General features: G+C 60.8%; 49 protein-coding genes, 3 pseudogenes and 1 riboswitch (2 of these 53 only partly in view). Of the genes and pseudogenes, 23 read left to right on the top strand and 29 right to left on the bottom strand.

The features are described 5' to 3' along the window. Positions 1-3,078 carry the 5' end (the start) of a two-partner secretion domain-containing protein gene (locus PSH84_RS09420; protein ID WP_305482705.1) on the bottom strand. It extends 4,557 nt beyond the left edge of the window, so 3,078 of the gene's 7,635 nt are visible here — the first part of the coding sequence; it begins with the start codon at positions 3,076-3,078; its stop codon lies beyond the left edge, outside the window. Positions 3,079-3,378: 300 nt separating this feature from the next. Between PSH84_RS09420 and PSH84_RS09415 the strand changes: the two genes are divergently transcribed. Continuing rightward, the gene (locus PSH84_RS09415; RefSeq protein WP_122568906.1) at positions 3,379-3,783 is read left to right on the top strand and encodes a DUF488 domain-containing protein; all 405 of its coding nucleotides are present in this window, start codon (positions 3,379-3,381) and stop codon (positions 3,781-3,783) included. A gap of 198 nt (positions 3,784-3,981) precedes the next feature. Beyond that, positions 3,982-5,490 (top strand): hypothetical protein, encoded by a 1,509-nt coding sequence (locus PSH84_RS09410; RefSeq protein ID WP_305483164.1) that lies wholly within the window; start codon positions 3,982-3,984, stop codon positions 5,488-5,490. A gap of 192 nt (positions 5,491-5,682) precedes the next feature. Here PSH84_RS09410 and PSH84_RS09405 read toward each other — a convergent pair whose 3' ends face one another. Next, positions 5,683-6,228 (bottom strand): DUF4256 domain-containing protein, encoded by a 546-nt coding sequence (locus PSH84_RS09405; protein ID WP_305482703.1) that lies wholly within the window; start codon positions 6,226-6,228, stop codon positions 5,683-5,685. 262 nt (positions 6,229-6,490) lie between these two features. Between PSH84_RS09405 and PSH84_RS09400 the strand changes: the two genes are divergently transcribed. Then, positions 6,491-7,633, top strand: a complete 1,143-nt coding sequence (locus PSH84_RS09400) for a hypothetical protein (RefSeq protein WP_305482702.1) — start codon at positions 6,491-6,493, stop codon at positions 7,631-7,633. Continuing rightward, positions 7,627-8,388 carry a hypothetical protein gene (locus PSH84_RS09395; RefSeq protein ID WP_305469788.1) on the top strand — a complete coding sequence of 254 codons (762 nt, stop codon included), beginning with the start codon at positions 7,627-7,629 and terminating at the stop codon, positions 8,386-8,388. The genes PSH84_RS09400 and PSH84_RS09395 overlap by 7 nt, the downstream gene beginning before the upstream one ends. A 90-nt stretch (positions 8,389-8,478) precedes the next feature. Here PSH84_RS09395 and PSH84_RS09390 read toward each other — a convergent pair whose 3' ends face one another. Continuing rightward, positions 8,479-9,315 (bottom strand): hypothetical protein, encoded by an 837-nt coding sequence (locus PSH84_RS09390; protein WP_305469787.1) that lies wholly within the window; start codon positions 9,313-9,315, stop codon positions 8,479-8,481. A gap of 21 nt (positions 9,316-9,336) precedes the next feature. Here PSH84_RS09390 and PSH84_RS09385 point away from each other — a divergent pair, with 21 nt between their 5' ends. Beyond that, the gene (locus tag PSH84_RS09385; RefSeq protein WP_305469786.1) at positions 9,337-9,753 is read left to right on the top strand and encodes a VOC family protein; all 417 of its coding nucleotides are present in this window, start codon (positions 9,337-9,339) and stop codon (positions 9,751-9,753) included. 144 nt (positions 9,754-9,897) lie between these two features. On the opposite strand, the gene PSH84_RS09380 is transcribed toward PSH84_RS09385, so the two are convergent. Then, complete coding sequence (locus PSH84_RS09380; RefSeq protein ID WP_024777581.1) at positions 9,898-10,269, bottom strand: PH domain-containing protein; 372 nt, start codon at positions 10,267-10,269, stop codon at positions 9,898-9,900. Between the two features lie 117 nt (positions 10,270-10,386). On the opposite strand from PSH84_RS09380, the gene PSH84_RS09375 reads away from it, so the two are divergent. Continuing rightward, entirely contained in the window at positions 10,387-11,436 is a 1,050-nt protein-coding gene (locus tag PSH84_RS09375; RefSeq protein ID WP_305469783.1) for a hypothetical protein, read from the top strand. 208 nt (positions 11,437-11,644) lie between these two features. Here PSH84_RS09375 and PSH84_RS09370 read toward each other — a convergent pair whose 3' ends face one another. Continuing rightward, on the bottom strand, positions 11,645-12,358 hold the full coding sequence (locus PSH84_RS09370) for a FadR/GntR family transcriptional regulator (RefSeq protein ID WP_305469781.1): 714 nt from the start codon (positions 12,356-12,358) through the stop codon (positions 11,645-11,647). Positions 12,359-12,455: 97 nt separating this feature from the next. Between PSH84_RS09370 and PSH84_RS09365 the strand changes: the two genes are divergently transcribed. Further along, positions 12,456-13,199: a FadR/GntR family transcriptional regulator gene (locus tag PSH84_RS09365; RefSeq protein WP_305482700.1), complete on the top strand. Its 744-nt coding sequence runs from the start codon at positions 12,456-12,458 to the stop codon at positions 13,197-13,199. Positions 13,200-13,328: 129 nt separating this feature from the next. Here the strand turns inward: PSH84_RS09365 and PSH84_RS09360 are convergent, their stop codons facing one another. The 7 genes from PSH84_RS09360 to PSH84_RS09330 form a co-directional block, all read right to left on the bottom strand. Next, positions 13,329-14,051, bottom strand: a complete 723-nt coding sequence (locus PSH84_RS09360) for an oligogalacturonate-specific porin KdgM family protein (protein WP_305482698.1) — start codon at positions 14,049-14,051, stop codon at positions 13,329-13,331. Positions 14,052-14,181: 130 nt separating this feature from the next. Continuing rightward, positions 14,182-14,949 (bottom strand): ABC transporter ATP-binding protein, encoded by a 768-nt coding sequence (locus PSH84_RS09355; RefSeq protein WP_305482697.1) that lies wholly within the window; start codon positions 14,947-14,949, stop codon positions 14,182-14,184. A 10-nt stretch (positions 14,950-14,959) separates the two neighbouring features. Beyond that, positions 14,960-15,799, bottom strand: a complete 840-nt coding sequence (locus PSH84_RS09350) for an ABC transporter ATP-binding protein (protein ID WP_305482695.1) — start codon at positions 15,797-15,799, stop codon at positions 14,960-14,962. Positions 15,800-15,809: 10 nt separating this feature from the next. Next, positions 15,810-16,718: an ABC transporter permease gene (locus tag PSH84_RS09345; RefSeq protein ID WP_305482693.1), complete on the bottom strand. Its 909-nt coding sequence runs from the start codon at positions 16,716-16,718 to the stop codon at positions 15,810-15,812. After that, on the bottom strand, positions 16,718-17,755 hold the full coding sequence (locus tag PSH84_RS09340; protein WP_018614070.1) for an ABC transporter permease: 1,038 nt from the start codon (positions 17,753-17,755) through the stop codon (positions 16,718-16,720). The genes PSH84_RS09345 and PSH84_RS09340 overlap by 1 nt, the downstream gene beginning before the upstream one ends. 34 nt (positions 17,756-17,789) lie before the next feature. After that, positions 17,790-19,412 (bottom strand): ABC transporter substrate-binding protein, encoded by a 1,623-nt coding sequence (locus tag PSH84_RS09335; protein WP_305482691.1) that lies wholly within the window; start codon positions 19,410-19,412, stop codon positions 17,790-17,792. A 71-nt stretch (positions 19,413-19,483) separates the two neighbouring features. Continuing rightward, entirely contained in the window at positions 19,484-20,638 is a 1,155-nt protein-coding gene (locus PSH84_RS09330) for a mandelate racemase family protein (protein WP_305469775.1), read from the bottom strand. Positions 20,639-21,325: 687 nt separating this feature from the next. Here PSH84_RS09330 and dctP point away from each other — a divergent pair. The 5 genes from dctP (at position 21,326) to PSH84_RS09305 (ending at position 27,569) form a co-directional block, all read left to right on the top strand. Next, positions 21,326-22,321, top strand: coding sequence for a C4-dicarboxylate TRAP substrate-binding protein DctP (dctP, locus tag PSH84_RS09325; protein WP_122568851.1), 996 nt, complete (start codon positions 21,326-21,328; stop codon positions 22,319-22,321). 64 nt (positions 22,322-22,385) lie between these two features. Further along, complete coding sequence (locus tag PSH84_RS09320) at positions 22,386-23,018, top strand: TRAP transporter small permease (protein ID WP_053118531.1); 633 nt, start codon at positions 22,386-22,388, stop codon at positions 23,016-23,018. Then, the gene (dctM, locus tag PSH84_RS09315; protein WP_122568853.1) at positions 23,015-24,298 is read left to right on the top strand and encodes a C4-dicarboxylate TRAP transporter large permease protein DctM; all 1,284 of its coding nucleotides are present in this window, start codon (positions 23,015-23,017) and stop codon (positions 24,296-24,298) included. The genes PSH84_RS09320 and dctM overlap by 4 nt, the downstream gene beginning before the upstream one ends. Before the next feature lie 109 nt (positions 24,299-24,407). Continuing rightward, positions 24,408-25,403, top strand: a complete 996-nt coding sequence (locus PSH84_RS09310; protein ID WP_305469771.1) for a TRAP transporter substrate-binding protein — start codon at positions 24,408-24,410, stop codon at positions 25,401-25,403. A gap of 258 nt (positions 25,404-25,661) precedes the next feature. Beyond that, on the top strand, positions 25,662-27,569 hold the full coding sequence (locus PSH84_RS09305; RefSeq protein ID WP_305482689.1) for an alkaline phosphatase D family protein: 1,908 nt from the start codon (positions 25,662-25,664) through the stop codon (positions 27,567-27,569). A gap of 163 nt (positions 27,570-27,732) precedes the next feature. On the opposite strand, the gene PSH84_RS09300 is transcribed toward PSH84_RS09305, so the two are convergent. From PSH84_RS09300 to PSH84_RS09275, 6 genes are all read right to left on the bottom strand, one after another. After that, the gene (locus PSH84_RS09300; RefSeq protein WP_122568856.1) at positions 27,733-28,233 is read right to left on the bottom strand and encodes a methylated-DNA--[protein]-cysteine S-methyltransferase; all 501 of its coding nucleotides are present in this window, start codon (positions 28,231-28,233) and stop codon (positions 27,733-27,735) included. Between the two features lie 183 nt (positions 28,234-28,416). Next, complete coding sequence (locus PSH84_RS09295; RefSeq protein WP_305482687.1) at positions 28,417-31,152, bottom strand: winged helix-turn-helix domain-containing protein; 2,736 nt, start codon at positions 31,150-31,152, stop codon at positions 28,417-28,419. A 310-nt stretch (positions 31,153-31,462) separates the two neighbouring features. Next, positions 31,463-32,827: a DUF1329 domain-containing protein gene (locus tag PSH84_RS09290; protein WP_122568858.1), complete on the bottom strand. Its 1,365-nt coding sequence runs from the start codon at positions 32,825-32,827 to the stop codon at positions 31,463-31,465. A gap of 25 nt (positions 32,828-32,852) precedes the next feature. Next, positions 32,853-34,709 carry a DUF1302 domain-containing protein gene (locus tag PSH84_RS09285; RefSeq protein ID WP_122568859.1) on the bottom strand — a complete coding sequence of 619 codons (1,857 nt, stop codon included), beginning with the start codon at positions 34,707-34,709 and terminating at the stop codon, positions 32,853-32,855. A 288-nt stretch (positions 34,710-34,997) separates the two neighbouring features. Further along, positions 34,998-36,680 carry a fatty acid--CoA ligase gene (locus PSH84_RS09280; RefSeq protein ID WP_122568860.1) on the bottom strand — a complete coding sequence of 561 codons (1,683 nt, stop codon included), beginning with the start codon at positions 36,678-36,680 and terminating at the stop codon, positions 34,998-35,000. Between the two features lie 143 nt (positions 36,681-36,823). Further along, complete coding sequence (locus PSH84_RS09275) at positions 36,824-37,453, bottom strand: LysE family translocator (RefSeq protein ID WP_122568861.1); 630 nt, start codon at positions 37,451-37,453, stop codon at positions 36,824-36,826. 293 nt (positions 37,454-37,746) lie between these two features. On the opposite strand from PSH84_RS09275, the gene PSH84_RS09270 reads away from it, so the two are divergent. The 3 genes from PSH84_RS09270 (at position 37,747) to PSH84_RS09260 (ending at position 40,590) form a co-directional block, all read left to right on the top strand. After that, on the top strand, positions 37,747-38,712 hold the full coding sequence (locus PSH84_RS09270; protein ID WP_122568862.1) for a 2-hydroxyacid dehydrogenase: 966 nt from the start codon (positions 37,747-37,749) through the stop codon (positions 38,710-38,712). Between the two features lie 33 nt (positions 38,713-38,745). Then, positions 38,746-39,744, top strand: a complete 999-nt coding sequence (locus tag PSH84_RS09265; RefSeq protein ID WP_305482685.1) for a methyltransferase — start codon at positions 38,746-38,748, stop codon at positions 39,742-39,744. 49 nt (positions 39,745-39,793) lie between these two features. Further along, positions 39,794-39,916: riboswitch (yybP-ykoY riboswitch) on the top strand. An 89-nt stretch (positions 39,917-40,005) separates the two neighbouring features. Further along, the gene (locus tag PSH84_RS09260) at positions 40,006-40,590 is read left to right on the top strand and encodes a TMEM165/GDT1 family protein (protein WP_305482683.1); all 585 of its coding nucleotides are present in this window, start codon (positions 40,006-40,008) and stop codon (positions 40,588-40,590) included. A gap of 126 nt (positions 40,591-40,716) precedes the next feature. Here the strand turns inward: PSH84_RS09260 and PSH84_RS09255 are convergent, their stop codons facing one another. Then, positions 40,717-41,532 (bottom strand): M48 family metallopeptidase, encoded by an 816-nt coding sequence (locus PSH84_RS09255; RefSeq protein ID WP_122568865.1) that lies wholly within the window; start codon positions 41,530-41,532, stop codon positions 40,717-40,719. Positions 41,533-41,750: 218 nt separating this feature from the next. Here PSH84_RS09255 and PSH84_RS28985 point away from each other — a divergent pair. Both PSH84_RS28985 and PSH84_RS28980 read left to right on the top strand, forming a co-directional pair. Beyond that, a pseudogene (locus tag PSH84_RS28985) lies at positions 41,751-42,983 on the top strand (cache domain-containing protein); the annotation flags it as partial. 63 nt (positions 42,984-43,046) lie between these two features. Beyond that, complete coding sequence (locus PSH84_RS28980; protein ID WP_370873798.1) at positions 43,047-43,889, top strand: methyl-accepting chemotaxis protein; 843 nt, start codon at positions 43,047-43,049, stop codon at positions 43,887-43,889. Between the two features lie 651 nt (positions 43,890-44,540). Here the strand turns inward: PSH84_RS28980 and hisC are convergent. From hisC to PSH84_RS09200, 10 genes and pseudogenes are all read right to left on the bottom strand, one after another. Next, entirely contained in the window at positions 44,541-45,593 is a 1,053-nt protein-coding gene (hisC, locus tag PSH84_RS09245) for a histidinol-phosphate transaminase (protein ID WP_122568867.1), read from the bottom strand. Between the two features lies 1 nt (position 45,594). Then, positions 45,595-46,932 carry a histidinol dehydrogenase gene (gene hisD, locus PSH84_RS09240; RefSeq protein WP_305482680.1) on the bottom strand — a complete coding sequence of 446 codons (1,338 nt, stop codon included), beginning with the start codon at positions 46,930-46,932 and terminating at the stop codon, positions 45,595-45,597. A 123-nt stretch (positions 46,933-47,055) separates the two neighbouring features. Continuing rightward, the gene (gene hisG, locus PSH84_RS09235) at positions 47,056-47,691 is read right to left on the bottom strand and encodes an ATP phosphoribosyltransferase (RefSeq protein ID WP_053118502.1); all 636 of its coding nucleotides are present in this window, start codon (positions 47,689-47,691) and stop codon (positions 47,056-47,058) included. Positions 47,692-47,820: 129 nt separating this feature from the next. After that, positions 47,821-49,086 (bottom strand): UDP-N-acetylglucosamine 1-carboxyvinyltransferase, encoded by a 1,266-nt coding sequence (gene murA, locus PSH84_RS09230; protein WP_122568869.1) that lies wholly within the window; start codon positions 49,084-49,086, stop codon positions 47,821-47,823. 22 nt (positions 49,087-49,108) lie between these two features. After that, positions 49,109-49,349 (bottom strand): annotated as a pseudogene (locus PSH84_RS09225) (BolA family protein). Positions 49,350-49,464: 115 nt separating this feature from the next. Further along, positions 49,465-49,771, bottom strand: a pseudogene (locus tag PSH84_RS09220) (STAS domain-containing protein). Positions 49,772-49,779: 8 nt separating this feature from the next. Further along, positions 49,780-50,433 carry an MlaC/ttg2D family ABC transporter substrate-binding protein gene (locus tag PSH84_RS09215; protein WP_122568870.1) on the bottom strand — a complete coding sequence of 218 codons (654 nt, stop codon included), beginning with the start codon at positions 50,431-50,433 and terminating at the stop codon, positions 49,780-49,782. A gap of 11 nt (positions 50,434-50,444) precedes the next feature. Next, positions 50,445-50,912: an outer membrane lipid asymmetry maintenance protein MlaD gene (gene mlaD / locus PSH84_RS09210; RefSeq protein WP_003178020.1), complete on the bottom strand. Its 468-nt coding sequence runs from the start codon at positions 50,910-50,912 to the stop codon at positions 50,445-50,447. Next, a complete protein-coding gene (gene mlaE / locus PSH84_RS09205; RefSeq protein WP_079302654.1) occupies positions 50,912-51,709 on the bottom strand; it encodes a lipid asymmetry maintenance ABC transporter permease subunit MlaE in 798 nt (265 codons plus the stop codon). Before mlaE ends, mlaD begins: the two co-directional genes overlap by 1 nt. After that, positions 51,709-52,518: an ATP-binding cassette domain-containing protein gene (locus tag PSH84_RS09200; protein WP_092205009.1), complete on the bottom strand. Its 810-nt coding sequence runs from the start codon at positions 52,516-52,518 to the stop codon at positions 51,709-51,711. The genes mlaE and PSH84_RS09200 overlap by 1 nt, the downstream gene beginning before the upstream one ends. Positions 52,519-52,791: 273 nt before the next feature. On the opposite strand from PSH84_RS09200, the gene PSH84_RS09195 reads away from it, so the two are divergent. The 6 genes from PSH84_RS09195 to PSH84_RS09170 form a co-directional block, all read left to right on the top strand. Continuing rightward, positions 52,792-53,766, top strand: a complete 975-nt coding sequence (locus PSH84_RS09195) for a KpsF/GutQ family sugar-phosphate isomerase (protein WP_305482679.1) — start codon at positions 52,792-52,794, stop codon at positions 53,764-53,766. Further along, positions 53,767-54,291 (top strand): KdsC family phosphatase, encoded by a 525-nt coding sequence (locus tag PSH84_RS09190; protein WP_305482678.1) that lies wholly within the window; start codon positions 53,767-53,769, stop codon positions 54,289-54,291. A 7-nt stretch (positions 54,292-54,298) separates the two neighbouring features. Further along, the gene (gene lptC / locus PSH84_RS09185; protein WP_122568873.1) at positions 54,299-54,868 is read left to right on the top strand and encodes an LPS export ABC transporter periplasmic protein LptC; all 570 of its coding nucleotides are present in this window, start codon (positions 54,299-54,301) and stop codon (positions 54,866-54,868) included. Next, positions 54,855-55,403 carry a lipopolysaccharide transport periplasmic protein LptA gene (lptA, locus tag PSH84_RS09180; RefSeq protein ID WP_122568874.1) on the top strand — a complete coding sequence of 183 codons (549 nt, stop codon included), beginning with the start codon at positions 54,855-54,857 and terminating at the stop codon, positions 55,401-55,403. The genes lptC and lptA overlap by 14 nt, the downstream gene beginning before the upstream one ends. Next, on the top strand, positions 55,403-56,128 hold the full coding sequence (gene lptB, locus PSH84_RS09175; protein WP_018614004.1) for an LPS export ABC transporter ATP-binding protein: 726 nt from the start codon (positions 55,403-55,405) through the stop codon (positions 56,126-56,128). The genes lptA and lptB overlap by 1 nt, the downstream gene beginning before the upstream one ends. Before the next feature lie 164 nt (positions 56,129-56,292). Next, positions 56,293-57,671, top strand: the 5' portion of a protein-coding gene (locus PSH84_RS09170; protein WP_122568875.1) for an RNA polymerase factor sigma-54. The gene runs 115 nt beyond the window's last position; the window shows 1,379 of its 1,494 coding nt (coding positions 1-1,379); its start codon is at positions 56,293-56,295; the stop codon falls past the right edge of the window.

The following is a 57,671-nucleotide window of genomic DNA, read 5'->3' as shown; positions in this document are numbered from 1 at the left end:
GTCGTCGAGGTCATGAACGGCGCCATCCCCCAGCAGCACCAGGCCATCGGCGACAATGGCACCGCCGGCGGTCTGGTCGATCTTGCCGCCATTGCTTTGCAACGCCAGGACCGGCGCCGGTTTGTTGTCATCGTTACCGGTGCCCGGTGCGTCCGCCACGGTCAGTTGGTCATTGATGTGGATGTTGCCGGTACCGGCATCGAGGATAAGGTTGTCGTTGATCCGGGTCGCTTCGATGATGCTGATATCACCGGTCATGTCCGTGCCGCCAATCTTGACCGAGGTAAACCCATCGCCCAAGGCGTTGATGTCGGTGCCGGTCAGTTCCAACGAACCAGGGGCATCGCCGGTGCTGCCGCCCACGGCAATGTCTTTGCTCGGGGTGTTGGTCTCGAGGGCAATTGAACCGTTGCCGGTGACGCTGCCGGCGCCGCCGTTGAAGTTGATGTCGTCGGCCTTGATGGCCAGGTTGTTGTCGGTACTGTTGAGGCTGCCGTTGAAGGTGATGGAACTGCCTTGCAGGCCCTTGCTGCCCGAGGTGTTGGTCTTGATGTTGTCGACGTACAGCGAGCCACCGACCTGCTTGCCCGCGGTCTGGTCGAAACTGCCCGAGACGAACACGAACTTGTACGTGCCGGCCCTATCAGCCGTTGCCGTATGGGTTTGCCAATTCACCGCGCCGGTACCGTTACCCGTTTCGTTCAGGATGATTTGGTATTCGCCGGTGTTGACGTTCAACAGATAGCCGAAGACATCGTAGGTATCGCCGCCCGCGACCGGTTTGTAATCGAAACTGACCGATTCCCCCGCCGCCAGGGAGACCGTGCCCTCACTCACCACCGAAGGGCCGCGCATGATGCAGCCGGCGGGTGCGTTGAGGCAGTTGGAGTTGTTCTCGGTACCCAGCAGCAGCGCAGCGCCGCCGTCCTTGCCCTGGCCCGCAGCGGCGACCGGGGTGAGGGGTTTGTAGTTCATGTCGCCTTGGTCGCCAGGCGAAACGCTCGGCGCATTGCCATTGGTTGGCGAAGTTGTCGGCAACGTCGGGTCATCCGGCGACACCACGCCCTCCACCACGGTGACGCCGGTGAAGAACTGGGCGATGGACGTCTTCCACCCGACCAGGCCGTTTTCGAAGTCGGCGTTCAAGAACTGCGAAGTGCCCAGTTCAACGGCACCGGTGTAGACCTGCTCGCCGCTGGTGAAGACTTTCGCGCCGTTGATAAACGTCTTGCCGGCGCCGCTGGTGGTCGCGTACAGAGCACCCAGCGCACTGTTACCGCCGACCATGTCGCTGAAGATGATCGAGCCCGAACCGGCGTCGACGCGCAGTTGGCGATTGTTGGCCACCGCATCGGAATCCACCACGCCGGCAAACACGACGTTGCCACCGTTGCTCTTCAAACTGACGTCGGTGTTCAGCGCCATCTTGCCGTTGAAGATCAACGCCAGGCTGTTGCCGTTGCCCGCGCCACTGGCGTCGATGTCACCGTTGAGGAAAATATTGCCGAAGACGTAGCGGCCCGTTCCAACGTCGTTGTGTCCGGACTGCAAGGTCAGCGTCCGCTCGCCGCTGATGCTCGTCGGGGTGTAGTCGCCGTTCCAGTGGATGCTGTTGTCGGCCTTGATCGCCACATCGGTGCCGCCGGCCAGGGCCGTATCGATTGCGTTGAAGCCAACCGTGGCGTCTGTGCCATTGGTGCCGCCCGTCAACCCTCCGTTACCCGGCCCCACCGTGACGCTGTCCGGATCGAGCAACCACAAGCCGCCCTTGCCGTTTTTGGCTGAAGCATCGGCGGCTTTGCTCACCGCCAGCTTGGCGCCGCTGGTCTCGATCTTGCCGCCGTCGCCGCCCTTGGCACCGCCGGTGGCTTTCAGCGTGCCGTCCACGCGGGTCACGCTGCCCGGCTTCTTGACGTCGGACCAGGCCACCACGGTGCCGCCCTTGCCGTTGTCGGTCGCCGACGCATCGAGCACGGCACCAGCGGCAATGGTGGTCTGGCTGGCCTGTTTGATCGCAGGATCCTTGCCTTGCCAGCTCCCGCCCACATAAATCTCACCGCCGCCCTTGGCCCCGGTGGCGTCGAGCTCAGCGCCGCCCTTGATCGCCACACGATCCCCGGTCACGACGATCTTGCCGCCCTTGCCGGTATCGGAGGACACATCGATACGCCCAGCAACTTGCACACCGCCCTGGTCGCCCATCAGCGTGACCAGGCCGTTTTCACCGATATCCAGGGAACGGGCTTCGATCAAACCGGTGTTGTTGATGACGGTACTCGCCAGGGTTTCCGCGGCACGAGCGGTCAGCAGGATTCTGCCGGCGTCGGCACGAATGGCGCCGCCGTTTTCGATCAACGCTTGGAGCGCGCCTTCTTTGACTTCCAGCTGCACCGGCCCGCCCAAGTCGAGCGTCACGACACGACCGGCGCCCAGCAGCACATTGCCCTTGTGCGCGGTGATGTTGCCTTCGTTGACGATTTTTGCCGCGATCAGGGCAATGGTGCCGCCCTGTGCGGCATTGATGTTGCCCTGGTTGACCACCGAGGCGGCGCTGTCGCCACTGAAACGGTAGTTGCCGGCGAGGAAATCTTCTGTGGATAGGTTGAGCGTGGAGGCCACCAGACCGCCGACATCAACCTGCGCGCTGGGGGTAAACAGCACGCCGTTGGGGTTGACCAGGAACACTTTGCCGTTGGCTTTCAGTGCACCCTGGATCACCGACACATCCGAGCCCAACACGCGGTTCAACGCGACGGACGCCGCGCCAGGCTGGAAAAACTGGACGGTGTTGCCTTTGCCGATGGAAAAGCTCTGCCAGTCAATGGCGAGCTTATCGCTGCCCTGATGAATGGCCATGTTGTTGCCGTTCTGATGAACGCTGCCGTTACCCGCCACGATATTGCCGCCGGAAGGCAACCCTCCCGCCGCGGCGACCGAGGCGAAGACGCCACTGCCCACGCCGATGACGAGGCTGAGGGATTGACGGCTTTTGTCTTTGCCTTGGCTTTTGACCAACTCGGATGCCACCTGCCACGCGCCCATCACGGCATTCCAGACGACTCGGTAAACTCTATTCATTTTTGTTCACTCATCCTTAATACGGCGGGCCGTGCCATGACGACCAGGCGGTTCGCTGTCGACAAATCAAATGGAAAAGCGCATCCGGACGGATTGCGGCTCGAAAATCCCACAGTGCTCCGCGCCATCATCTCTGCGACTTACGCAGCGCGCTTTTGCTTGAGCGCCTAGGGCTTTTGATTGAAGGGATCCGATGAATTTTTTTTTACGATGGGTGAGTGAAGTGCGGCGGATGAATCCTGGTCGCCTCGTCGTGGGCGACCTATGCTCAGGCGGTCTCACTTCGACAGGCAGGCTTCGATGATCCAGTGCAAACGCGCCTATGAAACAGCGAGCGCCGAGGATGGCGTACGGGTTCTGGTGGACCGCTTGTGGCCGCGCAATTGCCGCAAGGATGCGCTGGCGATTACGGAGTGGCTGCCGGAGGTCGGGCCTTCTCATGAGTTGCGCAAGGCGTTCAAGGCGGGGACGGTTTCGTTTGCCGAGTTCAGTGGGGCGTACCGGCGAGAGCTGGCGGGACGGCCGGAGCATTGGTGGAAGCTGGTGGATATTGCGCGCAATGGGACGCTGACGTTGGTGTATGCGGCCAAGTCGACGGTTGAAAATAATGCGGTGGTGTTGGCGCAGTGGTTGGAGGATGAGGTGGAGAAACGGGCGGACGCGAGTTCACCGGTTTGTTATTTGTCTGAGTTTCCGGAGCGTTGAGTCACTGAACTACCTATGGGAGCGAGCTTGCTCGCGATAGCGGTAAACCAGCCGCCATTGAGGTTGCCTGACCTGGCCCTATCGCGAGCAAGCTCGCTCCCACAATGGTCTGTGCCCGGCCAGGGGACGGTGGTTGTCTTTTTGGGAGGGTGTGCGGCTAAGATGGCGCGCAGAGAAACCACAAGGAAGACAGGCGTGATGCAATCGCAATTCGATCCGTTGGTTCATATCGATTGGAAAACACCGGGCGGCGATTTGCTCGGGCTGTTGCAGCACTACTATCCCGACGTCGGTGTGTTTGCCGGCCCGGGGTTCGAGGCGTTGTTGGATGAGCTGTCTAACGAGATGCCCGAGGTCTGCTTCGAGGCGCTGGCGCCGGTGTTGGCCGGTCAGGGTTATGACTTGTGGAACCTGGATGCCGGTGGCGATGATTATCGGCCGGTGATTGTCCCGGTCGGCCAGCGCGAGGCGTTTGCCCAGCATTGGCAAGCCCAGCGCGGCGAGCCGAGGTTTACGGCGAGCTTGATCGAGCCGCCGAAACCTGCCGCCGTCGAACGCAAACCGGCCAAACCCAAGCGCGGCAAAGTGAAGTGGCTGCAGGAAGTCCATGACTACCCCGGCGCCACCTATGTGCATGAGTACAACTACCGCAACGGTTGGGCCGCCATCACTGAGCAGGACGAAGACCAGTGGCTGTGCTTTCTGATCGACTACAACCAATGGCCGCCCGCTGAGCAGGACATGCTCGAACACCGCACCGATGGCGTGGACGGTGCGGACTTGCAGCTCATCGATGCCGATGCTCAGCGCAGCCTGTGGAAACGTCGGGTCATACGCGGTGATTACAGTGCAGACGACCGCTACCAGTACGAAATTCGGCAAGGCGATGAGATCGCGGCGTTCGGGCCTGCCGGGGTGCAATGGCCGGAGTTTGAACAACCCTGCGTGGTGGTGGGTTCGCAGATATTCGAACGTCAGCGCCTCTATGAACCTGAGCATTTGACACGGATCTGGCGGATCACAGCGGACAGCAGCGAGGTGATTTTCGAGTTTGCGGATGAACTGACGATCCTGCCCATCGGCCCGCGCCGCTTGTTGTTCATGCAGCACAACGGCCCGAAGTGCTGGGTCTGGCATCAAGACCCGCCGCACCAGGCCATCGTCGCCAAACCGATGCCCGCTGAGGCCTATAAGCTGCGGACGTCAACCGCGTACCTGGGGGGTGATGAGGTTTTGCTGTTCAGCGAAGGCGCGCGGCAGAACGTTGAGCATTCGGGTTATCAGGAAACCGTGCTGCTGGCCTGGCGCTTCAACTTCATGACCGGAGCCAAGACGAAGGCGACGCTGGACGGTTTCGGCAGTGAACTGCGCCAGGACACACGCCTGCTCGTCACCCAGCCCAAGCAAGTCATCACGTTGCGCACCTTTCATGGGCAACTTCATGTGTCCCGGGGGCATGGGGCTTGGTGGGTGTGGACTTACCGCGCCAACACCTTTGGCACACAGACGCTGGCGTGGTTTTGGAATCAAGAGAGTCATGAGGTGGTGAAGCTGTCGACCAAGGACATTGCGCGGGTCAAGCCGGATGTCCGTTATGTGCCGGCGCAGGATCGCTACCTGGCGTTTGAGACGGAGTTTGTGGCGCGCTTGCCGAGGTTTAGCGAGATGGTTGAGGCCAAGGGAAGTGAGGTTTTGGTTTTTGAGTGAGGTGGTTTTGCCCCGCCACGATCCTTCGAGCACACAAGTCCCTTGTGGCGAGGGGATTTATCCCCGCTCGGCTGCGCCGCAGTCGTAAAACCTGCCGACGCCGTTTTTCCTGGTGCACCGCGGTGGATGGGTTTGGGGCTGCTACGCAGCCCAACGGGGATAAATCCCCTCGCCACAGGTGCGGGTCTCCCTTTAAACCTGCAGCAACCCGCGAAACCCGCGCGCCGCGTAATACGACTGCACGCCATTGTGGTAGATGAACACCCGGCCATACCGGTAGTCGCCAAAAATCGCCCCATCGAGCGAACGAAGCTCTGGCGGGGTTGCCAGCCAACTGGACGTCTTCGCGTCAAACTCGCCGAGGGTTTGCAGCGCTCGGTACTGGTCTTCCGTCAGCAGGGCGATGCCCATCGCTTCGGCCATTTCGATGGCACTGCCTTTGGGCTTGTTCTCCTTGCGCGCATCCAGGGCCGCGCGGTCGTAGCAAAGGCTCCGGCGTCCGGTGGGGCTCTCCTTGGCGCAATCGCAGAAGGTGACAACGCCGGTCTTCGGGTCGAAGCCGATCACGTCTGGCTCGCCGCCGGAGACTTCCATGGCCTGGAGGGATTTCAGGGCATTGGGGTGGTGTTCGAGCCGGGTCTGGACGTCGGCCCAGGGGATGTCTGGGTGACGGTTCAGGTTTTGTTCGAAGCGGGTTTGCAGGGTTTGGATGAGGTTGTCTTGTTCTTGTTTTTTCATGGTGTGGATGTCCGTGGATGATCGGTTGCCGATTCCGCGCCTGGTTCAAGAATACCTAGGATAGACGTACGGCAGATTTCCCACAGACCTGGCTGCTTTTTTGTGGGAGCAAGCTTGCTCGCGATGACGGTGTATCAGCCGACAGATGGGTGGAAGGTTGTTCGACGGCTTCGCGTGTGAAGCCCCATGGAAAATATCACGAATTTTGCACGCTATCACAACCTCTGATACCGTGCTGAAATCGTGATACGGAAGAAACACCATGACAGTTACCCGCCAAGGCCATGATTTCCCGGAAAGACTTGATCTGATCGAGCTCAAAGTCTATGTAGAAAGCGTGCTTGGCCTGAAGCTGCGCCTGAAGCCATGGGAAAACGTCAAGATTCTTCCGTATGCGCTGCGTGACCGATACGAGTTTTTCCTCACGAATATCTTCAACGCCCAGTGCCTTATCTTGAAGGAACGTCCGCAGCGCGAAGCCAGCGTTGCGGATGTCGCCAAGCATATCCAAGCCATCCACAACTTCCAGGCATACAACAAGTTGCCCGAGACCGGCGACCTGATGATTTTTGTCACCGACACGCTCCCCAGTTATGACCGCAAGCGACTGGTGGAGAAAGGCGTCCAGTTCATCGTGCCAGGCAATCAACTTTTTCTGCCGGCCTTTGGCATGGATTTGCGTGAATACTACCGTCAGCGCCTGGAAAAACCCCAGGTCCTGAGCCCCGCCACCCAAGCCATGCTGATTCAATACCTGATCAAGGGATGGCATCACCCGCTATTGGTCACTCGTGCGGCCTTCGAGCAGTCCTTCTCCTACGCAAAAATGACCGTCACCCGGGCGATCAAGGAACTGACCGACTTGGACATTGTTAAGCCTGGAAAGGAACTGGGCGAAGCCGCGATCATCTTTCCTTTATCGCCCAAGGAAACCTGGGAAAGAGCAAAAGAGGTCATGCGCACCCCGGTCAAAAAAACACTCTGGCTGAACGCAATTCCGGAGGCGTTTGATACGCCAATGTTGCTGGCGGGAGAAACGGCCTTGGCAGAGATGAGCCTTCTTGCCAGCCCAAAAGTCCCTTGCGTCGCAATGACGCCGGCGCAGTTCGATCAGATTCGAGCCCGCGCTCAGTCGGAAACGACTGCGGCCTACGGGGAAGCGTTCGGCGCTTGGAGCTCACCGTCAAAGACGGCCAAGTCGAAACTCGAGAGCACGACGCCCTACCTGGAAGTGCCGCAAAATCATGCGGCGTGCTGTATTCAGTTTTGGAGTTATGAACCACTGCGCAGCAACATCGCCATGGAGACGGTAGACCCTTTCTCCCTCTATCTGAGCCTCAAGGATGACCATGACGAACGCGTGCAAATGTGCCTCGATGAAATGATGGAGAACGTGAAATGGTAGTGGGTGTCGACCGGTTTCGAGAGTATTTCAAGGACTTCCAAGGCAGTTACGTGCTGATCGGCGGGGTGGCCGCTTCGATTGCCATGGAGGAACTGGGTGAAGCATTTCGACTGACCAAGGATCTGGACATCGTCCTGGTCGTCGAGGCACTTGATCGTGCGTTCGTCGGGCAGTTCTGGAAGTTCATCAAGGACGGAGGCTATGCCATTCGCCAGAACGGAGAAGGCGATGGGGCCTCCCCGGTTTTCTACCGTTTTCAGAATCCTGAGGACAAATCCTTTCCCGTTCAGGTGGAGTTGTTTTCCCGCGTCCCGGATGGCCTGGAGCACGAAGAAGCAGCCCGAATGACCAGGATTCCTGTGGAAGAGCAAGCCGCCAGCCTGTCTGCGATTATCCTGGATGATGAGTACTACGCTTTTCTCCTCGCCGGCGTCGACCACACCCAGGAGATCAGCCACATCGGTGCTGATCGGCTTGTTCCGCTCAAAGCCCATGCATGGCTTAACAAGAAGGCGCAGCTTGAACAAGGCATTGCCGTGGACAGTCGCGATATCAAAAAGCACTTCAGGGATGTGATCGTACTGGCTGTCGGCCTTACTGAGGGAATGGCCCAGCTACCGGAGCGATTGGCGCTCGATTTGAAGGCGTTTCTTGCTCAGGTACCGGTTGAGCTCGCGTCAAACCCACAAGCTTACAAAGGTGTGGACGGCGACCGTTTGATCAAGACCATTCAAGAAGCCTTCAGCCTCGAATGAATCAGGTTTTCCGCACGCTATCAGCTTCATTGATAGCGTGTGGAAATATTGTTTTAAGGTCTATCTAGAGGCCTTAGCGCGATACTTTAACTACCGCTGCGCCTCGCCCTGTGGATAAACATCACTGACATTCAACGACAACTGCGCCGCCACTTCTTGCCCGTCGGCCTTGCTGAAATTCAATTGAAACTCCTGATAGGCAGGGCCGGCCAGCCAGCGGTTGACTTGCAGGTCTTGATACCTGGAGCTTTTCCCGGGCGTGAGTTGACCGAACAGCGGATAGCCTGCGTCGGTAAAAACCTTGTCTGCTTTAAACCAGTCCATCTCCTTATCGAGGCTCACGCTTTGCTCCACCATTGCCCATGCCTCTGGCGTGACCTTCTGGCCGACATCCAGGAAGACCACTTTGCTTTCTTTCGCGGCGATCAAGAACGGGAAGGTCATGGGGATGCCCGTCGAATCCAGCAACTTGAATTTCATCCCGGCGTACTCCCCGCCGCCATTTTCCCTGCGCTCCCATAGGCGCCAATCGATGACACTTTCCGGGTTGAAACTGTTGTTGGTGAGGATGATTTTGTAGCGCTGTTTGAAGAGTACGTTCTGATCATCTTTATAGGCCTTGTAGAACGACACTTTGCTGTGTTCTGCGCCGACTCGGATGATGATCGGCGTTCTGCGGCTGGCGACGCTGTCCTGGTATTGCTGGTAGCTGAAGTAAGCGGAGGCGATGGAGACAATCAGGGCCAGTGTGGCAATGGCATCCGTGCGGGTGAGGGTCTTGAACCATTTCATCATGAGGTGGCGTGTCCGGATATTGGGGGTGGCTAAAATGACGTCATCGCGAGCAAGCTCGCTACCACAGGGAATTTTTTGTTGCGATGACATTCCAGCATGAATCGCTAAGGTGAAGTAACCCGTAGCGTCCATCACTGAGCACCTGAGGCCTGTATGAAGAACTTCACGATTCAACGTATTGACCACATCGTCCTGCGCGTAAAAGACATCGAGCGCAGCCTGGCTTTTTATACCTCGGTGCTCGGTTGCGAACTCACGAAGCGCCGGGACGATCTGGGCATGGTGCACCTGGGTACTGGTGTGTCGATGATCGATCTGGTGGCTGTCGACGGGCCTCTCGGTCGCCAGGGCGGACCGGCGGCTGGTAAGCAGGGGCACAATGTCGATCACCTCTGCCTGCGTATCGAGCCGTTTGATGAACCGGCCCTCCTCGCGCATTTGGCCTCAGCCGGCCTGACCGTTGAGAAGGCGCAGATGCGCTATGGCGCGGAGGGCAAGGGTTGGTCGATTTACTGCTTCGATCCGGACGGTAATCAGATCGAGTTGAAGGGGCCGGCGCTGGAACCCTGAGCTGCAACTGGCGGCTGCGGCCCCTGTGGGAGCGGGCTTGCTCGCGAAAGCGGTTCGCCTGGGCCGGTGATATTGAATGTGCCATAGCCTTCGCGAGCAAGCCCGCTCCCACAGGGGGTCGGCGGTGGACACTGAGTTTGCCGATCAGGCCAGGAGGTGTTTGGAGATCACCTTGGAGATTTCCACAATGCCGGTCTTGCCGGTGAATTCGAATTTCACTTTGCCCAGGGATGAAAAGTAGATCTCCAGTTCAGAGTCCAGGTCGAAAGTGCCGGAGGTTTCGACTGAGTAGGCGACGATGTTTTTGTAGGGCAAGGAAGTAAAATCTTTTTTGCTGCCGGTGATGCCTTGCACGTTCACCGCGATGATGCGTTTGTTGGTAAAGACCACCCCGTCGCGCATGGATTTATAAGCGTCGATGACCTGTTCACCGTCCAGCAGCAGGGCCGTGACGCGCTCAGCATATTCGTCGTTTTGCTTGAGCTTGAAGAAGCCTTTGTTGTTGAAGTCGATCATCGGTAAGTCCTTGTCAAGAAGAAGAGGGTATTGCCTACAGCCCAGCGACAGGTGATGGACGCAATAGTGGCACTTCAGTAGCATTCGTCAACTTTATCGATCCTTCAAGGATGACCTATGCTCGCCCTGCCTCGTTGTCCTGCCCCGTTGTTAGCATTATCCGCGTTGTTCGTATTGCTCGGCGGTTGCAGCGTCAACGGCAGTTACCCCGACGCCATCGAACCGGACGCCGCCAAGTTGCGGTTCGTCGCCAATACCAGCAACGCCACGCTGGATTATTTCGATGCCGCCCATTGCGACGGGCAAACCACGGGCATTCTCAATAATATGCTGCTGAGCGATACCGCGCGGCGCGTGGGGATGAGCGTTCCGGCACCCAAGGATGCCAGGGGTTATTTGGAGGTCAAGCTCAAGCCCGGTGAGCAGATTCACCTGCGCACCAACATGAACAGCGGTTATGCCGTGTGCGGCAAGGGTTTCAACTTTACGCCCGAGGCCAATGCCGAATACGAGGTGACGTTCAAGTCCGAGAAGAACTTCTGCCTGACTCAGTTGCAACGCTTGCAACGGGTGGACGGCAAGGACGTGCGCACACCGATCTCGATCCTGAAAAAAGACTTTCCCGCCTGCGCCGGTCGCAATGCGCTGTTCCCCAAGACCTACCCGGACACGCCCCATCGCCTGGAGCTGATGAGCCGGGTCATCGATAAAAGCCTCGTCGTCACGGTGAAGACGGATCCGGCCAAGGAAAAAGTCGAGTCTTATTCGCCAGAGAAGCTGGACACCCTGATCAGCGAACGCAAGGCCAAGCTCGGCTTCGACCTGCCGCCTGACTACTGGACGCTGTACCGGGAAAACCTGAAGACATTTGGCGATGACATGGCGCAGAACAAGGCGCGCTCGATGGAACGCTTCAAGGACGAATACCAGACGCGTTTGCGGCAGTTGAAGGATGAGCAGTTGGAACAATGGGCGTTGCCCAAAACCGCCAATGCCAAGCCGGAGAAAGCCGAGATCGATCTGGACGTCGCGATGATGGTGGAGTACTTCCGGATCGGGAATGGGGTAACGGTCGAAGCGGTACAGCATCACCTGGAAAGGATGGCGCAGATGGATGAGCGTTATGGGGTATGTGCAAGGTTTGCGGAGTGCTGGAAGCGCAACTAGCAGGAACACTTCACCCGACTGTACCGACGTCATCGCGAGCAAGCTCGCTCCCACAGAGGGCGGTGGTGGGCGCAGCATTTGCAAACACCCAAGATCAAAAACTGTGGGAGCGAGCTTGCTCGCGATGGCGGTGTGTCAGCTGCACTAATGTTGGCTGATCCGCCGCTATCGCGAGCAGGCTCGCTCCCACAGTGTTCTGCGGTGGAGGTTATTGCGCGGTCGACTCGACCACACCCCGAACCCGCTGCTGCATATTGATCAAATGCAACCGCATCGACGCCCGCGCCGCTTGCGCATCATGCCGCGCCAATGCGGCATAGATCTGCTCCCGCTCACGCACCACCAATGTCCGATTTTCACCCGTCACCGCGGGCCCGGCCTGTTGCACTACCGCGATCAACGTATTGCCCACATGGCCCATGGCGTCGATGAAAAAGCTGTTGCCGGTGCACTGGGCGATCTGCCGATGAAAGTCGAAATCGACCCGGGCGCTTTCTTCATCCGTCGTATCAAAAGCATTCGCCGCGTCGAGCGCTTCACGCATCGCCTGCAATTGCTCCGGCGTGGCGCGTTGTGCGGCGATGCCGGCGGCTTCCACTTCCAGGCTCAGGCGCAGTTCGATGACGGCCAGCGCATCGTAGGCGCCGCCCTTGACGTGTTTGCTGCCCTGGAAATCCCCCGGGCGCGCGGTGTCCACCACGAAGGTGCCGATGCCGTGACGGGTTTCCACCAAACCTTCTGCCTGGAGCCGCGACATGGCTTCGCGGACCACAGTTCGACTGACGCCGCGTTCCTTGATGATCACCTGTTCGGTGGGTAACTTGCTGCCCGCGGGCAGTTCGCCGGCCAGTATCTGTTGCGTCAGGTCGACCACCAGTTGCTGGGTCATGCTCAGGCGTCGATCGGGTGTGACACGGTCCATTGCACCTATCCATTAAAGCCAGACGATCGCGGCATTATAGCCGCGACCTTGCGCCAAAACTCACTATAATGCCCGCTGATCACACTAGAGCACGCCGATGACGGATCAAGCGTTATCTCCACTGAACAAGCCGCGCCGCCTCGCCGAAACCCTGGTCGACCGCTTTGCCCAGCGCATGCGCGACGGCATCCTCAAGCGCGGCGAAAAGCTGCCTACCGAAGTGCATATCATGGAGGCCGAAGGCGTCAGTCGTTCGGTGGTGCGTGAGGCGCTGTCGCGCTTGCAGGCGGCAGGGCTGGTGGAGACGCGGCATGGCGTCGGCACCTTTGTCCTCGACATGCCGGCGCCGGAGGGCTTCACCTTGGGGCCGGCGACGATTGCCACGTTGTCGGATGTGCTCAACCTGCTGGAATTTCGCCTGAGCCTGGAAGTCCAGGCCGCCGGCATGGCCGCCGAGCGCGCAACGCCTGAAGCGCTGGCCGAATTGGCCCAGGCGCTGGGGGCGTTGCTGCAAGGGCCGGAAAAATCCGGTACCACCATCAATGCCGATTTCCAGTTCCATCTGAAAATCGCCAAGGCCGCCGGCAATTACTACCTGATCGACATCATGAAGCACCTGGGCACGAAGCTGATCCCGCGTACGCGCATGAACTCCGCCTATTCCGGGCAAAGTGACCGCAGTGCTTACCTTCAGGGGATCAACGCCGAACACCAGCAGATCTTCGACGCCATCGCCAGCGGCAATGTCGACGCGGCGCGGGCGGCCATGTACTTGCATTTGAGCAATAGCCGCATGCGCCTGTGTGAAACCCAACAACGGCAGGCGTTCTACAACGAATAACCCGCACTGCTTCTGTGGGAGCCGAGCTTGCTCGCGATGACGGCGATACATCCAACATCATCGGCACAGGCAGACCGCTATCGCGAGCAAGCTCGCTCCCACAGTTTTTGATCCCAGTGTTCACACAACTTAGAAGAAGCTGTATTTAACACCGACCCGCAGCCGCAACTGGCGATCACTGTCGACCGAATTGACTTTAATATCACCGACTTCAAAGAACGGCGCCCAGCGTTTATCCCACTGGTATTTGACCACGGCATTCTGTTCATAGTCGTCGGTGCCGCCGTTATAGCGAATGTAGTCGGCATCGAAGTAAGTCAATTGATATTCATAGGCCCAGGGTCCTTGAGGGCCATAGTTGATATAAACATCGTAACGGTTGACCTTCTGATCGTCCTGCCCATTATCCGGCACGTCACGGTCGATCTGGTCGCGGTCCAGCTTGGCTGAATCAAAACGGTAGCGACCGGCAATGCTCAGCTCCTTGGTCACGCGGTAACCCAGGCGCAGGCCCATTTTGTAGGTGGTGGACTCCTCATCGCTGTCCAGGGCCAACGAAGGCGTCAGCGTCCAGCGGTCATTGAGCTTGTGCTGGTAGTTGACGGTAAATTCATGACCGCTGCCGACGGTGTTGTCGAAGGCGACGTCTTGCCGGTCACCGGCGGTCTTGTATTTGAGTTCACCTTCCAGACCCACGCCGTTATCCAGCCGAATACCAAACTTGGCACGGTCGGCGTGCATGCGGGTTTTTTCCGCATATTGATGGCGTACGTTGATATAACCGGTATCGGCCATGGCAACGACTGAAGTGAACAAGGAAGCGAGGGACAACACGACGAGTGTCTTTTTCATGTTTTTTATTCTTGTTAGTTAAATGGTTAGTTGGGTTGAACGCCAAATCACAGGCGAGCGCGTGCGCGGCATTGAAACCTGCGGTTCAACGTCTTCTGCGGGTTAAAACACGTGCAACGAATCAGTTACCTCAAACAGCGATAGGTATTCGCTGTATGTCCCGACTGGCTTGCACCAGCAAACGGGTGTACGCATGGCTCGCGCCATCATTTGCCAAGAGATGGGTGTCGAGCGTCTCCACCACCCTGCCCTGCTGCATCACCGCCAGCCGATCACACAGATGCGCCACCACCGCCAGGTCGTGAGTGACCATCAGGTAGGTCAACCCTTCCTGGCGGCGCAAGTCGGCCAGCAGGTTGAGGATTTCCGCCTGCACCGAGACGTCCAGCGCCGAGGTCGGCTCGTCCAGCAACAACACCCGGGGACGCAGGATCAGCGCGCGGGCAATCGCCACGCGTTGGCGCTGGCCACCGGACAACTGGTGCGGATAACGGAAGCGAAAGCTGTCGTTCAAGCCGACCTTGCGCAGGATCTCGCTGACCTTCTGCGCGCGCCCATCGATGCCATGGATGCGCAGCGGCTCCTGCAACGCGGCATCAATGGTGTAGCGCGGATGCAACGAGGCATACGGGTCCTGGAACACCATCTGCACGGTGCGGTAGTGGTTCAACGGCAGGTTTCGCGTCACGGCCTGGCCGGCGACCCGCAGTTGTCCGCTCCAATGCTGGTACTGCCCGGCCAGGCAGCGCAGAACGGTGGTCTTGCCCGAACCGGACTCCCCCACCAGGCCGAATGCCTCGCCTTCGGCAACGCGCAAATCGACGTCGTGCAATACCGCATTAAGTGCCGCGCCGGTGCCGAAACTGAGGTTCAGGCCGGCGATTTCAATCATGCTCATGACAGGCTCCTCAAGCATTCAACCACTGTGGGTCACGCTGCAGCACCGGCAAGGTGGTGCGTCGATGATCCAAGCTCGGCAATGCGGCCAACAGGCCTTGGGTATAGGGGTGGGTGGCGCGGTCCAGATCGGCGGCAACAATCGACTCGACCACGCGCCCGGCATACATCACCAGCACGCGATCACAGAAATGCCGCACCAGGTTCAGGTCGTGACTGATGAAAATCAGCCCCAGGTCACGCTCGCTGACCAACTCTTCCAGCACATTGAGCACCTGCCGGCGCACCGACACGTCCAGCGCCGAAGTGGGTTCGTCGGCGATGATCACCTGGGGATCGGTGATCACCATCATGGCGATCATGATCCGCTGGCCCATGCCGCCCGAGACCTCGTGGGGGTACAAGTCATAGACCCGCCGAGGATCGCGAATGTGCACCTTGGCGAGCATGTCCAGGGCCCGTTCGCGGGCTTCGCGATGGGGCACCTTGTGATGGGCCAGGTAGGCCTCGGCGATTTGCTCGCCGACCCGCACCACCGGGTTCAGCGAGTATTTGGGGTCTTGCATGATCATCGACATGCGCGCGCCACGAATCGCCTGGATCTGCTTTTCGCTGGCGGCCAACAGGTCGATATCGGCGAAGCGCAACGTCTTGGCGGTGACCCGCGCCGTCGGTGGATGCAGGCGTAAAAGGCTGCGGCCAACAGTGGATTTGCCCGAGCCGGACTCACCGACAATGGCGAGTTTTTCCCGCCCCAACGTGAACGACACATCACGCACCGCCTGGGAGGTTTTGCCGGCGTTGCGAAATTCCACGCACAAATCCTGTACCGTAAGTTTTATCTCAGTCATGGCCTGTTCCTCAGGATTGGCTGCGGGGGTCGAGGACGTCACGCAAACCGTCGCCCAACAGGTTGAACGCCAGGCTGACCAGCATGATCGCCGCACCGGGCGCCGCCACCAGCCACCAGCTTTCGAGCATGTAGCGTCGCCCGGTGGAAATCATCGCGCCCCACTCCGGCAACGGTGCCTGGGCGCCGAGGCCGAGAAAGCCTAGGGCGGCGGCGGTGAGGATGATGCTCGCCATGTTCATGGTCAGGCGGATGATCACCGACGACAGGCACATGGGGATGATGTGGCGCAGGATGATCCGGGTGCTCGACGCGCCCTGAAGCTGCACCGCAACGACGAAATCAGCGTTGCGCAGCGGCAGTGTTTCGGCGCGGGCAAGCCGGGCAATCGGCGGCCAGGCCGTGAGGGCGATGGCGATCACTGCATGCTCCAGTCCCGGGCCGAGGGCGGCGATGAAGGCCAGTGCCAGGACCAGGCTGGGGAACGAAATGAAGATGTCGGTGATGCGCATGAACAGGCTGTCGACCCAGCCGCCGAAGTAACCGGACACCGTGCCGACCAACAGGCCGATGGGGCCGACGATCACCGTCACCAGCAAGACGATGTACAGGGTGATGCGCGAGCCATACACCAGCCGCGCGAACACATCGCGACCGTACTCGTCAGTGCCGAACCAGTGCGCACTGCTGGGTGCCTGCAACGCGCCGGCGAGGTTCTGCAACAGCGGATCGTGGCCGGCGATCCAGGGCGCGAAGACGGCGACCAGCATCAGGGTCGCGACGACGATCAGGCCGGCGAAGGTCATAGGGTTGCGCAGCAAAAAACGCAACAGGCGCAAGATGCTGGCGACCATCGCCGCCGTACTGGAAGCCGGCAACGCGGCGTTGCCAGGGGCGCTGGAAGCAAGGGGCAGGTTCATTAGCGAGTCCTCGGGTCGAAGATCTTGTACAGCGCATCGCTGATCAGGTTCAGCGTCACGAAGATGAGGCCGATCAGCAGCACGCAGGCCATCACCGCATTCATGTCGCCGAGCAACAGACTGCTGGTCAGGTACTGGCCGAAGCCCGGCCAGGCGAACACGGTTTCGATCAGCACCGCGCCTTCCAACAGGCCGCCGTAGGCCAGCGCGACGATGGTCAACAGCTGCACGCGGATGTTGCCGAAGGCATGACCCCAGACGATGCGACGCTGGGACAAACCCTTGACCCGGGCGGTGATGATGTACTCCTGGGACAGTTGTTCGAGCATGAAGCTGCGGGTCATGCGGCTGATGTAGGCGACCGAGTTGAAGCTGAGGATCACCGCCGGCAACAGGATGTGCCGCAGTGCGCTGCGAAAGGCCTCCCACTCGCCAGACCAGGCGGTGTCGATCAACAACAGTCCGGTGTGTTTCGGGATCAACCCGTCATAGGCCAGGCCGATGCGCCCGACGCCGCCGGCCCAGCCCAGCCAGGCGTAGAACACCAGGAAGGCCATCATGCCGATCCAGAAAATCGGCGTGGAGTAACCGAACAGCGTGATCAGTCGTGCGACATGATCACCGGCACGGCCCTGATGCGTTGCCGCGTAGACACCCAGCGGCAAGCCCGCCAATACGCCGAACAGAATGGCCAGGGTGGCCAGTTCCAAGGTGGCCGGGAAGACCCGGGCGATGTCGGTGATGACCGGGTTGCCGGTCAGCAAGGCCATGCCGAAGTCACCGTGCAGCAGATCGCCAAGGTAGATCGCGAATTGGGTCCACAACGGCTTGTCCAGGCCCAGCTCTTTGTACACCTGGGCGTAGGCCGAGGCATCGGCGTCCGGGCCGACGATGGCCAGCACCGGGTCCAGGGGCATCACTCGCCCGATGAAAAAGGTCAGCAGCAGCAACCCCAGCAGCGTCACCGCCACCGAGCCGCCGCGCCGGGTCGCTGAAGCGGCCCGGGTGGTCCAGATTGAAAAGGATGCAGTCGACATGTTCTTTCCTGCCTTGGCCCTGTGGCCGTCGATTTCAGCGCTGCTTGTAGACGTCCCGAAGACGCGTGGTGGCGGCGGTGTGGCCGATGTAATTGCGCACATCCGCGTGGATCACCACTTCGTCCACCATCTGTGAGACCGGCATGATCGCCCCGACCTGTTGGTCGTAGAGGGTCTGGATCTGGGCGTAGATTTCGCGCTGGCGCTCGGGGTCCCGCTCACGCTCGGCTTGCTCGATCAACTGGTTGAGCTGCGGGTTGAAGAACGAGGTGCGCCAGCCCTGGAAATTGCTCAGCTTGGCTTCGGTGCGGTTGTCCGGGTTGTACACCAGGGCCCGCAGACTCGAATGCGGATGACGCTCCGCCCCGCCGCCGCCACGACCGACGAGGATGTCGAACTGGCGGTCGCGCATCGCGCCATAGATCTGGTTGCCGGTGCCGGTGATGATCGTCGCCTGGATCCCCGCCTGGGCCAGCGTCGCTTGCAGGCTGGTGGCGATGTTGATGAACGGCGGATCGGTCAGCGAACGAATGGTCACCTTGAAGCCTTCGGCATGTCCGGCCGCAGCCAACAGACGCTTGGCCTCGGCCACGTCCAGGCGATAGCCCGGGTCGTCCAGGCGTGCCGGCAGGCCCAACTGCAAGGGCCGCTGATTGATCACGCCGTAGTGCGGCATGACCACGTCATTGATGCCCTGGTAGTCGATCAGCAGGCGGATGGCCTGGCGCACGCGGATGTCCTGGAACAACGGTTGCTGCATGCTCATCGCCACGTAGTACAGCGTGCCGCGGGCGATGCTCTGGATGCGCACTTCATCGACCTTCCCCAACGCCTGGATGTCAGTTGCGGCCATGCCGCGGGCAACGTCCAGGTCGCCGCGCTCGACCATCAGGCGCAGGGCCTGGGACTCGGTCATGTTGCGCATGATCACCCGGCGCAACTTCGCCGCGCCGCGCCAATAGTCGTCATTGCGACTCATCAGGATCACATCGTTGGCGCGCCAGATGTCGAGCTTGAACGCGCCGGACCCAGCCGTGTGCGTCGCCAGCCACGCCGCGCCCTGATCGTCGCCGACCTGATGCTGCAAGGCGACGCTGCGATCGATGATGAAGGCGCTGGGTGAAGTCGCCAGGGTGTTGAGCACCAGCATCGGGTCAGTGACCCGTGGCAATTCCATGACAAAAGTGTGCGGCCCTTCGGCGCGCATCAGTTTGACCACGTTGTCGGCGGTGAAACCGTAGGCTTTCCAAGTGGAAGCCAGGGCGCGGTTGAGGGTGACCACGCGCTGCAACGACCAGGCGACGTCTTGGGCGGTGAGTGGCGCACCGGAGTGAAAACGTACGTCGTCACGCAATTGGAAGGTCAGGCGCATGCGGTCGGGGCTGACGTCCCAGGTTTTCGCCAGAGCCGGAATCAGCGTGTCCGGCTGCGCCGCGTCCTGCTCCAGGAGCATGTCATAGACATTGGCATTGACTTCGGCAACCTCCAGACCCGTCGCCGCGGCAGGGTCCAGGGACAGCAGATTGATCATGCTCATGCCCACCACCAATTGGTCGGGGGGCGTTTCGCCTTGGGCCAGGCTGACGGGCACCTGCACTGCGCACAGGGCCACGATGACACACAGCAGCCTGGTCAGGCGCTTGGGCCAGAGATTCATGGTTCAGTCCTTTCTTATATTTATAAAGACTTGTCGCCCGGGCAGTCATCGGCCCCAGGCGTGGAACAGGCTCAATGTCGGGACAAGGTGTTGGCCTCGATATACGCGAAGTTGATGTCCTCGCCCAAGCCCGGCCGGTCGGGCAGGTGCACAAAACCGTCGGCGTCCATGGGGTCGACGATGCTGTTGAGGTGCGCCGGGATTTCTTCATAGTCAAGGAACGGGTGCAGCAGGCCGCGCTCGTACCAACGGCAATTGCTGATGGCCCCGACCACCGCCAGGTTCGCCGCGCCATTGCCGTGGACTTCACAATCCATGCCGAACGACTCCGCCAGGTGCGCCACCTTCAGGCACGGCCCGATCCCCCCGACCCCGGCCACGCCGGCGCGCAGGATGTCACAAGACTTCTGCGTGACCCAGCTGGCGCGACTGTGGAACTTGCCAGCGATGCTCTCCGGGCCCAGCACCGGGATGTCCAGGTTGGCGGCCAGCCAGGCATAAGACTCCGCCGAGTCTTCCATCATCGGCTCTTCGAACCAGGCGAAATTCAGCTTTTGCAGCGCCTTGCCAATGGTCAGCGCGTCCATGCGGCTGTACCAGTGATAACCGTCGAGCATCAGCGCGATGTCCGGCCCCACCGCCTCACGCACGGCGGCGCAGGCCTGGATGTCCATTTGTGGATTCGGCGCGAAGGAAATCGGCGGCATCCAAGTGTGCAACTTGATGGCCTTGTAGCCGCGCTGCACCAGCTTTTCGGCAAATTGAGCGTACTCATCCGGCGTCGACAACCCACCCGGCAAATCGTCGCCGCACATCGTCGAGCCGTACGCCGGGACCTTGTCGCGATAACCACCAATCAGTTTATGCACCGGCAACTTAAGCGTGCGCCCGGCCAGATCCCACAACGCTTGTTCCACCAGCGCCAGCGCCCGGTCGGTGAACTGCCCGGCACTGCCGCGCTGCCAGTGCGCCAGGTCTTGCCAGATGCTTTCGCGGTCCATCGGATCGCGACCGATCAGCACTTTGCGTACGAAGGATTCAATGATGTGCGGACGAATCAACTCAGGCGGACCAAAGGCATAACCCTCGGAGCCATCGTCGCAACCGATTCGCAGCAAAGCCATCTTGATCATGACCTCATCGCCTGGATGGGCATGGCCGGCGCTGTCCTGGGCACGGCGCGAAGGAGTGGAAAAAACTTCGACGTGAACGCCTGTGATTCTCATAGGGGAGGAACACCAATGTTGTTATTGTTTATTTGTATGTCGTCATACAACGTGATGGATTATTCTGACGTTACTGGCGGACTGTCAACCCCATAACGCAATAAAACCTACACATACAGGAGACCTTTTGCGGAGATGCGAGTATTTCAGCGAGCGGAATTTTAAGAAGTCGTCATACCACGCAACATGAGGTGGTACCACTTGCCGCAGACGAGGTAGTGCCCTGAAGGCTGATGACGCGGACCAGGAGATGGGCAATTGTGGGAGCGAGCTTGCTCGCGAAGGCGGCCTGTCTGAGACGGTGATGTTGGCTGGGCCGCCGTCATCGCGAGCAAGCTCGCTCCCACAGGGGTCGGTGGTGAAAGCACAATCCACAGCCACGCCCCATGGATTCACCGAGCACTGGCGCGAGATTGAAAGCCAGTAGCCATCACCGCTCCTTTATGGTTTCCTGCCCCAGGCACGGTTGCTGACTGAAAGCATTAAAAAATGAGCCGTTTGTGATGTTTCAGCCCGACGCAAGGAAGGCTCTAGCGCAACCTGTCGAGAGGTACAGCCGAATGACGGTTTTTCCCGTTAACCGTCCCCGACAAGTTGTTTTTCTGCCTAGACTCATCATTGTTCCGCCGTGCGCTGTATGTTGAATGAGCCCGCACGAAAATACTAAAAACAAGAGGAAAGCCCCTAATGTTCAAACCTATCTGGAAAGCGCTCGCTTGCACATTGGCCCTTAGTGCGATGAGCACGGCCATGGCGGCAGATCCGGTGGTCATCAAGTTCTCCCATGTGGTCGCCGAACAAACACCCAAAGGCCAAGGCGCACTGCTGTTCAAGAAGTTGGTGGAAGAACGGCTGCCAGGCAAAGTGAAGGTCGAGGTCTACCCCAACTCTTCTTTGTTCGGCGACGGTAAGGAGATGGAAGCCTTGCTATTGGGCGACGTGCAGATGATTGCGCCATCGCTGGCCAAGTTCGAGCAGTACACCAAGACGGTGCAGCTGTTCGACTTGCCGTTTCTGTTCGATGACATTTCCGCTGTGGATCGCTTCCAGTTGAGCCCTGAAGGCCAGAAACTGCTCAAGTCCATGGAAAGCAAGAACATTACCGGCCTGGCCTATTGGCACAATGGTATGAAGCAGTTGTCGGCAAACAAGCCGTTGCGTGAACCCAAGGATGCCCGGGGCCTGAAGTTCCGGGTACAGGCTTCTGCAGTGCTGGAAGAACAATTCAAGGCGGTGAACGCGAACCCGCGCAAGATGAGTTTCGCCGAGGTGTACCAAGGTTTGCAGACCGGCGTGGTCAACGGTGCGGAAAACCCGTACTCGAACATCTACAGCCAGAAAATGCATGAAGTGCAAAAGTACATCACCGAGTCCAACCACGGTTTGCTCGACTACATGCTGATCACTAACACCAAGTTCTGGAACGGCCTGCCGCCGGACATCCGCACGGAACTGGACAAGATCCTGGTGGAAGTCACGGCCCATGTGAACAAAGAGGCGGCGCAGCTGAACGAGCACGACAAACAACGCATCCTCGAGGCCAAGACCACCGAGATCATCACCCTGACGCCAGAAGAACGCGGCGAATGGCGCGACAAGATGAAACCGGTGTGGAAGAAGTTCGAAGGTGATATCGGCGCGGACCTGATCAAAGCCGCCGAAGCCTCCAACAAAGCCCAGTGATTGGTTGGCCGATGCCGTCACCCTGGCGGCATCGGCCTGTCGTCCCCCACAGGAGATGTCATCCATGAACGCCCTCCGGCGCATCTGGGAACACTTCGAGGAAGGTTTCATTGCCTTTCTTCTGGCCGCCATGACGCTCGTCACGTTCGTCTACGTGGTACTCAATAACCTCTATGCGGTTTTCTACAGCCTCGGCGACCATTGGCCCGCCGCCAGCGAGCCGATGTTCGCCATCGGCGACAACATCATGGGCATGGCCCAGGCAATGACCTGGAGTAGTTCGCTGACCAAGGCGCTGTTTGGCTGGCTGATTTTCTTTGGCCTGTCGTACGGCGTGCGCACGGCCGGGCACATCGGCGTCGATGCGCTGGTGAAGCTGGCGAGCAAACCGGTGCAGCGCTTGATCGGTGTCATCGCCTGCCTGTGCTGCCTCGCCTACGCCGGGCTGCTGGCGGTGGCGAGTTTCGAGTGGATCAACACCTTGATGATTGCCGAGATCGGCGCCGAGGACCTTGGCCATTTCGGCATCATGCAATGGCATATCGGGCTGATCGTGCCGGTGGGGTTCGCTCTGGTGTTCATTCGTTTCGCGGAAATTCTCGTGCGCATCCTGATGAATCGCCAGACCGGCCTGGGCCTGGCCGATGAAGCGGCCGAAGCCATCAAATTGACCGAACACGAGGAAGACAAGCCATGACCATTGCCTTCCTGTTCATTGCACTGTTCGTGCTGATGTTCATCGGCGTGCCCATCGCCATTTCGTTGGGGCTGGCTGGATCGTTGACCATCATTTTCTTCAGTCCCGACTCGGTTCGGTCCCTGGCGATCAAGCTGTTCGAAACGTCCGAGCATTACACGCTGCTGGCGATTCCGTTCTTCCTGCTGGCCGGTGCGTTCATGACCACCGGCGGCGTGGCGCGACGGTTGATCGATTTTGCCAACGCCTGCGTCGGCCATATCCGTGGCGGCCTGGCAATTGCGGCGGTGCTGGCCTGCATGCTGTTTGCGGCGTTGTCGGGTTCAAGTCCCGCGACAGTGGCGGCGGTCGGCTCCATTGCCATTGCCGGGATGGTGCGTTCGGGTTATCCACAGGCGTTTGGCGCCGGCATCGTCTGCAACGCCGGGACCCTGGGCATCCTGATTCCGCCCTCGATCGTGATGGTGGTGTATGCCGCGGCGACCGAAACCTCGGTGGGCAAATTGTTCATGGCCGGTGTGATTCCCGGCTTGCTGTTGGGGTTCTTCCTGATGGTGGCGATCTACATCGTCGCCGTGAAGAAAAACCTGCCGGCAATGCCGCGGGCGACGCTGCGGGAATGGTTGAGCACGGCACGCCAGGCGATCTGGGGCCTGTTGCTGATGTTCATCATCCTCGGCGGGATTTATTCCGGGATGTTCACGCCCACTGAAGCGGCGGCGGTAGCGGCGGTGTATTCGGCGTTCATTGCCCTGTTCGTCTACAAGGACCTTACGTTCCGCGAGACACCCAAGGTGCTGCTGGAGTCGGCCAAGCTGAGCATCATGCTGATGTTCATCATCGCCAACGCCATGCTCTTCGCCCATGTGCTGACCACCGAGCAACTGCCGCAGCAAATCACCGCGTGGGTGATCGATGCCGGATTGACGCCGGTGACCTTCCTGCTGGTGGTGAACATCGTGCTGCTGATTGCCGGCGCGTTCATGGAGCCTTCGGCGATCATCCTGATCCTGGCGCCGATCCTGTTCCCCATCGCCATGAAGCTGGGCATCGACCCGATTCACTTGGGCATCATCATGGTGGTCAACCTGGAGATTGGCCTGATCACGCCACCGGTGGGGCTGAACCTGTTCGTCACCTCGGCGGTGACCGGCATGTCCCTGCCCGCCACGATTCGTGCGGCGATGCCGTGGTTGATGATCCTGTTGGCGTTCCTGGTGCTGATTACCTACGTGCCATGGATCTCGCTGGCGCTGCCTAACTGGTTGGGGATGAGTTAAACCCGGTAAACACACACCGTGGCGGGCGCAGGACAACTTGCCCGCTTACAGAGGTATGGGGCCGACCTGTCGGCCCTGTGCCTTCGGACACTGAAAGGGACGCCTTGCAATGCTAAAACCTGTATGGAAAGCGCTCGCCTGCACCCTGGCTTTCGGGGCGTGGGGCACGGCCATTGCGGCTGAGCCGATCGTCATCAAATTCTCCCATGTGGTAGGCGAACAAACGCCCAAGGGCCAGGGCGCGTTGATGTTCAAGAAGCTCACGGAGGAGCGGCTACCGGGCAAAGTGAAGGTCGAGGTGTACCCCAACTCCACGCTGTACGGCGATGACAAGGAGATGGAAGCCTTGCTCCTGGGAGAGGTGCAGATCATTGCCCGGTCGCTGGCCAAGTTCGACCAGTACACCAAGACCGTGCAGTTGTTCGACCTACCGTTTCTATTCGACGACATCGCCGCCGTGGACCGTTTCCAGCAGAGCCCCGAGGGCCAGAAGCTGCTCAGGTCCATGGAAAGCAAGAACGTCACGGGCCTGGCCTATTGGCACAACGGCATGAAGCAGTTGTCGGCCAACAGGCCATTGCGCACCCCTGAGGATGCCCGTGGCCTGACGTTCCGGATCCAGACTTCTACGGTGCTGGAGGAACAGTTCAAGGCAGTGGACGCCAAAGCCAAACCGATGATTTTCTCGGTGGTGTACCAGGGCCTGCGCACCGGCTTGGTCCACGGCACGGAAAACACCTATTCGAATTTCTACAACCAGAAGCTCAATGAGGTGCAGAAATACGTCACCGAGTCCAACCACGGCATACTCGACTACATGTTGATCACCACGTCGGACTTCTGGAACGGCCTGCCGCCGGACATCCGCAGCGAGCTGGACAAGATCGTGGTCGAATCCACCGCCCATGCCAACCAGGAAGCGGAGCGATTCAACCAGCAGGACAAGCAGCATGTGCTGGATGCCAAGACCACCGAGATCATTGCCCTCACGCCGCAAGAACGCAGCGCCTGGCGTGACAAGATGAAGCCGGTGTGGGCCAAGTTCGAAAAGGACATCGGGGCGGATTTGATCAAGGCGGCGCAGGCGTCCAACGTCGCTCAATGATGCAGTGACTTGCATAGGTATCAGATGGCCAAGTACTTCCCCTTGTGGCGAGGGGATTTATCCCCGCTGGGCTGCGCAGCAGCCCCGAACAATTAACCAGGCACACCGCTGTGTCAGGTTTTAGGGGCGCTTCGCACCCCAGCGGGGATAAATCCCCTCGCCACAAAAGCAGGGTTACCACAATGCCTCCCCATCCCCAGCAACCCGGCACATTGCGCTATGATCCCCGCCTCTCCCTGAACAGAGCTTTTCTCGCGAATGCTGTCGTCCACCCCAGACCTCACCTCTACCCTGCCCCCCGTCCTGGTCGGCCCGCTGTTACGGCGGCTGGAGCCTGCGCGCCTGGTGATGTGGCTGGTGGGCACGCGAGCGTTGGCATTGACGCTGCGCATTGACGGTGTCGGCGACCTGGAACTCGATGCATCGCGTTGCACCGTGGTGCCGGTGGGGCAGCGGGCGTTTGTGCACTTGATCGATGTGACGCTCGACGCGCCCCTGCCCCAGGACGTAGCGATTGACTACGACCTGCTGGTGGACGACGCGCCCATCGCCGAGTGGGCGCCGCACCTGTTGTATGACGGCGCCCAGTGCCCGAACTTCATGTTGCACTCGCGCATCGAGCAATTGGTCCACGGTTCTTGCCGAAAACCCCACTACCCGGCCAACGACGGCCTGCTCTGTGTCGACCGACTGCTGGCGCAAGCACCCGCGCAACGCCCGGCACTGTTGATGATGAGTGGCGACCAGGTCTATGCCGACGACGTCGCAGGGCCCATGCTGCGGGCGATTCACGGGCTGATCGAACGCCTGGGGCTGTTCGAGGAATGCCTGGACGGCGCCGTGGTGGAAGACAGCGCCAAGCTCTACCAACACCCGGCCAGTTATTACCATCGCGCCGATTTGCTACCGGCACTGGAGAGCAACGAAACCCTGCGCGAACGCTTTTTCGGCGGGGCGCGCAAGCCGATCTTCACCAGCAGTAGCGCCGACAATCACTTGGTGACCTTCGCCGAGGTCATGGCGATGTACCTGCTGGTGTGGTCGCCGGTACCCTGGACACTGATCGCGGTGCAGCCGCCAGAGCTGACCGTCGAACGGCGCCAGCGCTACGACCTGGAACAGCAACGCATCGATGCGTTCAAGACCGGACTGGGCGGCGTGGCACGGGTGTTTGCGCACTTGTCGTGCCTGATGATTTTCGACGACCATGACATTACCGATGACTGGAATCTGTCCGCGCAGTGGGAGGAAACGGCCTACGGCCATCCGTTCTCCAAACGCATCATCGGCAATGCCTTGATCGCCTACATGCTCTGCCAGGGCTGGGGCAACAACCCGGATGCCTTTGTTGACGTACTCCCGCAAACCTTGGCCTTGAGCGACACAGCCCGGGACCGTTACCTCGACAGCGAGCCACAGGACACACTGATCGACTCCTTGCTGGCTTTCCAGCACTGGCATTACGTGCTGCCAAGCACCCCAGCCCTGGTGGTGCTCGACACCCGGACCCGCCGCTGGCGCAGCGAGAACAACCTCAAGCAGCCTTCCGGCCTGCTGGATTGGGAAGCCCTGAGCGAGTTGCAGCAGGAGTTGCTGGATCACCCCTCGGCCATCATCGTCTCACCGGCGCCGATCTTCGGGGTGAAGCTGATCGAGACCGTGCAGCGGGTGTTCAGTTGGTGCGGTTATCCGTTGCTGGTGGACGCGGAAAACTGGATGGCCCATCGCGGCGCGGCCCAGGTGATCCTGAACATTTTCCGACACTCGCGCACACCGGGTAATTACGTGGTGCTGTCAGGGGACGTGCATTATTCCTTCGTCTACGAGGTGCTGATCCCACACCGCAAGGGCGGCCCGCGCATCTGGCAGATCACCAGCAGCGGCATCAAGAATGAATTCCCGCCGGTGTTGCTGGAATGGTTCGACCGCCTGAACCGCTGGCTCTACTCGCCGCGCTCGCCCCTGAACTGGTTCACCAAGCGCCGCAGCATGCGCATAGTCCCCCACACCCCGGAACACGCCGCAGCGGGCGAACGGTTGTGGAACAGCGCCGGCATTGGTCAGGTGTTCTTCAATGAACAGGGCCAGCCCACGCAGATCTACCAGCACAACGCCAACGGCCAGCCACCGACACGCATGCGGGCTCCCAAACCTCCATCCCCCTGAAACCTGTGATCTGCGATCAATGTGGGAGCGAGCTTGTTCGCGATGACGGCGGCACAGCCAACACATTCGCAAGCTGACTATCTGCTATCGCGAGCAAGCTCGCTCCCACAGTTGTTTTGGGGTGACTATAAATTTGCATCCACTCCCACAAGGAAAGTGGCAGTCAGAACGCCAACTGCAGGCTCTGCTGGCCTTCGAGGCTGAGCAGAAATTGTTTGGCCGCCAGGCCGCCAGCGAAGCCGGTAAGGCTGCCGGAGCTGCCGATGACGCGGTGGCACGGGGCGATGATCGAGATGGGGTTGCGACCATTGGCGGCGCCGACCGCCCGGACCGCCGTCGGTTGGCCGATCTGGAGGGCGATGTCGCGGTAGCTGCGGGTTTCTCCAAAGGGGATGGTCAACAAGGCGTGCCAGACTCGGACCTGGAAATCAGTGCCGGCAAAGTCCAGCTCCAATTCGAAACGACGGCGCTGACCGGCGAAGTATTCCAGCAACTGACGTTCGGTTTCCTTGAGGACTGGATGCTGGGTGTCTTCCTCCAAAGGCCCCAGACGCACCCGATTGAGCCGCTCGTTTTCCCACAGGATGGCCGCCAGTCTTGTCTCCCGGGCGACGAGGATCAGTTGGCCGACGGGGGATGGGATGGTTTTGTAGAGGGGCAACATCAAACATTCCTTCACTGGCACTGACTGTTTTTTGTGGCGAGGGGATTTATCCCCGCTGGGCTGCGAAGCAGCCCTCGATTGCTTCGGACATGATTTATGCCTGATACACCGAGGAGGGGGCTTCGCCCCCAGCGGGGATAAATCCCCTCGCCACAAAAGCTCTTCGACACAAATAAACCCCGCTCAGCCCAACAACCCCAACGCCTTCGCCCGCGCCACCGCCTGGGTGCGGCGCTCGACGCCGAGTTTGCTGTTGATGTGACTGGCGTGGGTCTTGACGGTGTGTAGCGAGATGAACAATTGCTCGCTGATTTCCTGGTTCGAGCAGCCTTGGGCAATCAACTGCAATACCGCCCGTTCGCGACTGCTGAGGGTTTCGACAGGCGCCGCCGGGTCGGTAGGCTGAGCCACCGTCGAGTGCAGGCGTTCGAGCAAGTGGTCGCGCAAGGTACTGGGCGGCGCGTGCAGCAGTTGCTCGCGCAACCAATCACGGTGCTTGCCGAACAACCACTCGAAGGGCTGCAACACCCCGCCGCTGGCGGCTTCGAAAGCCTGGGCCAGGGTGCGGCGTGCTTCGGGTTCGCGGCCGAGGCTCAGCAGCAAGGCGACCTTCTGGTTGAGCGCCATCACGCTGAGCATCTGCCGACCGGTTTGCTGCCCATGCTCAAGCAAGGCATTGAGCCGCCCCTCTGCAAGCATCGGTTGACCCCGAATGGATTCCAGCACCGCCTGCTGCAGTTCGACATGCAGCGGCAGTTGCGGGTGGAATTCCGGTGGCGCGGCGGCCCGTTCGCCCGTGTAGGTCTGGCCCAAGCGCGCCAACCAGGCTTCGGCCAGATCGGTGCGGCCCTGAGCCAGCCAGAGTTCGCATTTGACCAGGGTAATCATCGCCAGGTAATAGATCGGCGGAACGTCCCAGATGTGCATCAGGCGCTCGGCTTCAGCCAGTTCGGCAAAGGCCCGGGCGAACTCGCCGCTGTAGCCTTCGATACGGGCGATCACGCAATGACCGATCAGCACGCTGATATCGCGGCAGGCGCGGGCTTCGGTGAGGCCCGCCTGCAACCGCGCCAGGCCGACCTGGGGTTGCATGCGCAAGGTCAGCAGGAAACCCTCGTACATGATCAACCGTGCCCGCACCGCATACAGCCGTTGGGGCGGTAGCTTGTGCAAACGTTGCAGGCCCTGGTGTACTTCGTCCAACGCCCGCAGGATCTCCCCCCGCGCCTGCAAGACCCGGGCACGATCGTAATGGGCCAGGGCCTCGAACAGTGGGTTGCCGACCCGCTGCGCCAGTTCCAGGGATTCGCGGTTCAGGTTCCGGGCGCGCCACAGGTCGCCGTCAGCAATCGCCAGGTTCGACAATGTGGACAGGCACATCAGCCGCTGGCCGTAGCGTTTTTGCGGCAGGCTTTCCATGGCTTCGCTGCAATAACGCACGGTGGCTTCCCGGTCCCCACGGCCACGGGCGACAATGCCGCTCAGGGCCAGCCATTGGGCGAGCATGGATTTTTGCGCAGTGGCCGAGGGGGCCGGCAGGAAACGACTCAAGTGCGCGGCAAGCTCTTCAGCAGCGTCCAACTGGCAGGCCAGCCCCAGCGCCCAGCTGTAGAGCACGATCAACCTCGGCGTGCTGATGAGCAGGCTGTCGGGCAGGTCCATCTTCCAGCGCAGCAACATGCCGACGTTCTGCTCGGCCAGCAACTGCTCCTCCGAAAGGTTCTGCACCAGGTTCGCCGCCACGTCCAAGTGCCCGGCCCGTAGCGCCTGCTCCACAGCTTCGTCGATTAGACCCTGGGCATTGAACCAGCGACAGGCCCGCAGGTGCAGGGTCGCGGCTGGGACCATGGCCGGGGCGCTGGGGCGACTGCGCAGCAGGTCGGAAAACAAGTGGTGATAACGGTACCAATGGCCATGCTCGTCCAGCGGCACCAGGAATACCTGGTGAGCCGCCAGGTAACGCAGGATCTGCGCACTGTCATGGGCTTCGCGCACGGCATCGCACAGCGCGCTGCAAAAGCGTTCCTGAGGGGCCGTGTCGTAGAGGAACGCCTGCACCTCCGCGGGCAGGCAATCGATGACTTCTTCGAGCAGGTAATCGCGGATCAGCCCTTCCCCGCCGTGCAGGGCCTGGGGCAGCAGGCCTTCGGTGCCGGCTTCGGACGCGGCCAGCAACCAGAAGCGCAGCCCGGCCACCCAGCCTTCACTGCGCTGGATGAGATTCTCCAGTGCCTCACCGCGCAACGAGCTGCTGTGGTGCTGGAGCAGGGTCAAGGCTTCTTCGTGGGTCAAGCGCAGGTCTTGCTCGTTGAGTTCGAGCAATTGCCGTGACAGGCGCAGGCGTGCCAGATGCCAGTCCGGGCGCTGGCGGCTGGTGACGAGCACCAGCAAACCGTCGGGCAGGTGATTGAGAAAAAACTGCAGGCAGCGATCCAGCACCGGGCTTTGGGCCAAATGGTAATCGTCGAGGACCAGCAGCAAGGGCTCGCGCGGCGATAAGTGCGTGGACAGCTCGTCCAGCAGGCCATCGAGCCATTCCTCGAAGGCAAAGGGTTGATGGCGCTGGCGCATTTTCAGCAGCCCCAGTGCCCGGCCGCCCAGTTGCGGGAAAAACGCCTGGAGCCCTTCGAGCAGGCGTTCCAGGAAACGCCCAGGGTCGTTGTCTCGGGCACTGAGCCCCAACCAGAGGCTTTGCCAATGGGCCGGCAGGCTCTGGCAGAACTCCACCGCCAGGGAGCTTTTACCAAACCCCGCCGGTGCACTGACCAGCAGCAACCTGCCCCCGAGCCCTGCGCCCAACCGCTCGCACAACCGCGGCCGCGCGACATGGCCATCGGGCAAGGGCGGGCGGTAGAAACGCCCGTCCTCTACCGCGATGGCTGCGCGGGCAGAATCCGGAAGTGAAGACAAATCAGTCATGGCCGGCTCTTGTAGGAATGCGGGTGGCGGCATTGCAGATGTCCGCAGACTAGCGGTAAACGAGGAGGTATTGAAGGGAGTGCTACAAATGGCTACAAAAAGACTACACGCCGACCTGGAAAAAAACGCTCTTGTGGCGAGGGAGCTTGCTCCCGCTGGGTGGCGAAGCCGCCCCAAAAAGCGATGAGCGCTTCGCACTCAAGCGGGAGCAAGCTCCCTCGCCACAGGGTTTGTGTTGACTGATCGAGCAAAAAAACGCCCCGAACCAGTCGGGGCGTTGTTTCGAGGATGCGGCCTCGGGTGGAGCGGTTTAGCGGATGCCGTCCTGACGCAGTGCGTTCGGGGTGAAATCGGCGGTGGTGGCGGTGAAGCCGAAGTCATAGGCCGATTTCTCTTCGTTCTTCATGCCCAGTGCCAGGTAGCGGCCGGACTGCAGGTCGTAGAGGGTTTCCAGGGCGTACCACGGCACTTGCTTGTCGTAGTAGTTCTCGGCATGGGCCTCGGCCACGCGCCACAGTTGGCCACGACCGTCGTAGTGGTCGATCACCGCAGCTTGCCAGGTGTCTTCATCGATGAAGAAGTCACGCTTGGCGTAGATGTGGCGCTGACCTTCCTTCAGGGTCGCGGTCACGTGCCAGACACGACGCAGCTCATAACGGGTCAGGTCCTGGTTGATGTGGCCGGCCTTGATGATGTCGGCGTACTTGAGTTGCGGCGAATCGATCCTGTAGCTGTTGGCAGCGATGTACATCTCTTGCTTGCCTTCCAGTTTCCAGTCGTAGCGGTCCGGTGCGCCGTTGTACATGTCCAGGTTGTCGGAGGTACGCAGGCCGTCGGCCGCCGTACCCGGGCCGTCATAGGACACTTGCGGGGCACGGCGCACGCGGCGCTGACCCGCGTTGTAGACCCACGCCGAGCGCGGTTCCTTCACTTGGTCGAGGGTCTCGTGCACCAGCAGCACGCCACCGGCCAGGCGCGCTGGCGCGGTCACTTGTTGCTTGAAGTAGAACAGGATGTTGCCAGGGTTGGCCGGATCGAAATCCTTCATCTTGTCGCGGAACACGAATTGGTCGCGGAAGTACACCAGACTGTACGAACCGTTGGGCTGCGGGGTGGCCTGGGTGACCAGGCGCGTCACGCTGCCGCCGCGATAGCGGGTGATGTGGTTCCAGATGACTTCCACGCCGCTCTGGGGAATCGGGAACGGCACGGCCGTCTCGAAGTTCTCCAGGCCGTTGCCACCGGAGACCAGCTTGGTGTTGACCGCGTTTTTCTTGATGGAGGCGAACACCTCGTCCGGCACGGTGGCGCCGCGATGGGTCGGATAGACCGGCATCTTGAAGGTTTCCGGGTAGCGCTTGAACATCGCGTATTGGCCCGGGGCGAGTTTGGCCTTGTACTGCTCGACGTTCTGCGCAGTGATGGTGAACAGCGGTTTTTCCGTCGGGAATGGATCGGCGAGGAAGCCCTTGCTGTCCACGGCACCGGCGTTCTTGGCCATGGGTTTCCAGGCCGAGATCGAGCCGTCGGCATTGCCGGCCATCTCGGCGCCCATCGGCGTCAGGCTCTTGCCCAGTTTGTCGGCCTCGGCAGCAGGCACTGCCGCCATGACGCTGGCAGCCAGCAGGGATAGCCCCAGAACACCGACCTGCAACAGATTCTTTGTTATTTTCATAGTGTGTCGTCCTGAAATTCGGTGCTTAGAAGGTCACGCCGACGCTGAGCGCCAGGAAGTCACGATCGTCCACGGTACTGAAGTCGCCACCAAAGAAGTTGGTGTAGGCCAGGCTGGCGTTGTAGGTGTTCTGGTACTCGGCATCCAGCCCGAGGCTGACGGCCTTGCGGCCTTCTTCGAAGTTGCCGCCAGGGCCTGGCGAGTAGCCTTTGACGTCATGGGACCAGGCCACGTTGGGCTTGAGGTTCACGCCGGCGAAGACGTCCGGGTATTCCCAGATGGCGCGAGCGCGGTAGCCCCAGGACGTGGAGGTGGTGAAGCCGTCGTTGTTGCAGTTGCTGTTCACACCGCTGCTGGTCTGGCCGCCACCTGCGGCGGTAGAGGCGTTGAGCGTGTTACAGAAGCCATTGGGCAGTTCACCTGGACCGAACACTGGGTCACGGCCGTAGCGAGCCTCGGACCTGCTTTCCAGCCCTCCGACGTGAGTGACCCCAATCTCACCCACCAAGGTCAGACGGCTCGCGCCCATAACTTGATCGAGGAAGTGGGTAAAGGTGGTCTGGAACTGGGTGATTTCCTTGCGGCGATAGCCGTGCAGATCCTGACCTGGGGTGCCATCGAGCACCGAGGCATTACCAAAACCCGGGATCGGAGTAACACCTGCAAAGAGAATATCGGTGGTACTCAACTGCACCGGCGCATTCGGCCGATAACTCAGCTCGCCGCTCCAGGCCGTGCCGGTGGGCAAGGTAGTGGAGAAACTCAAGCCATAGAGCCGAATGTCTTCCGGGTATTCAACGAAGTATTTGGAATTACCCGCCACGATCAGAGGGCGCAGCCCTGCCAACGGCCCCAACGGCGTGGAGTAGAACTGTTGTGCAGCTCCCGTGGCACTGAAAATCGGCGCACGGCTGTGGTAGTTCATGAAGTAGGCACCGAATTCGGTGTCCAGCGGCTCGAACATATACTTCAAGGACGCGCCCCATTGGCCGCCGTCACGGGCATCACGATCAGCCCCCCGGCGGACCAGGACCCCTTCCTCGTTCACGTCCACACCAAATGCACCCAAGGCCGGCAAGGCAGCCCCTGGGATCCTGGAACGTTTATTCAACACCCGCAGATTATCCGTACAGCCATCGGCAATAACATCTGGCTGGGAGAAGAACGTACCGCAGTTATCGACAACAGTCTGGTCCCACTCCAACTGGTAGAAAGCTTCAGCCGACAAATTGTCGGTCAGGCTCTGGGACACATAGAACATGTTGACCGGGATCAAGCCTTCCTTGACCTCGGCACCAGGACGACGGAATGCGGACACATCGACCGGGTTGATGGAGTTGATGCCGCCCTGGATGAAGGTACTTTCACCCCAGCTGACAACCTGCTTGCCCAGGCGGACCGAACCCGGCTGATCGGCAATGGCGTAGTTGTGATAGACGAACGCATCGAGGATCTGCCCGCCGGAAGACTTGGCGCCCTCCTTGCGATTGTTGTCGCTGATGTCCTTGTACAGGCGGTTTTCGTCCTTGAGTTCAAAGTCGTACCAGTACTTGCCGCGCACAAACACGCCGGTATCGCCGTACTTCAGTTCCAGGTCGTGGATGCCCTTGAAGATCTTCGAGAAGGTTTCCCCGCGCTTGAAGTTCAAGTGGCCGTCATCGGAGGTCTGCGACAGCCCACGGCCGCCGTTGTTGACACCGATCAGATCCTTGTTGGCGTTGGCCGTGGACCAGCTCGCCCCCACCGACAAGGACGAGTCGAACTGGCCTTCGATTTCACCAATGTTGAAGCTGACGCCGAATGCAGGGCCGGCGAGCGAGGAGGCAAGACTGACGGCCAGAGGCAGTTTTGCCCGGCGCCAGAAAGTGTTTGCTGAGGTCATCGACGCAACTCCATGTGTTTTATTGTTATGGCAGCGGACATTTCCGGAAACCCTTCGCCGTGCTGGCACGTACGTCCCATTCCGAAAATCCCTTGAGCGGACTATAGCCAGCAGGTAGTACGGCTTGATCCCTCTAAAGTGTGATTTGCAGCCCTCAACCACTCTGGAACAGTCCTTTTGCCAGGCCGACAGATGCCGGCACGGCAAGGATGGCTGAAATTTTCAGTTTGACAAGGCAAGCGCTTGCTTGGTGGGGCTGCCGTGCCCTTTCGGGCACGGCGAAAGGGCCTAAAGCGTGGAGAGGAAGGTGCTGTTGTTGCTCTGCCATTCGGTGATGTCGACGCGGATGCGCTTCTTATCGAGCTTGCCGACGCTGGTCTTGGGAATTTCCGTAACAAGGGCGATCTGGCTCGGGATCGCCCACTTGCTCAAGTGCCCCAGCTCAACGAACGGCTTGAGGTGCTCCTTGAGTTCGCGAGCCCCGATCTCATGCCCTTCGCGAACCACCAGCAAGGCAAACGGCCGCTCGCCCCACTGCGGATCGGGAATGCCGACCACTGCTACTTCACGTACCGCCGCGTGACGGCTGATGAGGTCTTCCAGGTCCAGGGAGGAGATCCATTCGCCACCGGTCTTGATCACGTCCTTGATGCGGTCGCGGATGTCGATGAAGCCCATGTTGTCGAGCGTGGCGACGTCACCGGTGTGCAGCCAACCGCCGGCCCAGAGCTCGGCGCCCTTCTGCGGCTCGTTGAAATAGCCCTCGGTGAGCCACGGCGCGCGCAGCACCAGTTCGCCCTGGGTCTCGCCATCGGCCGGCAGGAACCGTCCCTCGGCGTCGACAATCGCCGCCTCCACCAGCGGCCCCGGCACACCGGCCTTGATCCGGTAGGTGGTGCGTTCGTCTTCGCTGCCGGCCATCAGTTCCGCGTTGAGGTGGGCGCAGGACACCAGCGGGCCGGTTTCCGACATGCCGTAGGCGGCGGTGAGCTGGATGCCCCGGGCCTTGGCCGCTTCGTACAGGCTGCGGTTCAGGGCGCTGCCGCCGATGACGATCTTCCAGCCGCCGAAGTCGGTGTCCTGGGCGCCCTTGGCATTGAGGACCATTTGCAGGATGGTTGGCACGCAATGGGAAAAGGTGACCTTTTCCTTGCGCCACAGCTGGACCAGGAGTTCGGGGTCGTAGCGGCCCGGGTAGACCTGCTTGAGCCCGAGCATGGTCGCCACGTAGGGCAGGCCCCAGGCGTGGACATGGAACATCGGCGTGATGGGCATGTACACGTCGTTGGTGCCCAGCAGCCGCACGCTGTCGATGGCCCCCATGATGGTCGCCACGCCCATGGTGTGCAGCACCAGTTGCCGATGGGTGAAGTACACGCCCTTGGGGTTGCCCGTGGTGCCGGTGGTGTAGAACGTGGTGGCGACGGAGTTTTCGTCGAAATCCTGGAAATCGTAGGTGGGCGTGGCGGCGGCCAGCAATTGCTCGTACTCACCCACCAGGTTCGGCAGGTCGGCGGTTTTTTCCGGCAGGTCGGTCAGCAGCAGGGTCTTGTCCACCGTGGTCAGGTGCCCGGCGATCGCCTGGTACAAGCCGACGAACTCGCTGTTGACCAGCACGAAGCGGTCCTCGGCGTGATTCATGGTGTAGACGATCTGCTCCGGTGACAGGCGCACGTTGATGGTGTGGATCACCGCGCCGATCATCGGGATCGCAAACATGCATTCCAGGTAACGGTGGCTGTCCCAGTCCATCACGGCCACGGTATCGCCGGCCTTGACCCCCGCCTCGGTCAACACGTTGGCCAGGCGCGCGACCCGTTCGATCAGCGTCGGATAGCTGTAGCGCAGTTGGTCACGGTAGATGATCTCGCGGGTTTTCTCGTAACGCGTGCCGGACATCAGCAGCCGCTTGATCAGCAGCGGGTATTGATAGGCGCCTTCGGCTGGAGGAATAACGCGAGTCTGCAACATAAGAGTCCCTTTTCTGACTGCACGGTCTTGGCTGGAAGTAAGCACTCTAGAGCGCTTATACACGGATCAAATCACCCAAAGGAATGATTTGATCCGCGCGCAGATACTAGCCTTGAGCCATGTCCGGGACTGTGGGCGCTGGATCAATGCGCCTCGGTAAACGCCAGCTTCACCCCAATGGCGACGAGCACCGCGCCCATGGTCCGGTCGAACCAGTGGCCCATGCGCGCGAAGCCGGCGCGCACCCGTTGCTGGCTGAACAACAGCGCCACCAGGCAGAACCAGACGGCCGTCGCCATCGCCAGGTACACGCCATAACCGGCCTGGATCGCCAACGGCGTATGCGGATTGATCACCACGGTGAACAGCGACAGGAAAAACAGCGTCGCCTTGGGGTTCAGGCCATTGGTGACAAAGCCGGAAATGAACGCGCCACGGGCGGTACGCTCACCGACTTCCTTGTGCAGGTTTTCCTCGGCCGGCTTGGCCGGTTGCGCCCGTAGTGCCTTGAAGCCGATGTACAGCAGGTACGCGGCGGCGGCCCATTTCAGCGCGTTGAACAGCACGATCGATTGCGACACGATCAGGCCGATGCCCAGCAACGAATAGCCCACGTGCAGGAAAATCGCCGTGCCGACGCCCAGCGCCGTCCAGGTCCCGGCGCGCCGGCCATGGGTCACGCTTTCGCGCACCACCACGGCAAAATCCGGCCCGGGGCTGGCGACGGCCAGCAGGTGGATCAGGGCGACGGTGAGGAATTCGGTGAGGTACATGGTGGCTCCTTGGCTAGCTCAATCTCGAAACAAACATCAACTGTGTGGCAAGTGAATCTGTGGCGAGGGGATTTATCCCCGTTGGGCTGCGCAGCAGTCCTAAAAGCAGTGAACTCAATCTGCCTGGTACACCGAGTTGCCTGGTTTGGGGGCCGCTTCGCAGCCCAGCGGGGATAAATCCCCTCGCCACAGGGTTCTTCATAAGCCCATTATTCGGGCCAGGCCACAGCCACATTCCATCTGATAGGCTCGCCACATTACGCCTTCGGTTCTTGACATAAAAGGTACAGCTGATGACGAACACCGCCCGCGCCGTTTTCCTCGACCACCCTTCCCTGGACCTCGGCGACCTGGACCTGGCCCCGTTGCGCGCCTGCTTCGGCGACCTGCAACTGTTCGCCCGGACCACGCCGGAGCAGGTGATCGAGCGGCTCAAGGGCGCCACCGTGGCGATCACCAACAAGGCCGTGATCGATGCCCAGGCCATGGCCGCCAACCCCGAACTGAAGCTGATCCTGATCAGCGCCACCGGTACTAATAACGTCGACCTGGAAGCCGCTCGCCACCACGGCATCACGGTGTGCAATTGCCAGGGCTACGGCACGCCGTCGGTGGCCCAGCACACCATCATGCTGTTGCTGAACCTGGCGACGCGCCTGGCCGATTATCAAAAAGCGGTGGGGGAAGGTCGCTGGCAGCAGGCTTCGCAGTTTTGCCTGCTGGACTATCCGATTGTCGAACTGCAAGGCAAGACCCTGGGCTTGCTCGGCCATGGCGAGTTGGGCAGCGCTGTCGGGCGGCTGGCCGAGGCCTTTGGCATGCGCGTGCTGCTGGGGCAGATTCCCGGGCGCCCGGTCCGCCCCGACCGCTTGCCGCTGGAGCAACTGCTGCCGCAAGTCGATGCCCTGACCCTGCACTGCCCGCTCAACGAGCACACCCGAAACTTCATCGGTGCCCGCGAACTGGCCCGGCTCAAGCACGGCGCATTTGTGGTCAACACCGCCCGTGGCGGCCTGATCGACGAACAGGCCCTGGCCGAAGCACTGCGCAGCGGTCATTTGGGTGGTGCCGCCACCGACGTGCTCAGCGTGGAGCCGCCGACCCAAGGCAACCCGCTGCTGGCCAACGATATCCCACGGTTGATCGTCACCCCACACAACGCCTGGGGCAGCCGCGAGGCGCGGCAACGGATCGTCGGCCAAATGAGCGAAAACGCCCAAGGCTTTTTCAGCGGTACAGCGCGGCGTGTCGTCAGTTGATAAACTGCCGCACTTTTTTTCAAGGAGCAGACCATGGATCCGCGCAGTGAAGTACTGCTTCGTCAGGCCGAATTATTCCAGGGTTCGGTGTTGTTGGCCGGCCTGCCCGCCGATGACCTGCTCGGCCGTTTGCCTGAGGCCCATGGTTGGTGCTGGCATGCCGGCGATCAGGCGGCGCTGGACGCTCGTTTTCCCGAGCGCAGCCACTTTGGCGTGAACGTCCCCGAGCATGGGTTCGACACCGCCGTGGTGTTCTTGCCCAAGGCCAAGGACCTGACCGACTACCTCCTCAATGCCGTGGCGGCGCGCCTGGCCGGGCGCGAGGTGTACCTGGTGGGGGAAAAACGCAGCGGCATCGAAGGCGCCTCCAAGCAGCTCAACCCGTTCGGCAAGCCGCGCAAACTCGACAGCGCGCGGCACTGCCAGCTGTGGCAAGTCACGGTCGCGAATGCGCCCGAGGCCACGCCACTGGAAAGCCTGGCCCAGACCTACGAACTGCCCCTGGCCGAAGGCCCGCTGAAGGTCATCAGCCTGCCGGGGGTGTTCAGCCACGGTCGCCTGGATCGCGGCAGTGCGCTGCTGTTGGAACACCTGGATAAACTGCCCAGCGGGCATTTGCTCGACTTCGGCTGCGGTGCCGGCGTGCTGGGGGCGGCGGTCAAGCGGCGCTATCCACACAACACCGTCACCCTGTTGGACGTGGACGCGTTCGCCGCCGCCAGCAGTCGCCTGACCCTGGCCGCCAATGGCCTGGAAGCCGACGTACTGACCGGTGACGGCATCGACGCCGCACCGATGGGTTTGAGCGCGATCCTGAGCAACCCGCCGTTCCATGTCGGTGTGCATACCGACTACCACGCTACGGAGAACCTGCTGCGAAAAGCGGCCAAACATCTGAAAAACGGCGGCGAACTTCGCTTGGTCGCCAATAGTTTCCTCAAGTACCAGCCGCTGATCGAGGAGCATTTGGGCGTCTGCGCGATCAAGGCCGAAGGGCAGGGTTTTCGCATCTATCGGGCCAAGAGCGGCTGAAGTTTTTTAGGCAACAGCACTTGCTCAATCGGATTTGCCTAGGCAGAATCCGCTCCGTCCTAGGGGAGTAGTCTCCCGCGAGCGCCATGCTCGCCCGGCATACGTCAACATACTTGGTCAGCAGACCATGGCGTATGCGGCCCAAGCGTCCACGCAGATGGTCGCTGGGTTTGACAAGACCTATGACACGCACACCTTACCCGGGGCGGGAAGGCTGTACGTGTCATAGCCGTGTCGACCCGCCCCTTTAGGAACTCCCTGATGCTGGATTCACTCCTCGTACCCACGGCGATCGTTGCGCTGGCCGAAATCGGCGACAAGACGCAATTGCTCGCGCTCATCCTGGCTGCTCGCTTTCGCAAACCCTGGCCGATCATCGCCGGCATCGTTGCCGCGACCCTGGCCAACCATGCGGCGGCCGGTGCGGTCGGCGCCTGGGTCAGCGGTTTTTTCTCCGACGCGGTCCTGCACTGGATATTGGCGGCCAGCTTCACGGCCACGGCACTGTGGACCCTGATCCCGGACAAACTGGACGATGAGGAAGCCAACACGGCCCGCCGGTTCGGACCATTCCTGACCACGCTGATTGCGTTCTTCCTGGCGGAAATCGGCGACAAGACGCAGATCGCCACGGTGATGCTCGCCGCGCAATACCCGGAGCTGTGGCTGGTGATCATTGGCACCACCGTGGGCATGTTGATTGCCAACGTGCCGGTGGTCCTGGCGGGCAATTTCGCCGCCGAGAAGCTGCCCCTGACCCTGATCCGCCGCCTGGCCGCCTCGGCGTTCTTCGTCCTGGCGATCGTAGCGGTGTACAAGGCGATGCAGAGCAGTGGGTGGGTTTGACCCTGTGTCACACTTTGGGCTGAGGATAACTGTGGGAGCATAGCTTGCTCGCGATAAGCCATGACGCGGTCTGATTGACGTCTGCGTCGCCCCTGTCGCGAGCAAGCTTTACTCCCACAGCGATGCTTACTTCTTGGCCTGCTGATACAGCGGCATCACCTTCGGAATCGCCGCCTGCAACGAAGCGATACGGCTGCTCGACGATGGGTGGGTGCTCATGAATTCCGGCGGCGCGCCTTCCGAGGCCTTGGCCATCTTGTTCCACAGGGTGATCGCGGCGTTCGGGTCGTAGCCGGCGCGGGCGGCCAGTTCGAGGCCGATCAGGTCGGCTTCGTTCTCGTTACCTCGGCTGTTGGGCAAGGTCATGCCGTAGTTGGCGACGGTGTCAGCCAATGCCAGGCTGTCCTGGCCGAGGCCGAAGATGGCGCCGGCGCCCTGCTTGGCCATCTCGATGCCATAGGCCTTGGACATTGCTTCGCGCCCGTGCTCGCGCAGGGCGTGGGCGATTTCATGGCCAATGATCGCGGCGATTTCATCGTCGGTGAGCTTCAGCTTATTGATCAGACCGGTGTAGAAAATAATTTTCCCACCAGGGCCGCAGCTGGCGTTGAGCTCATCGCTCTTGATCAGGTTCACTTCCCAGTTCCATTGCGCCGAATCAGGACGGAACACCGGCGCCTGGGCGATCAGCCGACTGGAGATAGCCTGGACCCGCTTGGCATCACTGCTGGTCTTGTCCAACACGCCCTGGGCACTCGCCTCGCCCATCGTCTTTTGATAGGACTGGGCGTACATCTGGTTGACCTGGTCGGTCGACAGCATGCTGAACATGTACTGCTTGCGCTCCACGCCCACGGCTCCGCCGCTGGTGGTGTTGACTGACTGGCAACCTGCAAGCAGCAGACCCGCGCTGATAGCGCTGACCATCAAAGTCTTGTTCATACAAAAGAAGCTCCATGGAATCGTGGGCGTATCCTAGGCCTTGATTTGTATCGGCGCCAGACACACAAGGAGGGATTAGCGTTTTTTCGGACAGATCTCACCGCGTCCATTTGCGACACCCACTTCGCTAATACAGTCACCCGACGAACAGCGCCTCATGCCGCGCCACAGAAACGCCGATACAGACTCCAGACGTCATTTCCGCGTCCGGAGCCTTTATGAAATTCAGATCGATCCAGTTTTCCGTGGCCGCCCTGGCCGGTGCCATCGTGCTCAGCGTGGTCGGCGCCCTTGTGCTGTACGCGCTGTTTGCCGGCGCCCGCACTCAAGAAATGGTGCAACAACGAACCACGGCGCAGTTCGAACAACTTATCGAACAACGCCTCAGTACCTTGGCGCGCACCCAGGCCAGCCTGATTCAACGGGAACTGGAAGCCCCCTTGTTGCTCGCCCGCGGCCTGGCTACCACGAATGCCTTGATGGGCATGAACGGCGCGGACGGCAACCCGCAACTGAAGGTACCCCGCGAGCAAATGATCAGCCTGCTGCGCGAAACCGTGGTGCGCAACCCGAAGATCCTCGGCGCCTATATCGCCTGGGAGCCGAACGCCATCGACCACGATGACGCCAATTATGTGAACAGCCCGGTGCTGGGCATGGAAACCAACGGACGTTTCCTGCCGTGGTGGTTTCGCAACCAGGACGGCTCCCTGGGCCTGGAAAAGCTCGCCGACGTGACCGACCAGAAACTGCTCTCCACCGGCATCCGCGCCAGTGAGTACTACCTGTGCTCCCAGGACAGCAAGAAAGCCTGCGTGATCGACCCGGCGCCCTACCGCGTCGGCAGTACGATGACCATGCTCGCCTCGTTCATCGAGCCGATCATGATCGATGGCAAGTTCCAGGGCATCGTCGGCGCCGACCTGTCGGTGAACTTCATCCAGGACATGCTCGTGGCCGCCGACGGCAAGTTGTACGACGGTGCCGGGGAAATGGCCTTGCTCTCCAGCAACAACCGGCTGGTGGCCTTCACCAAGGACCCGAGCAAACTCGGGGAAAAGGCCAGCGACCTGCTGGACGCCAGCGAACTGGATAACCTCGCCAAGCTGGGCGTCGGCGAGGTGCGCTACGACATTGATGAAGAACACGGGCATATCGAGGTGTACATGCCGTTCGGCATCGGCGAGACCAACGCTCGCTGGACGCTGATGCTGCAGTTGCCGCTGAAAGCGGTCATGGCCGACCTGCAAGCGTTGCAGCAAGATCTCGACCAACAGCGCCAGGCCGATATCTTCGGCATGGCAATGGTGGGCCTGGTGATCGCCGGCATCGGCCTGCTGGTGATCTGGCTGGTGGGCCACGGCATTGCCCGGCCACTCAAGCAAATGGTGGCAATGCTCGATGACATCGCCCAGGGCGAAGGCGACCTGACCCGCCGCCTGGTGAGCGACCGCGCCGATGAGCTGGGGGCGATCGCCAGGGGGTTCAACACCTTCCTGAGCAAGTTGCAGGGCATGATCACCCAGGTGGTGACCTCGGTGCAGAGCGTCAGCGACTCATCGGAGCACACGGCCGATATCGCGATCCGCACCAATCAGGGCGTGCACAAGCAGATGTCCGAGATCGATCAGGTTGCCACAGCGGTGCACGAAATGACCGCCACGGCCCAGGACGTGGCCCGCAACGCGACTCAGGCGGCCCAGGCCGCCAGTCATGCGGACCAAGCCGCCAGCCAGGGCATGCAGATCGTCCGGGATACCTCCACCTCCATTGGTGCCCTGGCCGTGGAAATCGGCAAGGCGGTGGGTGTGGTGCAGACACTGGCCAAGGACAGCGAGAACATCAACGCGATCCTCACCGCCATCCGCGGCATCGCCGAGCAGACCAACCTGCTGGCCCTCAACGCGGCCATCGAAGCGGCCCGGGCCGGTGAACAGGGCCGTGGTTTCGCGGTGGTCGCCGATGAAGTGCGCAACCTGGCGCAGAAAACGCAGCAGGCGACCGAAGAAATCCAGGCGATGATCCAGCAGTTGCAACAAGGCACCCGGGACGTGGTGCGGGTGATGGAAGACAGCCAGCACCGTACCGATGAAAGCGTGCAGCATGCGGCGAAAGCGGCCCAGGCCCTGGAGACGATTACCCAGGCGGTGTCGGTGATCAACGACATGAACACCCAGATCGCCAGCGCTGCCGAGGAACAAAGCGCCGTGGCTGATGACATCAACCGCAACGTGATCAACATCGGGCAAGTGGCGAACGAAGTGGCCAGCGGCGCCGACGAATCCAGCGCGGCCAGCGCCGGGCTGACCAAACTGGCGGAGCAGCAGCGGCGGTTGATCAACCAGTTCAGGGTCTGATCCAAAGGCCCCATCGCGAGCAAGCTCGCTCCCACAGGGGTACCTGCGGTGGCATGCCGATCTGGTGAACACCCCAAAACAACTGTGGGAGCGAGCTTGCTCGCGATAGCGTCAGGTCAGCCAACATTGAAGTGACTGACACTACGCCTTCGCGAGCAAGCCCGCTCCCACAGAGGATTTGCGGTGGAATTCCGACCTTGCTAACACCCCAAAAAACTGTGGGAGCAAAGCTTGCTCGCGATAGCGTCAGGTCAGCCAACATTGAGGTGACTGACACGACGCCTTCGCGAGCAAGCTCGCTCCCACAGGGGTATCTGCGGTGGCATGCCGATCTGGTGAACACCCCAAAACAACTGTGGGAGCGAGCTTGCTCGCGATGGCGTCAGTTCAGCCAATATTGTAGTGACTGACACTACGCCTTCGCGAGCAAGCTCGCTCCCACAGGGGTATCTGCGGTGGCATGCCGATCTGGTGAACACCCCAAAACAACTGTGGGAGCGAGCTTGCTCGCGATGGCGTCAGTTCAGCCAACATTGAAGTGACTGACACTACGCCTTCGCGAGCAAGCCCGCTCCCACAGAGGGTTTGCGGTGGAATTCCGACCTTGCTCCCACAGACTCCTACAGACTCCCACAGGTTCAATGCAGGGTTTCAGAGTTCGCCGAGGGCGTCGATCAGGGCCTGGTTCTGCTCCGGTGTACCGATGCTGATCCGCAGGAACTGGGCAATCCGCTCCTGCTTGAAGTGCCGCACGATCACACCCTGTTCCCGCAGTTTTGCCGCCAACCCTGCCGCATCGTGGCGGGGGTGGCGGGCGAAGATGAAGTTGGCCGCTGAGGGCAGGACTTCAAAACCCTTGGCTTGCAACTGGGCCACCACCCATTCACGGTGCTCGATGACTAACCGGCAGGTCTGGTCGAAATGCTCACGATCATCGAACGCCGCCGCGCCGCCGACGTTCGCCAGGCGATCCAGCGGGTAGGAGTTGAAGCTGTTCTTGATCCGCTCCAGCGCTTCGATCAGGTCCGGATGGCCCACCGCCAGGCCCACGCGCAGCCCCGCCAGCGAGCGGGACTTGGACAATGTCTGGGTCACCAGCAGGTTCGGATAACGGTCCACCAGGCTGATGGCCGTTTCACCGCCGAAGTCGATGTAGGCCTCGTCGACCACCACTACCGAATCCGGGCTGGCCTTGAGGATCTGTTCGACCGCGTCCAGCGCCAGCAGGCAGCCAGTCGGTGCGTTCGGGTTGGGGAAGATGATCCCGCCGTTGGGTTTGGCGTAGTCGGCCGGGTCGATCTGGAATTGCTCATCCAGCGGCACCGCCTCGAACTGGATGCCGTACAACCCGCAATACACCGGATAGAAGCTGTAGCTGATGTCCGGAAACAACAGCGGCTGGTCGTGCTGCAACAGGCCGTGAAAAATGTGCGCCAGCACTTCATCCGAACCGTTACCCAGGAACACCTGGTTGCTCTGCACGCCGTAGTAGCGGGCTACGGCGCCTTTGAGCAGGTCGCTGTTAGGGTCCGGATACAGGCGCAGGTTGTCGTTCAGTTCGGTCTGCATCGCCGCCAGGGCCTTGGGCGATGGGCCGTAGGGGTTCTCGTTGGTGTTGAGCTTGACCAACCGGGTCAGCTTCGGCTGTTCGCCCGGCACGTAGGGCACCAGGTTCTTGACGAACGGGCTCCAGAATTTACTCATTTCAGTTCCCCTGCCCTTTAATGGAATTCTCGTCAAGAATGCGGTACTCGGCACTGCGGGCGTGGGCGCTCAGCGATTCGCCACGGGCCAGCACCGAGGCGGTCTTGCCCAGTTCGGAAGCACCCTGCTCGGAGCAGAAAATGATCGACGAACGTTTCTGGAAGTCATACACCCCCAGCGGCGACGAGAAGCGCGCGGTGCCGGAAGTCGGCAACACGTGGTTGGGACCTGCGCAATAGTCACCCAGGGCTTCGCTGGTGTGGCGGCCCATGAAGATCGCACCGGCGTGGCGGATCTGCGGCAACCAGGCCTGCGGATCGGCGACCGACAATTCCAGGTGCTCCGGCGCGATGCGGTTGGCGACCTCGATGGCCTGCGCCATGTCGGCGACCTTGATCAGCGCCCCACGACCATTGATCGAGGTGTTGATGATCTCGGCGCGGTCCATGGTCGGCAACAGCTTGTCGATGCTGGCGGCGACCTTGTCGAGGAACTCGGCGTCCGGGCTGACCAGGATCGCCTGGGCGTCTTCGTCGTGCTCGGCCTGGGAAAACAGGTCCATGGCGATCCAGTCCGGATCGGTCTGGCCATCGCACACCACGAGGATTTCCGACGGGCCGGCGATCATGTCGATGCCGACCTGGCCGAACACGTGGCGCTTGGCAGTGGCGACATAGATGTTGCCCGGGCCGACCACTTTGTCGACCCTCGGCACGCTTTCCGTGCCATAAGCCAGCGCGGCAACGGCCTGGGCGCCACCGATGGTGAACACCCGGTCCACGCCAGCGATGCAGGCGGCGGCCAGCACCAGTTCGTTGATTTCACCCCGCGGGGTCGGGACGACCATGACCACCTCGGTCACGCCAGCAACCTTGGCCGGAATGGCGTTCATCAGCACCGAGGACGGATAGGACGCCTTGCCGCCCGGTACGTACAGACCGGCGCGGTCCAGCGGTGTGACTTTCTGGCCCAGCACCGTGCCGTCGGCCTCGGTGTAGCTCCAGGAATCCTGTTTCTGCCTTTCGTGATAATCACGCACCCGCGACGCGGCTTTTTCCAGGGCTTCGCGCTGGGGTACGGTGATCCGGGTCAGGGCCAGTTCCAGGCGCTCGCGCGGCAGGATCAGATCGGCCATGGACGCCACTTGCAGGCCATCGAATTTCTGGGTGAATTCCACCAGGGCGGCGTCGCCACGCTCGCGCACGGCCTTGATGATATCCAGCACCCGCTGATTGACCGAGTCGTCAGACACACTTTCCCAGCTCAGCAGATGATCCAGATGATGTGCGAAATCCGGGTCGGCAGCGTTGAGTCGGCGAATCGAAGTGGGAGCGGTCATAGCGAGGGCCTCATTAATGGCAAATGCTCAGGCGCCCTAAGCTACCAGTCCATTCGCGTGGGCACCTGAGAAAATTGGCTATGACACGGATAGACGGGCGCGACTCAAGGTCGCGCAGGTGGATCAGCCGCGGTGTCGCGATTCCACTGCCTTGCGCAGGGTATCGATCAAAGCCTGGATACGGGCATGCTGCATTTTCATCGACGCCTTGTTGACGACCAGCCGGGAGGTGATGTCAGCGATGAAATCCTGGGGCTCCAGGCCGTTGGCCCGCAGGGTGTTGCCGGTGTCGACCACGTCGATGATCTTGTCCGCCAGGCCGATCAACGGCGCCAGCTCCATCGAACCGTACAACTTGATGATGTCGACCTGACGGCCCTGCTCGGCGTAATAACGCTTGGCAATGTTGACGAACTTGGTCGCCACCCGCAGACGCCCCTTGGGCTCCGGCGCGCCGACTTTACCGGCGGTCATCAGCTTGCAGCGGGCGATCCGCAGGTCCAGGGGCTCGTACAGGCCCTGGCCGCCGTATTCCATCAGCACGTCTTTACCGGCGACGCCCAGGTCGGCGGCGCCATGTTCCACGTAGGTCGGCACGTCGGTGGCACGCACGATCAGCAAGCGCACGTCGGCCTGGGTCGTGGGGATGATCAGCTTGCGGCTCTTGTCCGGATTCTCGGTCGGCACGATGCCCGCTTCAGCCAGAAGCGGCAGGGTGTCGTCAAGGATGCGGCCCTTGGACAGTGCGATGGTCAACATGGGAAACGTCAGTCCTTATCAAGGTACTCATGCCCGGTCGCAAGCGGCGCCGGACACACATCGAGGGTGCAAACACCCTCGACCTGAAACGAAATCAACGGGCACATCCTTATGCCCATGCAGCCGGAACTAGCCCGGCACGCGGCGGATCTTGGCGCCGAGCATCTGCAGTTTTTCTTCGATGCACTCGTAGCCACGGTCGATGTGGTAGATGCGGTCGATGAGGGTATCGCCTTCGGCAACCAGGGCCGAGATCACCAGGCTGGCCGAAGCCCGCAGGTCGGTGGCCATCACTGGCGCGCCCTTGAGCTTCTCGGTGCCGGTGACGATGGCTGTGTTGCCTTCGACCTGGATCTTGGCGCCCATGCGGTGCAGTTCGTAGACGTGCATGAAGCGGTTTTCAAAGATCGTCTCGATCACTGCGCCGGTGCCTTCGGCAATGGCGTTGAGGGAGATGAACTGCGCCTGCATGTCGGTCGGGAACGCCGGGTACGGAGCGGTCCGCACGTTGACGGCCTTGGGCCGTTTGCCGTGCATGTTCACTTCGATCCAGTCTTCGCCACAGGTGACTTCGGCACCGGCTTCCTTGAGTTTTTCCAGGACGGCTTCGAGGATGGTCGGATCGGTGTCCTTGACCTTGACGCGGCCACCGGTGACGGCAGCAGCCACCAGGTAGGTGCCGGTTTCGATCCGGTCCGGCATCACTTTGTAGGTGGCCGAGTGCAGGCGCTCGACGCCATCGATGGTGATGGTGTCGGTGCCGGCGCCGCTGATCTTGGCACCCATGGCGATCAGGAAGTTCGCCAGGTCGACCACTTCAGGCTCGCGGGCGGCGTTTTGCAGCACGCTGCGGCCCTTGGCCAGTGCAGCGGCCATCATGATGTTCTCGGTACCGGTCACGCTGACGGTATCGAAGAAGAAGTGCGCGCCGCGCAAGCCGCCTTTCGGCGCCTTGGCCTTGATGTAGCCGCCTTCGACGTCGATTACCGCGCCCATGGCTTCCAGGCCGCGGATGTGCAGGTCCACCGGACGCGAGCCAATGGCGCAACCGCCAGGCAAGGCGACTTCGGCTTCACCGAAACGGGCGACCATCGGGCCCAGTACCAGGATCGACGCACGCATGGTCTTCACCAGCTCGTACGGGGCGATCAGGGTCTTGATGGTGCGTGGGTCGATTTCGACGCTGAGCTTCTCGTCGATCACAGGCTCAATGCCCATGCGGCCGAACAGCTCGATCATCGTGGTGATGTCGTGCAGGTGCGGCAGGTTGGCCACGGTCACAGGACCATCGCACAGCAGGGTCGCAGCCAGGATGGGCAGGGCGGAGTTCTTTGCCCCGGAAATACGGATTTCGCCATCAAGACGAACGCCGCCGGTAATAATCAGTTTATCCATAAGAATCTCGAGGCCCTTGGGCTCAGGTGCGCTCGGCCCAGGCCGCGCTGCTGAAAAATTTCATCGTGACCGCGTGGATGCTGCCATCGGCAATCCATGGGTTCAAATGGGCATAGATGCTCTGCTGACGCTTCACTGGGCTCAATGCCGCCAGTTCATCGCTGATTACGTTCAGCTGGGAAGTTGCAGCCTTCGCCTTCAACTTCCACCTGCGTACCAGGCAGCTTTCCTTCAAGGAAGCTCTTCACTTCTACAGCCTGCATGCTCAACCTCAATCGGCGCCCTGTGCGCGCGGGTCGCACATCATACAAAAAAGCCCCGCGCCTGCGAACCCCGCGAAGCAGGACTCTGACGGGGGGACTTTTCCAACGATGTGGGTCAGGAGTGCGCCAACAGCTCGGTCAGCTCGCTGACCTGGGCTATTTCGCGCATGTCTTCGGGCATCCCACGGATGCTCCACGTTTTGCCGGCCGCCTTGGCGTCCCGCATGAAGCACAGCAGCAGCGACAAGCCGACACTGCTGGACTTGCGCACCGCCGAGCAGTCAATGACCACCCTCGGCGGCGCCGACGGACTTGATCAGCGCCTGGCCCTGCTTGCGCAAGGCCGGGCCGGTGCGGTAGTCCAGCACGCCACTGAGCAGCAGCTCACCAGCCCCGCCCAGACGAACGGCCGACTCACTCACCGACTCGATCATTGTTCCTGGTTCTCTTTGGCTTCTTCGGTCACTTCCTTGGCCTTGGCGACTTCACCGGCCCAACCGTTGATGGTCTTGTCCAGGTCGTTGCCGTTGCGCTGCATCGCGTCGGCGAACTGATCGCGGAACAGCTTGCCAATGTTGATGCCATTGATGATCACGTTGCGCACCTTCCACTCGCCGTTGATTTTCTCGAGTGTGTAGGACACAGGGTAGACCGCGCCGTTGTTGCCCTTGACCTGCATGTCGACGCTGGTGCGGGTGCCGCTTTCGTCCTTGGCCGGGGAAACGGTGATGCCCTGGTTGTTGTATTCCAGCAAGGCGTTGCCATAGAACTGCATCAGGCTGCGTTTGAAGTTCTCCTGGAAGCGGGTCATCTGCGCCGGGCTTGCCTTGCGCGAGTACTTGACGGTCATGATGCTCTTGGAGATGCCATCGGCGTCCACCACCGGGCCGACGATGCCGTTCAGCGCGTCATAGAAGGCGCTGGGGTCCTGCTTGTATTTCTCTTTATTGGCGGCAAGGTCCGCCAACAACCGGGTGGTCGTGTCCTGGATGATGTCATGGGCCGAAGGCGCGGCCACGGCGTTGGCCATCAACGGCAGCGCCGCGAGCAGCACCAACAGGCTACGTCGCAAGATAGAGATCATTCAAAAGCTCCTCATTTGGCGTCTTTGCTAACGGTATTGAGCAGGAATTTACCGATCAGGTCCTCGAGCACCAGGGACGACTGCGTGTCATGGATGACGCCGCCGTCCTTGAGCACGGTGTCTTCCCCACCCACGCTGATGCCAATGTATTTCTCGCCCAGCAGCCCGGCCGTGAGGATAGATGCAGTGGAGTCAGTCGGCAGGTTGTCCACGCGCTTTTCCAGCTGCAGCGTCACCCGACCGGTGAAATCCTCGCGGTTAAGATCGATTGCCGTGACCTTGCCGATGGTCACACCGGCCATGGTCACCTTGGCTCTGACCGTCAAACCGGCGATATTGTCAAAGTTTGCATAAAGTTTATAAGTATCGGTGCTTGCCGTCGGCGCCAATCCACTGACCCGCAGGGCCAGCAGCAGCAAAGCCAGGATGCCAGCCAGCAAGAAAAGGCCGACACCGATTTCCAGGGTGCGGTTTTGCATCAGAAATCTCCAAACATCAAGGCGGTCAGAATAAAGTCGAGGCCCAGGACCGCCAGCGAGGCGTACACCACGGTCTTGGTTGTGGCACGGCTGATCCCCTCTGAAGTGGGCTCACAGTCATAGCCTTGAAACACGGCGATCCAGGTCACGACGAACGCGAACACGGCACTTTTGATCACGCCATTGAGGACATCGTCGAGGAAATCGACGCTGTTTTGCATGTTGGCCCAATAGGAACCCTCATAGACCCCCAGCCAGTCGACGGCCACCCAGGAACCGCCCCAGATCCCCACGACGCTGAAAATCATCGCCAGCACCGGCAGGGAAATGAAGCCGGCCCACAGGCGCGGGGCAATGATGTACTTGAGCGGGTCGACACCGATCATTTCCAGGCTCGACAGCTGTTCGGTGGACTTCATGTTACCGATTTCAGCCGTCAGCGCCGAGCCGGCCCGCCCGGCGAACAGCAACGCGGTCACCACGGGGCCGAGCTCGCGCAGCAGTGTCAGGGCAACCATCTGCCCCACCGCCTGCTCCGAACCGTAGCTGGACAAAATGCTGAAGCCCTGCAGCGCCAGCACCATGCCGATGAAAATCCCGGAGACCACGATGATCACCAGGGACATCACGCCCACCGAGTGCAACTGCTTGACCAGCAGGCCAAAACCGCCGCCCGTCGAGTTGCGACCGAGCAAGGCGTGCATCAAAAACAGCGAGGAACGGCCCAGTACTGCCACCACGTCGATGCCGGAGCGGCCGAACAGGCGAATTCTTTCCAATAGTGATTTCTTGCGCATCAGCGCTTCCCCAGCAGATCGGTACGGTAATCCGTGGCCGGAAAATGGAACGCCACTGGCCCGTCCGGATCACCCTTCATGAATTGGCGAATGCGCGGGTTGTCCGAATCCGCCAGCTCCTGCGGTGTGCCCTGCCCCAGCACCTGGCCGTCGCCAACCACATAGATGTAGTCGGCAATGCTGGCGGTTTCGGCCAGGTCGTGGGAGACCACGATACTGGTGATGCCCAGCGCATCGTTGAGCAGGCGGATCAGGCGCACGAGCACGCCCATGGCGATCGGGTCCTGGCCGACGAAGGGCTCGTCGTACATAAGGATCTTCGGATCGAGGGCAATCGCCCGCGCCAAGGCGACGCGACGCTTCATGCCGCCGGACAGTTCGTCCGGCATCAGGTCGATGGCCCCGCGCAGCCCGACGGCCTGCAACTTGAGCAGGACGATGTCGCGAATCATCTCTTCCGGCAGGTCGGTATGGACTCGCAGTGGGAACGCCACGTTCTCGAACACATCAAGGTCGGTAAACAGCGCGCCGCTCTGGAACAGTACGCCCATGTGCTTGCGCGCATCGAACAGGTCGCTGCGAGACAATTGGGGAAGATTCTGGCCATTGACCCAGACTTCGCCGGCGCTGGGGCGCAGTTGTGCCCCCATCAGCCGCAGCAACGTGGTCTTGCCACACCCGGACGGCCCCATGATGCCGGTGACCTTGCCCCGTGGTATGCGAATATCGATGTCATTGAAAATGCTGCGCGTCCCTCGCTTGAAGGACAGTCCCTTCAGCTCGACCGCGTAGGCGTTGTCGGCACTCATCTAAACTCCTTGCGATGCAGCCTCACATTCAAATGCCCCGGGCAGCCGACAAGCGCCGGTACCGCCGGGCACGCGAACCGGCGGCGAACTATATCACTGCAACAGCCAAGCGCCCAAGGCCAACGCCCCGCCCGTTAAGCCTGGCTTAAGGAAAAAGCCACATTTTATGTCAATCGTTGCGGCCCCTCGAACAAAGCATGACGAACTTACGTGAGGGAATTGTTCATTGCCGCTATAATCGCCGCCTTTTCATCGGGCTATACGATTTCTGACATGAGCCAATCCAGCGACCTGATTCAATCGGCACAACGTACCATCCGCCTAGAGCTCGAAGCCGTGCAAGGCTTGCTGCCCCATATCGACGCTGATTTCGTACGCGCCTGCGAGATGATCCTGGCCAGCAAGGGCCGCGTGGTCGGGGTCGGCATGGGTAAGTCCGGGCACATCGGCAACAAGATCGCCGCCACCCTCGCCAGCACCGGCACCACGGCTTTTTTCGTCCATCCGGCCGAAGCCAGCCACGGGGACATGGGCATGATTACCCGGGACGACGTCATCCTGGCCCTGTCCAACTCCGGCTCCACCAATGAGATCATCACCCTGCTGCCGCTGATCAAGCGCCTGGGCATCCAGTTGATCAGCGTGACCGGCAACCCCGCCTCGCCGCTGGCCAAGGCCGCCGAAGTGAACCTCAACGTCCATGTCGAACACGAAGCCTGCCCGCTGAACCTGGCGCCGACCTCCTCCACCACCGCGGCGCTGGTCATGGGCGATGCACTGGCCGTGGCGCTGCTGGAAGCCCGGGGTTTCACCGCCGAAGATTTCGCCTTTTCCCACCCCGGTGGCGCCCTTGGCCGTCGCCTGTTGCTGAAAGTCGAAAACGTGATGCACGCCGGCCAGGAATTGCCACAGGTACTGCGCGGCACGCTGCTCAAGGACGCGTTGATGGAAATGACCCGCAAGGGACTGGGCATGACCGTAGTCCTGGAGACCGACGGCAAGCTCGCCGGGATCTTTACCGACGGCGACCTGCGCCGCACCCTGGACCGCACCATCGACATTCATAGCGCGACCATCGAGCAAGTCATGACGCCTCACGGCAAGACTGCCCGCGCCGAGATGCTCGCCGCCGAGGCCCTGAAAATCATGGAAGACCACAAGATCAGCGCCCTGGTGGTCGTCGACGACGACGACCGTCCGGTGGGCGCCCTGAACATGCACGATTTGCTGCGTGCGGGAGTCATGTAAATGAACACAGACCTGTTGCAACGGGGCAAAGCCATCAAGCTGGCCGTGTTCGATGTGGACGGCGTGCTGACTGACGGTCGCCTGTACTTCCTCGAAGACGGTAGCGAATTCAAGACCTTCAACACCCTCGATGGCCAGGGCATCAAGATGCTGATGGCCGCCGGCGTACAGACCGCTATCATCAGCGGCCGAAAGACCCCAGTGGTCGAGCGGCGCGCGAAGAACCTCGGCATCCCGCACCTTTACCAAGGGCGCGAGGACAAACTGGTGGTGCTGGACGAGCTTCTGGGTCAACTCAACCTAAGCTATGAACAGGTGGCCTACCTCGGTGACGACCTGCCGGACCTGCCGGTAATTCGCCGGGTCGGCCTGGGCATGGCGGTCGCCAATGCGGCCAGCTTCGTCCGCGAGCACGCCCACGGCGTCACCACGGCGCGAGGCGGCGAAGGTGCGGCCCGCGAATTCTGTGAACTGATCCTGCGCGCCCAGGGCCGCCTCGAAGCGGCCAACGCCACGTACCTGTGAGCCATTTATGCTGAGCAAAAAGATTCGCACCATTGTGGTGTTTGCCTGTATCGCGGCGATTTTCGCCGCGGTGGGCTATTGGAACATCAGCCCCGAACGGTTTCTCGACCAAACTACACCCCAGGTCGAGGAGCGGATCGACTGGTATGCGACCAACACCCATACCCTGCAGTACCTGCCCGACGGCAAAGTGCAATATGAGATGACGTCCGACAAGGTCGACCACGTAAAGGCCACTGACATTACGCTGGTCACCAAACCGGACCTGAACATGTTCCGCGGCACCGAATTCCCGTGGCATGTGCAGAGCGAGCACGCCGAAGTCAATTCCGGCGGCACCGAAGTGGAACTGATCGACTCGGTACGCGTTGCCCGAACCGACGAGAAAAACCGCACGACCATCATCACCAGCACACGCATGACCGTATTCCCACAGCAAGAATATGCGCAGACCGAGCAACCCGTTAGAATCGACGGCGCCGGGGGTGTATCGACCGGCACGGGAATGAAAGCGTATTTGAAGGAAAGCAGGATACACCTGCTATCGAACGTAAGAGGACAGTATGAAGCTCGCTAAAACCCTCCCTATTTTGCTCAGTCTGGGCGCAGCACTGGGAAGCGCGAGCGCCTGGGCTCTTCCCAACGACCGCGACCAGCCTATCCGCATCCAGGCCGACGACGCCCAACTCGACGACAAGAATGGCGTCGCCACCTATAAAGGCGACGTGATCATCACCCAGGGCTCGATGAAGGTCACCGGCAACACCGTGACCATCACCCGCACCCCAGCTGGCGATATCGATGTGGTGACTTCGGTGGGCAACCTGGCCTATTTCGAGCAGATGCAAACCGTGGGCGACACTAAGCCCGTCCAGGGCTACGGGGTGACCATCCAGTACCACGCCTCCCAGGATCGCGTGGTCCTGATCGACCGCGCCAAGGTCGTCGACAAGGACAACAACGTTACCCAGGGCGAGAAAATCGTCTACGACACGGTCAAGAAGCTGGCCAGTGCCGGTCGCGCCACCGGTAGCAAGGTGACCGAGTCGCGTCCGCGCATCGACATGGTGATCCAGCCGAAAAAGAAAACCGACGAGCAGAAGGCCCAGTAATGGCAACTCTGAAAGCTCAGCACTTGGCCAAGAGCTACAAGAGCCGTCAAGTAGTGCGTGATGTCAGCCTGTCCATCGACAGCGGCCAGATCGTTGGCCTGCTCGGTCCTAACGGCGCGGGCAAGACCACTTGCTTCTACATGATCGTCGGCCTGGTCCAGGCCGATCAGGGGCGCGTGTTGATCGACGACCTGGATGTCAGCCACCAGCCGATGCACGGCCGGGCGAAGGCAGGTATCGGCTATTTGCCGCAAGAAGCGTCGATCTTCCGCAAACTGTCGGTAGCCGACAACATCATGGCGATCCTCGAGACCCGCAAGGAACTCGACAAGGCCGGCCGTCGCCAGGAACTGGAAAGCCTGCTACAGGAATTCCACATCAGCCACATTCGCGACAACCTGGGCATGAGCCTGTCGGGTGGTGAACGGCGTCGTGTGGAAATCGCCCGCGCCCTGGCCACCGCACCGAAGTTCATCCTGCTCGACGAACCGTTCGCCGGCGTGGACCCGATTTCGGTGGGCGACATCAAGCAGATCATCCATCACCTCAAGGCCAAGGGTATCGGTGTGCTGATCACCGACCACAACGTGCGCGAGACCCTGGACATCTGCGAAACCGCCTACATTGTCAATGACGGCCAATTGATCGCCGAAGGTGACTCCGCCGCGATCCTGGCCAATGACCTGGTCAAGGAAGTGTACCTGGGCCATGAGTTCCGCCTGTAAGCACACGTGTCTGGCGAATTGCCCGGGCGTCGTTTAATTTTATTATGGCGACGCTCTAGGCAAACACTTCAGTTTCAGGCATATAATTTGCTTAAGTTTGGCGCTCCGGCGCCCTGTAGTGGATGGCGCATGTGCGCCGGCGAATAAGGTGTTAAGCCCCTGCCATGAAACCATCGCTAGTCTTGAGAATGGGCCAGCAGCTGACGATGACACCGCAGCTGCAACAGGCCATCCGCCTGCTCCAATTGTCGACCCTGGACCTGCAACAGGAAATCCAGGAGGCCCTGGAGTCCAATCCGATGCTCGAACGCCAGGAAGAAGGCGACGACTTCGATAACACAGACCCGCTGGCCGACAACGTCGAGCAGAAGCCCAACACCGAGATCCCGGAACCGTCCTACCAGGAAGCCGCCCCGACGGTGGACAACCTCGAGGATGGCGAATGGAACGAACGCATTCCCAACGAGCTGCCCGTGGACACGGCCTGGGAAGATGTCTACCAGACCAGCGCCAGCAACCTGCCCAGCAGCGATGACGACGAGTGGGACTTCACCACCCGCACCTCTGCCGGTGAGAGCCTGCAAAGCCACCTGTTGTGGCAACTGAACCTGGCGCCGATGTCCGACACCGATCGCCTGATCGCCGTGACGCTGATCGATTGCATCAACAACCAGGGCTACCTGGACGAGACCCTCGAAGAAATCCTCGAAGCCTTCGACCCCGAGCTCGACATCGAGCTGGACGAGATCGAAGCCGTTCTCCATCGCATCCAGCAATTCGAACCGGCCGGCATCGGCGCCCGCAACCTGGGCGAGTGCCTGTTGCTGCAATTGCGCCAGTTATCCGCCAAGACGCCATGGCTGGCCGAAGCCAAGCGACTGGTCACCGATTACATCGACCTGCTGGGCGGTCGCGACTACAGCCAATTGATGCGTCGCATGAAGCTCAAGGAAGATGAACTGCGCCAGGTCATCGAGCTGGTGCAGAGCCTCAACCCGCGCCCCGGCTCGCAGATCGAATCCACCGAGCCTGAGTACGTGGTCCCCGACGTGATCGTGCGCAAGCACAACGATCGCTGGCTGGTGGAGCTCAACCAGGAGTCGGTGCCCAAGCTGCGGGTCAATGCCCAGTACGCCGGTTTCGTCAAGCGCGCCGACACCAGCGCCGATAACACCTTCATGCGCAACCAGTTGCAGGAAGCCCGCTGGTTCATCAAGAGCCTGCAAAGCCGCAACGAAACCCTGATGAAAGTAGCCACCCAGATCGTCGAGCACCAGCGCGGCTTCCTGGAGTACGGCGATGAAGCGATGAAACCATTGGTCCTGCATGACATTGCCGAAGCGGTGGGCATGCACGAATCGACGATTTCCCGGGTGACCACCCAAAAATTCATGCATACCCCCCGGGGCATCTATGAATTGAAATACTTTTTCTCCAGCCATGTCAGCACCTCCGAAGGCGGCGAATGCTCGTCCACGGCCATCCGCGCGATCATCAAAAAACTGGTGGCCGCGGAAAATCAGAAAAAGCCGTTGAGTGACAG

This window comes from Pseudomonas beijingensis (assembly GCF_030687295.1).
GTDB lineage: Bacteria > Pseudomonadota > Gammaproteobacteria > Pseudomonadales > Pseudomonadaceae > Aquipseudomonas > Aquipseudomonas beijingensis.
This window is presented reverse-complemented; position numbering and strand designations above follow the sequence as displayed.

Bases quoted from the DNA above. Each gene is read 5' to 3' on its own strand.
- PSH84_RS09415 (WP_122568906.1), top strand. From the start codon at position 3,379: ATGATCCAGTGCAAACGCGCCTATGAAACAGCGAGCGCCGAGGATGGC.
- PSH84_RS09410 (WP_305483164.1), top strand. From the start codon at position 3,982: ATGCAATCGCAATTCGATCCGTTGGTTCATATCGATTGGAAAACACCG.
- PSH84_RS09405 (WP_305482703.1), bottom strand. From the start codon at position 6,228: ATGAAAAAACAAGAACAAGACAACCTCATCCAAACCCTGCAAACCCGC.
- PSH84_RS09400 (WP_305482702.1), top strand. From the start codon at position 6,491: ATGACAGTTACCCGCCAAGGCCATGATTTCCCGGAAAGACTTGATCTG.
- PSH84_RS09395 (WP_305469788.1), top strand. From the start codon at position 7,627: ATGGTAGTGGGTGTCGACCGGTTTCGAGAGTATTTCAAGGACTTCCAA.
- PSH84_RS09390 (WP_305469787.1), bottom strand. From the start codon at position 9,315: ATGGACGCTACGGGTTACTTCACCTTAGCGATTCATGCTGGAATGTCA.
- PSH84_RS09385 (WP_305469786.1), top strand. From the start codon at position 9,337: ATGAAGAACTTCACGATTCAACGTATTGACCACATCGTCCTGCGCGTA.
- PSH84_RS09380 (WP_024777581.1), bottom strand. From the start codon at position 10,269: ATGATCGACTTCAACAACAAAGGCTTCTTCAAGCTCAAGCAAAACGAC.
- PSH84_RS09375 (WP_305469783.1), top strand. From the start codon at position 10,387: ATGCTCGCCCTGCCTCGTTGTCCTGCCCCGTTGTTAGCATTATCCGCG.
- PSH84_RS09370 (WP_305469781.1), bottom strand. From the start codon at position 12,358: ATGGACCGTGTCACACCCGATCGACGCCTGAGCATGACCCAGCAACTG.
- PSH84_RS09365 (WP_305482700.1), top strand. From the start codon at position 12,456: ATGACGGATCAAGCGTTATCTCCACTGAACAAGCCGCGCCGCCTCGCC.
- PSH84_RS09360 (WP_305482698.1), bottom strand. From the start codon at position 14,051: ATGAAAAAGACACTCGTCGTGTTGTCCCTCGCTTCCTTGTTCACTTCA.
- PSH84_RS09355 (WP_305482697.1), bottom strand. From the start codon at position 14,949: ATGAGCATGATTGAAATCGCCGGCCTGAACCTCAGTTTCGGCACCGGC.
- PSH84_RS09350 (WP_305482695.1), bottom strand. From the start codon at position 15,799: ATGACTGAGATAAAACTTACGGTACAGGATTTGTGCGTGGAATTTCGC.
- PSH84_RS09345 (WP_305482693.1), bottom strand. From the start codon at position 16,718: ATGAACCTGCCCCTTGCTTCCAGCGCCCCTGGCAACGCCGCGTTGCCG.
- PSH84_RS09340 (WP_018614070.1), bottom strand. From the start codon at position 17,755: ATGTCGACTGCATCCTTTTCAATCTGGACCACCCGGGCCGCTTCAGCG.
- PSH84_RS09335 (WP_305482691.1), bottom strand. From the start codon at position 19,412: ATGAATCTCTGGCCCAAGCGCCTGACCAGGCTGCTGTGTGTCATCGTG.
- PSH84_RS09330 (WP_305469775.1), bottom strand. From the start codon at position 20,638: ATGAGAATCACAGGCGTTCACGTCGAAGTTTTTTCCACTCCTTCGCGC.
- dctP (WP_122568851.1), top strand. From the start codon at position 21,326: ATGTTCAAACCTATCTGGAAAGCGCTCGCTTGCACATTGGCCCTTAGT.
- PSH84_RS09320 (WP_053118531.1), top strand. From the start codon at position 22,386: ATGAACGCCCTCCGGCGCATCTGGGAACACTTCGAGGAAGGTTTCATT.
- dctM (WP_122568853.1), top strand. From the start codon at position 23,015: ATGACCATTGCCTTCCTGTTCATTGCACTGTTCGTGCTGATGTTCATC.
- PSH84_RS09310 (WP_305469771.1), top strand. From the start codon at position 24,408: ATGCTAAAACCTGTATGGAAAGCGCTCGCCTGCACCCTGGCTTTCGGG.
- PSH84_RS09305 (WP_305482689.1), top strand. From the start codon at position 25,662: ATGCTGTCGTCCACCCCAGACCTCACCTCTACCCTGCCCCCCGTCCTG.
- PSH84_RS09300 (WP_122568856.1), bottom strand. From the start codon at position 28,233: ATGTTGCCCCTCTACAAAACCATCCCATCCCCCGTCGGCCAACTGATC.
- PSH84_RS09295 (WP_305482687.1), bottom strand. From the start codon at position 31,152: ATGACTGATTTGTCTTCACTTCCGGATTCTGCCCGCGCAGCCATCGCG.
- PSH84_RS09290 (WP_122568858.1), bottom strand. From the start codon at position 32,827: ATGAAAATAACAAAGAATCTGTTGCAGGTCGGTGTTCTGGGGCTATCC.
- PSH84_RS09285 (WP_122568859.1), bottom strand. From the start codon at position 34,709: ATGACCTCAGCAAACACTTTCTGGCGCCGGGCAAAACTGCCTCTGGCC.
- PSH84_RS09280 (WP_122568860.1), bottom strand. From the start codon at position 36,680: ATGTTGCAGACTCGCGTTATTCCTCCAGCCGAAGGCGCCTATCAATAC.
- PSH84_RS09275 (WP_122568861.1), bottom strand. From the start codon at position 37,453: ATGTACCTCACCGAATTCCTCACCGTCGCCCTGATCCACCTGCTGGCC.
- PSH84_RS09270 (WP_122568862.1), top strand. From the start codon at position 37,747: ATGACGAACACCGCCCGCGCCGTTTTCCTCGACCACCCTTCCCTGGAC.
- PSH84_RS09265 (WP_305482685.1), top strand. From the start codon at position 38,746: ATGGATCCGCGCAGTGAAGTACTGCTTCGTCAGGCCGAATTATTCCAG.
- PSH84_RS09260 (WP_305482683.1), top strand. From the start codon at position 40,006: ATGCTGGATTCACTCCTCGTACCCACGGCGATCGTTGCGCTGGCCGAA.
- PSH84_RS09255 (WP_122568865.1), bottom strand. From the start codon at position 41,532: ATGAACAAGACTTTGATGGTCAGCGCTATCAGCGCGGGTCTGCTGCTT.
- PSH84_RS28980 (WP_370873798.1), top strand. From the start codon at position 43,047: ATGATCACCCAGGTGGTGACCTCGGTGCAGAGCGTCAGCGACTCATCG.
- hisC (WP_122568867.1), bottom strand. From the start codon at position 45,593: ATGAGTAAATTCTGGAGCCCGTTCGTCAAGAACCTGGTGCCCTACGTG.
- hisD (WP_305482680.1), bottom strand. From the start codon at position 46,932: ATGACCGCTCCCACTTCGATTCGCCGACTCAACGCTGCCGACCCGGAT.
- hisG (WP_053118502.1), bottom strand. From the start codon at position 47,691: ATGTTGACCATCGCACTGTCCAAGGGCCGCATCCTTGACGACACCCTG.
- murA (WP_122568869.1), bottom strand. From the start codon at position 49,086: ATGGATAAACTGATTATTACCGGCGGCGTTCGTCTTGATGGCGAAATC.
- PSH84_RS09215 (WP_122568870.1), bottom strand. From the start codon at position 50,433: ATGATCTCTATCTTGCGACGTAGCCTGTTGGTGCTGCTCGCGGCGCTG.
- mlaD (WP_003178020.1), bottom strand. From the start codon at position 50,912: ATGCAAAACCGCACCCTGGAAATCGGTGTCGGCCTTTTCTTGCTGGCT.
- mlaE (WP_079302654.1), bottom strand. From the start codon at position 51,709: ATGCGCAAGAAATCACTATTGGAAAGAATTCGCCTGTTCGGCCGCTCC.
- PSH84_RS09200 (WP_092205009.1), bottom strand. From the start codon at position 52,518: ATGAGTGCCGACAACGCCTACGCGGTCGAGCTGAAGGGACTGTCCTTC.
- PSH84_RS09195 (WP_305482679.1), top strand. From the start codon at position 52,792: ATGAGCCAATCCAGCGACCTGATTCAATCGGCACAACGTACCATCCGC.
- PSH84_RS09190 (WP_305482678.1), top strand. From the start codon at position 53,767: ATGAACACAGACCTGTTGCAACGGGGCAAAGCCATCAAGCTGGCCGTG.
- lptC (WP_122568873.1), top strand. From the start codon at position 54,299: ATGCTGAGCAAAAAGATTCGCACCATTGTGGTGTTTGCCTGTATCGCG.
- lptA (WP_122568874.1), top strand. From the start codon at position 54,855: ATGAAGCTCGCTAAAACCCTCCCTATTTTGCTCAGTCTGGGCGCAGCA.
- lptB (WP_018614004.1), top strand. From the start codon at position 55,403: ATGGCAACTCTGAAAGCTCAGCACTTGGCCAAGAGCTACAAGAGCCGT.